This is a genomic window from Ralstonia sp. OTU4908 (genome assembly GCF_038440115.1).
Lineage (GTDB): Bacteria > Pseudomonadota > Gammaproteobacteria > Burkholderiales > Burkholderiaceae > Ralstonia > Ralstonia pickettii.
This window is the reverse complement of record NZ_JASATD010000029.1, coordinates 1-49,884: the sequence shown is the minus strand read 5'-3', so window position 1 is coordinate 49,884 and position 49,884 is coordinate 1. Positions and strand designations below refer to the sequence as shown.

Here is a 49,884-nt window from a genome sequence, read left to right as displayed (position 1 = left end):
AAATTCAAGGAGTCTTTCGCCATCTCGGGCGCGCCTTTCTTTGCTTACTTTCTTTGGCAAGACAAAGAAAGTAAGTCGCCCCCGGCAGGGGGTGAAACAAGGGACGCTACACGAGCATCAAAAAAAGCCCTCAGCCCGACTCTTTAATCCGAAACACCTCCACCCCCACCGACTCACAATCCGGATACACATCCGGCTTCTCCGTCGACACCCGCGCGGCCAGCACATGCGGGTGCTTGAGCATCGCCGTCAGCACGTCATCGCACAGCGTCTCCTGCAGATGGATATGGCCTTGCGCCATGCGCCGCGCCACGGTCTCGCGCATGAAGTCGTAATCCACCACTTCATGCAGCTTGTCTTCCGTGGGCGACGAATGCTCCAGCGGCACGTACAGCTCGATGTTGATCAGGACGCGCTGCTCGCCCTTTTTCTCGAATTCATGCACGCCGATGTTGATCTGCACTTCGTAGTTGCGCAGGAACATGCGGCGGCAGTGCGACAGGCGCGGGTGGGATAGCAGGGAAAGCATGGGAGCGTCCGGGGAAAGATTATTCAGTCAGGAACATCACGTCGCGAGCCAGCGGCATCAGGTGCTGGCCGCCGTCGACGAACAGTGTGGTGCCGGTGACGGCGCGGGCGGTGGCGAGGTAGCACACCGCCTCGGCGATGTCTTCCGGCGTGGACGACTGGCCCAGCGGCGTCATCTGGTGCGCGCGTGCAAACCCGCCTTGCGACTGGTCGCCCGACACCATCGTGATGCCCGGCGCCACGCCCACCACGCGCAGCGCGGGCGCCAGCGCCTGCGCAAGCTGCATCGTGGCGGTCGACAGCGCCGCCTTCGACAACGTGTAAGAGAGGAAATCCGGGTTCAGGTTATCGAGCTTCTGGTCGAGCAGATTGATGACGACGCCGCGGTGCTCGGCGCCATCGGCAGTCAGCGCACGGTGCAGCTCGCGCGACAGCAGCAGCGGCGCCGCCACGTTGGTGCGCATGTGCGTATCGAGCGACGCATAGCTGAAGCTGGTCGCGACGTCGTACTGGAACAGCGACGCGTTGTTGACCAGGCACGTGGGCGTACCCAATGCAGCGCTGCAATCGGCGATCAGGCGGCCGGCGGCGGCTTCGTCCGACAGGTCGGCCTGCAGCACGGCGGCGCGCCGGCCCATGGCGGTGATCTCGGCGGCCACGGCGTCGGCCTCGGTGCGCGAGCGGTGGCAATGCACTGCCACATCCCAGCCGTGACGGGCCAGGGCCAGGGCAATGACGCGCCCCACGCGACGGCCTGCGCCTGTGACGAGAGCGATGCGCCGCTGTGTAGCGGATTCTGCGGTCGATTCCGCAGTGGACTGGTTGGGCGTCTGCGCCATTGTTTACAATTCGCCGATGAGCAAAACCGTGAGTTTACCGCTTCCCAACGAGGCGGCGCAGGCGCAGTCCGCGCACCTGTTCGCCGTGATCGCCGACGCCATTGCGGCCGCCGGCGGCTGGCTTCCGTTCGACCGCTACATGGAACTGGCGCTCTACGCGCCCGGCCTGGGCTATTACAGCGGCGGCGCGGCCAAATTCGGCCGCCGCGTGGAGGACGGCGGCGACTTCATCACCGCGCCCGAACTGACGCCGTTCTTCGGCCGCACCGTGGCGCACCAGCTCGCGCAGGTGCTGCAGGCATTGCCCGAAGGCCAGCGCCACGTGCTGGAATTTGGCGCCGGCACCGGCAAGTTGGCCGCCGACATCCTTATCGAATTGGATGCGCTGAGCGTGCGGCCCGACGGCTACGGCATCGTCGAACTCTCCGGCGAGCTGCGCCAGCGCCAGCAGGAGCGTCTGACTGCGCTCGGCCCCGAACTGGGCGCCCTGGCGCAGTGGCACGACACATTGCCCGCACCGTTCACCGGCGTGATGGTCGGTAATGAAGTGCTGGATGCGATGCCCGTGTCGCTGTGGGCGCGGCGCGGCGGCATGTGGCACCAGCGCGGCGTGATGCTAGATGCGGAGCACGGCCTGCAATGGGAAGACCGGCTTGTTGATCCGTCAGAGGTCCCAGCCAAGCTGGCCGCCCTGCCCGGCACGGATGATTTCGTTACCGAATCGCATGAGGCCGCCGAGGGCTTCATCCGCAGCACCGGCGCAGCGCTAGAACGCGGCCTGCTGCTGCTGATCGACTACGGTTTCCCGGCTGCCGAGTACTACCACGCGCACCGCGCCAACGGCACGCTCATGTGCCACTACCGCCAGCACGCGCACGACGATCCGTTCTGGCTGCCCGGCCTGCAGGACATCACCGCGCACGTCGATTTTTCGGGGATTGCACAGGCGGGCCAGGAAGCCGGGCTGGAACTGCTCGGCTATACGAGCCAGGCGCGCTTTCTGTTGAGCGCCGGTGTGGGCGAATTGCTGATGAGGCTCGACCCGTCCGACCCGATGCAGTTTCTGCCGGCAGCCAATGCCGTGCAGAAGCTGCTCTCCGAAGCCGAAATGGGCGAGCTGTTCAAAGCCATCGCGCTGGGCAAAGGCATCGATGCAGCACTGCCGCTGGCCGGCTTTGCGGACGCCGACCGCTCGAACCGCTTGGGTTAGTCGATCAGGCTGACGCGGCCTTGGCTGTTTTGGCTTCCAAGGCGCGTTCGTTCTGCTCGGCTTCGTAGCGGCCGATCGTGCCGCGCATCCACCAAAGCAGCGCCAGGCCCGGGAAGGCAAACACCACGGTCATCAGATAGAACGCGGGCCAGCCGTAGGCTTCAACGAGGTAGCCCGAGGTGGGCCCGACGTACACGCGGCCGATGGAAGCCAGCGCCGACAGCAACGCATACTGCGTCGCCGAGAACGACCGGTTGCACAGCGCCATCAGCAGCGCCACAAAGGCCGCCGTGCCCATGCCGCCGCAGATATTCTCGATGCCGATGGCCACCGCCATCGTCCACAGGTGCTGCGGCGTCACGGCCAGCACCCAGTAGCCCAGGTTCGACACGGCCTGCAGCACGCCGAAGATCAGCAGCGCGCGCACCAGCCCCAGCCGCACCATCAGCGTGCCGCCATACAGTGCGCCCACGATGGTGGCGGCCAAGCCGAGCGTCTTGTTGACGATGCCGACCTCACCCGCAGAAAAGCCGACGCCGCGGATCAGGAACGTGGTCGACAGGCTGCCCGCAAACGCATCGCCCAGCTTGTAGAGCACGATCAGCGCCAGCAGCGCCCAGGCGCCACGGCGGGAGAAAAAGTCCCGCAGCGGGCCGACCACCGCTTCCTGCAGGCTGCGCGGTGGGCGCGCCGACACCTCCGGCTCGGGCGACCACAGTGTGGTGAAGATACCCAGCGCCATCAGGGCGGCCATCAGCAGATACATGTTGCTCCAGCCCATCACGCGATCGGCGAGATACAGCGCCAGGCCGCCCGATACCAGCATCGCCAGCCGGTAGCCGAGCACCTTCACGGCTGCGCCGACGCCGCGCTCGCTCGTATGCAGCACATCGGTGCTGTAGGCATCGAAGACGATGTCCTGCGACGCCGACAAAAACGCCACCAGCACGGCAAGCCCGGCCAGTGCCCAGAGCGCGGCGTGCGGCGGCGTGAAGGCCATGGCGGCAATCGACACCACCAGCCCGGCCTGCGTCAGCACCAGCCAGCCGCGCCGCCGGCCCATCAGCGGCGGCGTGAAGCGGTCCATCAGCGGCGCCCACAGGAACTTGAAGATGTACGCCTGCCCCACCAGCGAGAACAACCCGATGGTGCGGATATCCAGCCCTTCCACCGTCATCCAGGCCTGCAGCGTGCCCGAGGTGAGCGCCAGCGGCAGGCCGGAGGCAAAGCCCAGCAACAACATGGCGCCGATGCGGCGGTTGCGAAAAATATCGAGGTAATCGTGGAAGGTCATGCGGCGGGCCGGTGGCGAAGGCGAATGCGGGTTGCCACGTAGCGTGGCGCGCGGCGTTGGCCGATATTATGTCGCACGGATCCGTCCCCTCACCCATATGCCCCGCGTCACACGCTCCCTGCTGACCACTTTCGGCCTCGCGCTATCTGCGTGGGCAACCGCCATGGACGGCCCGCTGCCCGTCCCCGCCGACGGCGTGAAGCTGGAAGCGCCCACCACCACATCGCCCAACATCCGGCTCGTCATTCCGGCCGAGGAAATCGATAAGCGCGCGCTGGCCGAATATCAGGGGATCATCGACAACGCGGCCCACGAAGGCGCGCTGGCGTCCGACAACGTGCCGGATCTGATCCGCATCCGCGGCATCGTCAAACGGCTCACACCTCAGGCACCGCGCTGGAACCCCGACGCCACGCACTGGCAGTGGGACGTCAACTTGATCGGCTCGTCGCAGGTGAACGCGTTCTGCATGCCCGGCGGCAAGATCGCCGTGTTCTCGGGCCTGCTCGAACAGTTCAAGCTGACGGACGACGAACTCGCCATGGCGCTCGGCCACGAGATCGCCCACGCGTTGCGCGAACACGCCCGCGCCCGCGCCGGCCAGCGTGAAATCACCAACCTGGGCGCCAACGTCATCTCGCAATTGTTCGGCTTCGGCAACCGGGGCGATACGGACCTCGGCGAAGGCGCCAAGATGCACCTGCTGGCCTTCTCGCGCGCGGAGGAAACCGAGGCCGACCTGGTCGGCATGGACATCGCCTCCCGCGCCGGCTACGACCCGCGCGCCGCGCTCACGCTGTGGCAGAAAATGGGTTCGATCGGCGGGACGGAGCAAAAGCAGTTTCTGTCGACGCACCCGTCGGGACGCACGCGGATGGCGGTGCTGTCGCGTCATTTGCCCGAAACGCTCACGCTGTTTGCCGACGCCCGCCATATGACGATGGCGAAGCTGCCCGAATATCGGTCGAACATGCAATATCTGGGGGCTGCGCCTGTTGATAATGGCGACGAAGCGCCGATGCGGCCGATGGTACGGCGGTAGTGTGCAAATCAATGCGGCTGCAGCTGCTCGCTTGAGCCAGGACGCTGCACTGCGGGCTCTCGCCGTGCCCGCCGCGACAACGCCATCCCCGCCACCGTTGCGCCCAGGATCAGCACCGCTCCGCCCGTCTGCATCGGGCTGAACCACTCGCCCAGGACCAGCGCGCCGAGCACGGTCGCCGTCAGCGGGCTGAGCAACGACAGAAACGTCACGTCTGCGCCGAGCACGCCGATACCGCGCACCCATAGCCAGTAGCCCAACGCCGTGCCGATGACGATAAGGTACGCAAAGCCCACCGCGTTGCGCGCTGTGAGCATGGGCGGCAAGCCTTCCACGAACAACGCCACTGGCAGCAGCACCAGCCCGCCCAGCGCGAGCTGCCAGGCAGCCACCGCCAGCGGCGTGCCGATTCGGCCCCAGCGTTCAATGAGCACGGTGCCGATCGCCATCGAAAACGCAGCGGCCAGGGCTGCCGCCACACCAATCGCATCGAGCCTGGCCGCTGGGCCGAGAATCAGCAGCCCCACCCCCATCGACCCTGCCAGCGCTGCCGCCAGTTGCGCCGGACGCGGCTTGCGCGCCAGCAGGGGCCACGCCAGCAGCGCCACCACCAGCGGTTGCGCCGACATGATCGTCGCTGCCACGCCGCCTGGCAGGCGCTGCGCCGCCAAGAACAAGAGCGCGAAGAACACGCCGATATTCGCCAGCCCGAGAAACAGCAAGGGAAGCAACTTGCTACGCGGCGGCAGGCCCGGGCCGAGAAGCATGAGCAGCACCCCTGCCGGGAGCGCACGCAGCGCGCCGACCAGCAACGGGTGACCAACGGGCAGCGTTTGCGTGAACACCAGATATGTCGTGCCCCACAGAACGGGTGCCGCAGCGGTCGCCAACATGAGCGTCAGGCGGTTGAACTGCATGAGAAATCTCCATGTCACGTTATTTGATATCGAAATAATGAGTCGCTTGGACAGGTTTCATGCGTGTTCCGCTACATAGCACCCGCTCGCGTCGACGCCCTGTGGCTTCAGCGGGAACCATCACGGCTCGCGTTGTCTCGCTCGGCCAAACCCGATACGATTCCTAAAGTCTCGACATCAAGTAATTCGATGTCGAAATACTAGGATGAGGAGTTTTATGGGTCAAGGCGATTCCACATCCCCGCAAGGGGCACCGATGGACAACATCCTCGCGCAATGGCGGCGCGAGCGCCCCGACATCGACCCGAGCCCGATGGCAGTCTGCGGCGATGTCTGGCGCGCCGGCGAGCGGCTGCGCAGCGGCGTGGTCGCCAACGTGGCGGGAGCCGATCTCGACATGGCGGGCTTTGACGTGCTGCTGACGCTGCGTCGCAACGGCCGCGACCAGGCGCTGTCGCCTTCGGCGCTGGCCAAGGACATGATGCTGTCGACCTCCGCCATGACAAACCGGCTCGACCGGCTGGAAAAACGCGGCCTGATCGCCCGCAAGACCGATCCAGACGACCGGCGCGGGCTGCAGATCGTGCTGACCGACGAAGGCTTCGCGTTGGTCGACGGACTGGTCGCCTCGCATGTGCAGACAGAAGAACGGATGCTTGCGGCGCTGAGTCCGGCGGAGCGGGCGATGTTGCGCGAACTGCTGGGTAAGATCGGTGGCGTTGGCGGCTGAACCCCGCAGAAAGGAGAACACCTTCATGCTGAAGCGATTCAAACACCTGTTCAGCCGGCCTGCGTCGACACCGGTATCGGAAGATCCGCTGCGCGACGACGACATCCTGCGGGACGACTTCTCTCCCAGCGCGGAAACGCTCGATGCCCTCGCCGAATTCGTGCGCCTTGTAGGAAGCCCGTGCGGGCAGGCTGAGGCCGATCAGATAGCCGATTCCGTACGAACCGGTGACCTCCCCGGCGACGACATCGCCGGCCTGCTGACATGGTCACTCGCCCGAAACCTGGGAGATGGCGCCCCGTGGACGCTGGCCATCTCGGTCGATTGGAAAGCCTGGGATGAAATCGAATGGCAGGCAGAGAAGCTGCTCGACACGCTCGGCATCGGGGCGCGTTGGGAATGGGCCCGCGCTGAAGCCGAGCGCACCGTTGCCGACGGCCTGCTCGATTTTGGCGCGTGGCTGCGTCCGCATGGCTACGAATTGCTGCACGTCGACACTGGCGGCGACGACTACTTTGCGTTTCCCATCCGGGCGGATTTGCTGCAAGAGGCCCGCCTGTACGCCGAGCGAGCAGGGTTGAAAATCGAACAGGCAGACGACTTCCGCGCGTCGCAAGGGCTGTCGCTCTAGCGTGTTGCAATATCCGCAATCGGCCGCAACAACCCCGTAAGCAAACGGGTCGCGCGCCGGGCCGTTCCTCTTTACGATGGCGGCTCACGTGTGCGCGTGGGGCGCCAACCTGGAGGAGCGTGTGAGCCTGACCATCCTGTGTGTGCTGGTGATCGTGGCAGCGGTGTGTGCAGCGCGCGGCCGACGTCGGGCTGCGCGCGGGCTGGCGGTGTTCTGTGGTGTGCTGGTGATCGCGATCGGCTGCGGGCCGGTGCCGGCCTGGCTGCTCGATTCGCTCGAAAAACCGTTCGAGAACGAGCCGCACATCCAATGGGGCACGCGCAACGCCATCGTGCTGCTGGGCGCGGGCACGTTCCGCGTGGGCGACTCGGTCGAGCCGGGGCTGTTCTCGTATCCGCGGCTGGTGGAAACCACACAGCTGTACCAGGCGTGCCGCAAGTCGGATGGCGATTGCAAGGTCCTCGTCAGCGGCGGCGATGCACGTCACCATGGCTCGCCGGAAGCCACCGTGTATCAGCGCGAGCTTGTCAGGCTGGGCGTCGCCAAGGACGACGTGCTCATCGAGCCCCAGAGCATGAACACGCGGCAGAACGCGCAATTCTCGCGCACGGTGTTGGCGCAATACGCGCCGGACCGCACGGTGCTCGTGTCGTCCGCCATCCACCTGCGGCGCAGCCTGCTGTATTTCACGCACTTCGGCATGGCGCCGATTCCGGTGCGCGCCGACGATCTGCAGGCCGCAGCCTCGCCCTTGCCGATGGCATACAACTTTGCGCTGACCGATTTCGCCCTGCACGAGTGGATCGGCATCGCGCGCTATCACATGTACAACGCGCTGGGCTGGAACCCCGCGCGCATCAACCCCGGTGACGCCTGATTCGGCGGCCCTGCGCAGGGCATTCGAAGTGGTGCTCTAGTGCTTCCGGGGGGGAGCAAAATTCCGGCGCCGACCTATACTTTGTGCATCGCAACATCCGGGCATCGCAATGCGCCATCTCGGCCGTATTGAAGCTCACCGCCTCATCACCATTGGCAAGCTCGCTTGCCAGCACCCGCCCACCGGGCGCGGCCATCCCTGACGGGAATCGCTGACGATTCCTGCGCCAGCAAGTGGGCCGCTGCGTAAGCAGCGCCCACCCCGCCAGCCACACCTCAGAAGCAAACCAACAAGCAAGGGGAACCCTCATGCCTCAAGTCACGGCAAGCAAGCTGCCGGTCAAACTGCTCGCGCTCGTCTTCGGCGCCGTCGCGGCGCTGGTGATCGGGCGGACTTTCCTGCTGAACTGGCAGATCATTCCGCCCGGCTACACGGGCATCAAGATCAACCGGCTCGTCGATCGCGGCATCACGCATGAAAACGTCGTCACCGGGTTCGTGTTCTACAACCCCGTGCAGACGGCGATCATCCAGTACCCGACTTACGTGCAGCGCGTGATCTGGACGCAAGACGTGAACGAAGGCCGCGCCCTCAACGAAGAACTGACGTTCAACACGAAGGACGCCGTGCCCGTCAACGTGGACGTAGCCGTCTCGTACCAGCTCGATCGCGAGAAGGTGCCGGCCTTCTACACCAACTTCCGCGCCGATCGCATCGAGACGTTCACGCACGGCTACCTGCGCGACACCGCGCGCAACGTGATCGTCGCCATGGGCTCGGAATACAACTTTGACGACGTGAACGGCGGCAAGAAGGAAGAGTTTGTCGCGCGGCTGACCAAGGAGCTGGACACGCGGCTCGCACCGCTGGGCGTGTCGATCAAGCAGTTCGGCATCGTCGGCTCGCTGCGCCCGCCGCGTGCGCTGCTCGATGCAGTGAGCGCCAAGACCAAGGCCATCCAAGACGCGATCCGCACTGAAAATGAAGTGCGCTCCGCCCAGGCCGAGGCCAAGAAGAAAGTGGCGATTGCCGAAGGGGAAGCCGCGGCCAACCATGCGCTCGCCTCGTCGCTGGATGACCGGCTGCTCGCCTGGGAACGCCTGAAGCTCGAACGTGCCGCCATCGAGAAATGGAACGGCGTGACGCCGAGCGTGATGGCGGGCGGCAACGGCGGCGGCATGTTGTTCAACATTCCGGCCGGCGCGCAAGCCAAGTAAGCCCCGATCGTAAAAATGGCCAAAGAAAAACGCGCCCGAAGGCGCGTTTTTCGTTTTCGCTCAGGCGGCGATCAGCTTGCGAAGCCCGGCGCTGCTTCGCGCACGGCGTGCTCGGCGCCAGCTGCGGGAATCGGCGCTTCCACATGCAGGCTCGTCGCTTCATCCACGCCCAGGTGCACGTTCATGCATTGCACCGCCGCACCGGCCGCGCCCTTGCCCAGGTTGTCCAGGCGCGCGGTGACGACCATGCGCTCGTCCGAACCGAACACGAACAGGTCGGCTCGGTTGGTGTCGTTGGCGCCCTGCACATCGAAGAAGCCGTTGTCGAGCGTCGCAACGTTGTCAGCCGGCGCCACGCGGATGAACTGCTCGCCCTGGTAGTAATCGGCCAGCACGCGGGCGATGTCCGTCGGGCTCACCTTGCGGGCCAGGTGCTGCGGGTGCAGGCCGATCGTCACGGCCAGGCCCTTGAGGAAATTGCCGACGACCGGCGTGAAGATCGGTGCGAGCGACAGCTTGCTCTGCACGCGCATCTCCGGTAGGTGCTTGTGAGCCAGCGCCAGCGCGTACGGACGCGGGCTGTCGAGCTTCGGATTATTGGCGGCGAGGTAGTCGGCAATCATCGCTTTGCCGCCACCGCTGTAACCGGTGAGCGAGAACGCGGTGACCGGGTAGTCGGCCGGGACGATGCCCGCGTCCACCAGCGGACGCATCAGCAGCACGAACGCACTGGCGTGGCAGCCCGGCACGGCGATGCGCTTGGTGTTACGCAGGCGCTCGCGCTGACCCTGGGCCAGTTCGGGCAGGCCGTAGACCCAGTCGTCCGACGTGCGGAACGCGGTGCTGGCGTCGATGATGCAGGTGTTCGGATTGTTGACCAGCGAGACGGCCTCGCGCGAGGCGACGTCGGGCAGGCACAGGAATGCGACATCGGCGGCATTCAGGAATTTGGCGCGCTCGGCTGAATCCTTGCGCTTGTCTTCGGCGATGCGCAGGAGCTCGATATCGTCGCGCTGCGACAGATAATCGAGCAGGCGTAGGCCGGTGGTGCCTTCCTGACCGTCGACGAAAACCTTGAATGCCATGGTGATCTCGCTAAAAAACTGGGGGCTAAAGACAACGCCGGCAAGCGATGCCGGCGCGTGAGGTTTGCATTGTAGCGGCTGACGAAGACATTTCCGCGGCAGCGCTATGAAGTGTTTTTAGTGCCGCTTACCAGTGCGGCTTCGTGTCGTAATCGATCGTCAGCGGCGCGTGGTCGCTGAACTTGATGTCCTTGAAGATCGACGCGCGGCGTGCCGTGGCGGCAATGCCCGGCGTGGCGATCTGGTAATCGATCCGCCACCCGACGTTCTTCGCGTATGCCTGGCCGCGGTTGCTCCACCACGTGTACTGCTCGGGGCGCTGGTCGAGCGTGCGGAACACGTCCACGTAGCCGACCTCATCGAAGAGCTTGGTCAGCCACGCGCGCTCTTCAGGGAGGCAGCCGGAGTTCTTCTGGTTGCCCTTCCAGTTCTTGATGTCGATTTCCTTGTGCACGATGTTGACGTCGCCGCACAGCACGACCTCGCGGCCCTTTTCGTGGCGCAGGTCCTTGAGGTGCTCCATGAACAGGTCCATGAAGCGGAACTTGGCCTGCTGACGCTCTTCGCCGCTGGAGCCCGACGGCACGTAGACGGAGATGACCGACAGCTTGCCGTAGCGGGCCTCGACGTAGCGGCCTTCGGCATCGAACTCGCCGTTATCGAAGCCGACGATGACTTCGTCCGGCTTGTGGCGCGTGTACAGGCCCGCGCCGCTGTAGCCTTTCTTTACCGCGTGCTGAAACACGCCGTGGTAGCCGTGCGGCGCCAGAAATTCCGGGGTCATGTCGTCTTGCGCGCATTTCAGTTCCTGCACGCAGACGAAGTCGGCGTCCTGCTTGCCCATCCAATCAAAAAAGCCTTTGCTGGCAGCGGAGCGAACGCCGTTGAGGTTGGCGGAAATGATGCGTAACATGGCGGGACTTTTTTGCGGACCAGAGAAAAAAAGATGAGCCAAAACAGCGAGTTGCGCCAATCCTTCATCCGCTTTGCGGTGGAAGCCGGCGTGCTGTCGTTCGGGGAATTCGTGACCAAGGCGGGGCGGACGTCGCCCTATTTCTTCAACGCCGGCAAGTTCGCAGACGGCGCCCTGCTGGGCCAAGTCGCGCAATTCTATGCGAAAACCCTGCTGGACTCGGGTGTCGAGTTCGACATGCTGTTCGGGCCGGCCTACAAGGGCATCACGCTCGCGTCGGCCACCGCCGTGGCGCTCGCAGGCCTGGGCCGCAATGTGGGCTTTGCGTACAACCGCAAGGAAGCCAAGGACCACGGCGAAGGCGGCAGCCTGGTCGGCGCGAAGCTGCAGGGCCGGGTGGTGATCGTCGATGACGTGATCTCTGCCGGCACCTCGGTGCGCGAGTCCGTCGAGCTGATTCGCGCCGCCGGCGCGACCCCGGCTGCTGTGCTGATCCTGATGGATCGGATGGAGCGCAGCGGCAACGCCGTGGATATCGGCGAGCGCTCTGCGGTGCAGGATGTGCAGGCGCAGTACGGCATGCCGGTGGTGTCGATTGCGAATCTGGATGACCTGCTTGGGTATCTGGATAACGCGGGCGACCCTGCGCTGGCTGGGTATCGGGAAAAGGCTGCTGCTTATCGGGATAAGTACGGCGTTAGCGCGATCTGAGTTTTTGCCGCGTTAAAGAACCCCGGTGGATGTTGTTCGCCGGGGTTTTGTTTTTTTGTGGCTCATCCTCCTGTCGCAGCCGATGCGAGGGATGCACCATCAGCGCAAGAGCCGCAAACCACCACCCTATTCGATCTTCAACCCCAAGAACGCCGGATTCCCCATCGGATATTCCGGCTGCAACCGCTCCATCACCTGCAGCAGAATCTCCGCCACCATCAGGCTGCGATGCGACTTGGAGTTCGCCGGAATGATGTGCCACGGCGCGTGCGGGGTGGCTGTGGCATTGATCGCGTCTTCGTAGGCAGCCATGTAGTCTTCCCAGAACTTGCGTTCTTCAATGTCCGCCATCCCAAGCTTCCAGTGCTTCTGCGGATCGTCGATGCGCATCTGCAGCCGATCGCGCTGCTCCTCCTTGGAGATATGCAAAAAGCACTTGACGATGGTGGTACCGGTCTCGGTCAGCATCTGCTCGAAAGCATTGATGTGAGCGTAACGGCGCTTGCACTCGGCGGCGTCGATGTCTCCATGCACGCGGGTAACGAGCACATCTTCGTAGTGGCTGCGATTGAAGATGACGATCTCGCCTGCGGCCGGCACCTCCGCATGGATCCGCCACAGGAAGTCATGCGCCAACTCCAGCGGCGTGGGCACCTTGAAGCCCACCACGCGCAGGCCGAGCGGGTCGAGCGCGCGGAATACGGTGCGTACCGTGCCATCCTTGCCCGCGGTATCCATGCCCTGCAGCACGACCAGCAGCTTGCGGCGGTGCTCGGCATAGAAGATGTCCTGCAGCGCCTCAATGCGCGCAGACAGTTCGGCCAGCCGCGCCAGATCACCGGCCTTGCTGCCCGTGGTGCACGGTTTGGCGGCAGGATCGAACTTGGCAATCTTGAACTTGCTGCTGCCGTCGAAATACCAGTCGTCGATGGGGTTCTTGCCGTTGGATGCCACGGTGTCTCCTTGTTGTTCAGACAGGCGAATGGGCAGTTCCCGCGCGCCTAGTGGGCAACGGTCAGCTTGAGCGCATCCAGATCCAGCGTGCCTTCAAACACGGTTGTGGCGGGGCCCGTCATCATTACGGGCTGGCCGACGCCGGCCCAGGCGATCGTCAGGTCGCCGCCATGCGTGGTTACCTTGACGGGCGAATCGAGCACGCCACGGCGGATGCCGGCCACCACTGCTGCGCAGGCGCCGGTGCCGCAGGCGAGCGTCTCCCCCGCGCCGCGCTCGTACACGCGCAGGCGCACGGAATGGCGATCGACGATCTGCATGAAGCCCGCATTCACGCGACGCGGAAACACGGCATGCGATTCGATCAGCGGGCCGTCTTCCAGCACGGGGAAGGCTTCCGTATCGTCGACGATCTGCACGGCGTGCGGGTTGCCCATCGACACGGTCGACAGCCATTCGGTCCGGCCGTTGATCTGCAGCGCGTGCTGCGTGTCGTCGCCCTCGACGCGGGTGGGCAGGCCTTCGGGCAGGAACGGCAGGCGCGCTGCCTCGAACACCGGTGCGCCCATGTCGACCGTGACCTGGCCGTCGTCCTGCATCGTCAGCGTGGCGATGCCGTTCATGACTTCAACACGCACGGTGCGCTTGTCCGTCAGGCCGCGGTCGGTGACGAACTTGACGAAGCAGCGCGCGCCGTTGCCGCAGTGCTCCACCTCGCCACCGTCGTGGTTGAAGATGCGGTAGCGGAAATCGACGTCGGGCCGCGTTGAACGCTCGACCAGCAGGAGCTGGTCCGCCCCCACGCCGAAATGGCGGTCGGCAATGGCAGCCCATTGCTCGGGCGTGAAGTCGATCGGGGTCTGGATGCCGTCGAGCACGACAAAGTCGTTGCCCGCGCCGTGCATCTTGGTGAAGTGCAGTTTCATGGCTGGCCGCACAGATGCGGCGATGAGCGTTCGGAAAACACCCATTCTAAAGGGAGCCGGCCGGGGTTGCCGCGGGCCGGCTCCCCGCATCAATAAATGCCCGGCATGCCCTCGGGACGGTGCTTGAAGCGCTTGTGCACCCAGTAGTACTCGGTGATGCGCGGGCGTATCGCGTCTTCAAAGAAGGCGTTCATGCGGCGCGTGTCGGCGGTCAGATCGCCGGTGGGGTAGTTCTCCCACGCGGGCAGGATGCGCAGCGCGTAGCCCTCGTAGTTGGGCAGGATCTCGGTGTACATCGGCACGACCTTGGCACCGGTCATCGATGCCATGCGCGGGATGGCGTTGAGCGTGAGCGCCGGCACACCAAAGAACGGCACGAACTCCGAGTCGCGCTCGCCGAAATCCATGTCGGAGATGAGCTGCAGCGCCTCGCCGCGCTTGATGGTGCGCATGATCTGGCGGATGTTTTCGTTGCGCGACACCATGGTCGCGCCAAAGCGGCTGCGCAGCGCCTTGATGGCGTCATCGAGCACCGGGTTGGCCATGCGCGTGTACAGCGAGCAGCCGGCGTTGCCGACGTGCTTGCGCAGGTAGTCGGTCAGCGCCAGCGCGCCGATCTCCACGCCCGACAGATGCAGCGTGACGAGAATGTGCGGCTGGCCGTGCAGCGCTGGCAGATTGGCCTGGTCGTCGATCTTCACCACGCGCATCAGGCGCTTTTCCGACGCGAACCACGCAAACGAGCGCTCGGCAAAGCTGCGGAAGACCTTGCGGAAGACTTCGTGCGCCATGGCTTCGCGCTCGGCTTCGGACTTCTCGGGAAAGCACGCGCGCAAGTTGGCCAGCACCACGCGGCGGCGGCCATTGGGAATGCGGTACAGCAGCCCGCCCAGGCCTTCGCCAAAACGCGCGACAAAGCCGTACGGCAGGAAGGACAGCAGCCACAAGAAGCCGAGTCCGAGTTTGGCAGAGAGACGTTCCATAAAGGCAGCAGTGTCAGGCAGCGGGCGGAGCGTCCGCGCCCTTGGGATGCTTGTAGCGGTTATAGCCCCAGAGATATTGCGTCGGCGCCACGGCAATCAACCGTTCGACGGCGGCATTGATGCGGGTGGCGGCCTGCGTTGCGTCTTCGGGCAGATCGCCGATCTCCTCCAAGTGCAGGCGATAGCCCGCGCCGCGCGGCAACCGCTCGGCAAAAAGTGCCACGACGGGCGCACCTGTGAGCCGATGCAAACGGTGCACCAGCGTCATCGTATAGGCGGGCTTGCCGAAGAACGGCGCCCATACGCCTTCGCCGGCGGTGGGGGTCTGGTCGGGCAGGATGCCGACGGCCTCGCCGCGCTTGAGCGCGCGCACCAGCATGCGCACGCCACGCGGGTCTGCCGGTGCCATCTGCATGTTCGGTCCCGCTCGCATGGTTTCAATCCAGCCGCGCAGGCTTGCCTTGCGCGGCGGCTTGAACAGCGAGGTGACGGGGTGCTCACGCGCGTAGGCCTGCGGCAGCACTTCAAAGCAGCCCAGGTGCGGCGTCAGGAAGATCAGGCCGCGCCCATCTGCAAGCGCGCGCTCGACGATCGACCGGCACACGTCGAACAGGTGAGGGGCGACGTCCGCCCCGTTCTTGCGCACCCAGAAGTAGGGCATCTCGAACACCATGCGGCCGGCAGATCGCCCGGCCTCCTTGAGCATGGCGGGCGTGACGTCGGGATAGGCGTGGCGGAAGTTGGCAATGAGCCGGTCGTGATAGCGGCCGGGCACCTTGGCCGCCAGCGCCCCCAGCCAGCCGCCCAGCGCCTGCAGCGCGGATAGGGGCAAGCGTGAAAACAGCCAGAACAGGAAGGTCATGCGTGCGGTCGCAGCAATGTGTTGGTCGCAGTCGACAGGGAAGCAGGGTCTTGACAGGCCTTGCTGCGGCCCCGAAAAGTGCCGCGTATAATAGCGCGATTCGCCGAGTTAACTGACAACTTGCGGGGCGAATCCTTGCTTGGCCACAAACCTCGGCAAGGTTGCTAAATACCGCTAAAGCGTCGCCGGCCGTGGCTCAACGGATTGGCAACGTGATAGCCAATCTGGAGCTAACAGCCGTGTCAAACGACTTCCTCTTCACCTCGGAGTCGGTCTCCGAGGGCCATCCCGACAAGGTCGCCGACCAGATTTCCGACGCCATCCTGGACGCCATCCTCGCCCAGGACAAATATGCGCGCGTCGCAGCAGAAACGCTGTGCAACACCGGCCTGGTGGTGCTCGCGGGTGAAATCACCACGACGGCCAACGTCGACTACATCCACGTTGCGCGCGAAACCATCAAGCGCATCGGCTACGACAACACCGACTACGGCATCGACTACAAGGGCTGTGCGGTCCTCGTCGCTTACGACAAGCAATCGCCCGACATCGCGCAGGGTGTCGACCGCGCATCGGACGACTACCTGAACCAGGGCGCCGGCGACCAGGGCCTGATGTTCGGCTACGCGTGTGATGAAACGCCCGAGCTGATGCCCTTCCCGATCTACTACGCACACCGCCTGGTCGAGCGCCAGTCGCAACTGCGCCGCGACGGCCGCCTGCCCTGGCTGCGCCCGGATGCCAAGTCGCAGGTGACGGTGCGTTATGTGGATGGCAAGCCGCACAGCGTCGATACCGTGGTGCTGTCCACCCAGCATGCGCCGGAGATGTCGCAAGAGGCCATCCGCGAAGCCGTGATCGAAGAGATCATCAAGCCGGTGCTGCCGTCGCACATGCTGGCCGACACCAAGTACCTGGTGAACCCGACCGGCCGCTTTGTCATCGGCGGCCCGCAAGGCGACTGCGGCCTGACCGGCCGCAAGATCATCGTCGACACGTACGGCGGCGCCGCCCCGCACGGCGGCGGTGCGTTCTCGGGCAAGGACCCGTCCAAGGTCGACCGCTCGGCGGCGTATGCCGCGCGCTACGTGGCCAAGAACGTGGTGGCCGCCGGTCTGGCGCGCCAGTGCCAGGTGCAGGTGAGCTACGCGATTGGCGTCGCACGCCCGATCAACATCACGGTGTACACGGAAGGCACGGGCGTGATCCCGGACGAGCAGATCGCCAAGCTCGTGCAGGAGCACTTCGACCTGCGCCCGAAGGGCATTGTGCAGATGCTGGACCTGCTGCGCCCGGTCTACGAAAAGACCGCCGCGTACGGCCACTTCGGCCGCGAAGAGCCCGAGTTCAGCTGGGAAGCCACCGACAAGGCCCTGCTGCTGCGCGAAGCGGCCGGCCTGGCCGGCGAGCCGGCCAAGGCGTTTGCCTGAGCCTGCGCTGGCGCCAAAGAGAAACCGCCCTTCGGGGCGGTTTTTTGTTGCGTGCTTGGCGATACCGCGCTCACGGCATCTTGCTGAGAATGCCGTTCATCTCATCTGCGGAAAACGCCCTCAGCGTCTGCGAACGGACATTGCCCGCCGCGGCCAGCGCCAGCCCGAAGGCCGTCATGGCGGCATCGTCCGGGCCCTCGCAAATCACGGCGAGGTCGTACTGGCCCAGCGTCCAGTAGATCGCCTTCATGTCGATGCCGGCCGCCTTGGCCAGTTCGCGGGCTGCAGCCGCCCGCTTGGTGGTGTCTTTCACGCTGCGGATGCCCTGGTCGGTAAAGTTCAGCAGGGCCAGAAAGGTTGCCATGGTGCATCTCCTGATCGGCGGGAGTCGGAGGGAAGCCGCATCGCGCGCCGCCGAAACGCGCGGGAGGTGCTTTCGTGCAATGTGCACGCCAGGCAAGCTGGCAGGCCGCATTGCGGCAACATCGCGCCCACACCGGTCCGTTCCAGCCCGTGCAGTGCCCCGGATGGTTTCAGATGCGATACACCGCCGCTGACAAGCGCCCATTGCGCAACTTCGGTCAGGCACGGCGGTATCACGCGCGCTGACGTAGCGCCACCCAGGAGCCCAACCTGACCACCGCCACCGACCGCTACCTCGCCCGCTTCCGCGCCGTGCTCGCACACATCGACGCGCATCTGGAAGACACGCTCGACGTGGACAGGCTGGCCGAAGTGGCAACGTTTTCCAGCTACCACTTCCACCGCCAGTTCTCGTTGCTGTTCGGCATGAACGTCGGGCGCTATGTGCGGTTGCTGCGCCTGAAGCGCGCCACGCATCAACTCGCCTATCGCGACGATTTGCGCATCACCGACATCGCACTGGCGTGCGGGTACGAAGGGCCGGAGGCATTTGCGCGGGCATTCCGCAGGCAGGCGGGCCAATCGCCGTCAGCCTTCCGAGCGGCGCCGCAGTGGGCGTCCTGGGCGACCGATCTACAGGCGCTGCGCGCCCTCAGGAGCCAACACATGCCGGCACAACCGCAAACCCAATCCGTTGAGATCGTCGAGCGCGAGGCCGTCGCGGTCGCCGCCATCGAGCACCGCGGCGATCCCGCGCGCCTGGGCGAGACTCTCCGCACGTTCATCGTCTGGCGCCGTGAGCATCGGCTGCACCCGAGCGTTTCGGCCACGTACAACGTCGTCTACGACAATCCCGACGATGTGCCGCCCGAGGCGTTTCGGATGGACATCTGCGCGGCCACGTTCGCGCCGATCGCCCCCAATGCAGCGGGCGTAGCGGGCAAAACGCTGGCGGGCGGCCGCTACGCCGTGCTGCGCCACACGGGCTCCGACGACACGCTCGCCCAGAGCGTGGCGTACCTGTATGCCGACTGGCTGCCCGCCAGCGGCGAGGAATTGCGCGACGCGCCGCTGCTGTTCCAGCGCGTGCGCTTCTACCCTGACGTGCCCGAGCACGAAGCCGAGACTGACGTGCTCCTGCCGCTCAGGTGAGCGTCCAGACGATCAGGCATCAGGCGTCCAGGTGGATCTGGATGCCGGTGGGCGTGTAGATGGCCGTGGCCTGGAAGCCGTCGACCACCACCGACGTGAACTGCCGGTTGCTGCCGGTGCCATCCACCACGGCGATGGTGTCGCCCACCTTGGGGGTGTAGCCGTTCACGAATTTCACGTGCAGCGTGCCGCCCGCAATGGTGGTAAGGCCGGCCACGCTCAGCTTGCCCTGGCCGTTCGGGCCGATGGCGAGGTCGAGCGTCGTGCCCTGCAGTTGGGTGAACTTGCCCGCAATGGCCACCGCCGCCGGCGCGTTGACCGCCAGCGTGCCGGCTCCCACATACACGTCGCCCGCACCGAATGCATTGGCCGAATCGGCTTCCAGCACGCCGCCTGCGACCTGGGTGCCGCCGGTGTACGTGTTGACGCCGGCCAGGCGCAGCCTGCCGGTGCCTTGCAGCGTGAGCTTGCCAGGGCCCGAGATGGCGTTGCGCCACGAATCGGCCGCATTGAAGCCGCCCTGCGTTGCATCCATCGACACGATCACGTTGCCATTGAACGCGCCGTAACCGTCGGCCGCCGCGAACAGGTTGAGACGGCCCCAGCCTTCGGCGTCGTCGAGCACCGGGTAGCCGGACGCCAGCTCGGTGGTCTTGAGCACCACGCGGCGCTGGTCGGCGCTCAGGTACGGGAAGCGGGTTTCCAGCAGCACCTCGGCGCCCTTGGGTACCACCGGCGCCAGCGTCGTGGCACTGATCTGCGTGAAGCCAAACGTCATGCGGCGCGTGAAGTTGGCCTGGTTGGTGGCGTAGTCGGCAAAGCGGTCGGTGGCCGGCGTGCCCGACTGGGCGAGCGCCGCGAAGGTCGTGGCATCGGTGCCCGTCTGCGCCATCAGGGCGGTGTGCGCCTGGGTGAAGGCGGCAGCCTTGAGCGTGGCGTTGGCCGGGTCAGCCAGGTTGGCCGCCGCGGCGGCAATGCCGATCATGCGGCCGGACATCACATCCAGCGGCGAATGCATGCCGGCAAGGATGCGGTTCTCGCCCAGCTCCATGCCGCGTGCAAGCATCTGCTGGAACCGCTCAGGCACCAGGTATGCCATGGCCACCGCATCGCGCGTTGCTTCCGCCGAGTGGCCGCTGATGAAGCCACCGTCGGTGGTGGGCGTCGGGCTCTCGGCCGGCACCAGCGTCGGCACGACGACCACGCTGCTGCTCCAGCGGTACGGCCGCGCGTATTTGTAGAAGCGCTTGGAAGGCTCGGTGGAGGCGTTGTTGCCCACCGTGTTGATCAGGTCGACCACCTTGCCGAAGGCAGTGTTGCCGGCCGAGGTGCCCACGCCCGTGTTGTTGCCGCTGTCGTTGTAGAGCACGGTGGTGGCATCGGCCGGCACGGTGGTAATCGACGTGGTCTGCTGCGCCAGCGTGCGCCACGCGGTGGTCAGCGGCCCCATGCCGTCGCTCACGCTGTAGCCCTTGCCGCGGCGGTCGTCAAAGTACGCCGCGTCGGCCTGGGCCTGCGTGCGGTTGGTGGTGGCGTTCACCACGTATTGAACGTTTGCGTTCAAGACCGGCAGATTGAGCTGCGTGCCGCCGGCCGTGCCGTCGTTGGGCAGGCCCGTCCACGTGGACGCCACGACCGCCGGGAACGACCCGTTGGCTGGCGCACTCACGCCCGCATCGACGATTTCCGTGAGCGGCTGCCAGAGATCCAGAAAGCGGGTGAACAGGCGCACGCCGGCATTGGTGCCCAGCGTGGCGTAGCGGGCATCGCCGCGCTGGTTGGTAGCGATGTTGTCGACGAAGGCCGGTACGCCGGTGGCCACGGCCGCCGTGTCGACAAAGCCCGGGTCTGCGGGCGGCGCCGGAATGGCCTGCGTGGTGGCAACGGGCGTGCTGCTGGTGGTGTCATCGCCGCCGCACGCGGTGAGCGCGACGGCACCGAACAGCGCAACGAGGCTGGAGCACATACGCGGGCGGGAAAACGCGGGGCGGGCAGTGAAGGACATGGTGCGGCGGGCTCGCAACCCGCAAAGAGCGTTGGAAAGCCCGGGAGTCTCGACACGCGCCATGAAACAACGGTGACGTTTCGTTGACAAATTCGCATGATCTTCGCCCTACATTGGGGCATTCCGCGTCATGACAGCGCTGACAGTGAGTTATGTCACGGCGTGATAGAATCGCCGGCTGCATTCTTTGACATTGGTGAAGCCTGGGCAATCGCCGTCCGTCGACCATGTCCTCTTCATCCCTGCATCCCGCCCTGCGCCGCTGGCTCCACAGCTTCATTCCTGCACCCGTGACGGTGCGCTGGAGCGAGCGCGTCCGTTCCGCAGTCGGCGCCCTCGCCGGCATCCTCTTTACCGGCACGATGATGAAGATGGTGCCGGGCGCTTCCACGCTGATCCCGCTGCTGGTCGCCCCAATGGGCGCCTCTGCCGTGCTGCTGTTTGCGGTGCCCGCCAGTCCGCTCGCGCAGCCGTGGTCGATCATCGGCGGCAACCTGGTGGCGGCTACCGTGGGCGTGACGTTCGCGCTGCTGGTGAATGATCCGGTGATTGCCTCTGCGCTGGCCATCTCGGCGGCCATTGCCGGCATGTTCGCACTGCGCTGCGTGCACCCGCCATCAGGCGCGGTGGCGCTCACCGCCGTGATTGGCGGCCCGGCCGTGCATGCCCTGGGCTATCGCTTCGTGCTGGAGCCGATCCTGATCCAGTCAGCGCTGCTGCTGGTCGGCGCACTGGTGTACCACGCGGCCACGGGCCACCGGTATCCGCACGCGCAACGCCTGCCCGCTGCCGAGCGTCCGCCCACGGCGGCTGGTTTCACCCGCGCCGACATCGTCGCCGCGCTGCGCCGCCAGAGCGAGCTGCTCGACATCGACCCCGAAGACATCGAAGCCGTGCTGCGCGAGATGCAACTGCAGGCCTACACGCGCACGTTCCAGGCGCTCACCTGTGCAGACATCATGACCACGCCGGTGGTCACGGTCTTGGCCGGCACGTCGATCCCCCGTGCACTGGAACTGCTGCGCCAGCATGGTTTCAAGGCATTGCCGGTGGTGGATGAGGGACGGCGCGTGGTGGGCATCGTCACGCGCGTCGACCTGCTAGGCCTGGCGCCGGCGGACATGCGCCAGACGCTGCGCCGCTGGTTCAGCATCGGCGCGCTCACGCCCCCGCGCGTGGCCGATCACATGAAGACACGCGTGCAGACCATCGCCGCCAACGCGCCCATGTCGGATCTGGTGCCGATGTTTGCCAGCGCCGGCCACCACCACATTCCGGTGCTGGATGCCGACGGCCGGCTGGCCGGCATCGTCACGGAATCCGACTTGGTGGGCGGGCTGTACCGTCAGGCCAACATCGAGCCACAGGCGGCCTGAGCGGCCATCAAACCGCGTCCATCGGCAACTCGCGGAACGCGCTCAACTGTTCCGCCGCCACCGAGTACGCCACCAGGCGCGGATAATCCGCCGCCGGCACGCGGTCCGGCACCATCAACTGGATGAAGGCCCAGGCCACGGCCACCGTTACGCCGGCCTGGCTCAGCTCGTTCTGGTCCACCGGCAAGGGCGCGTCCTTCCACTCCGCTTCCAGCGCTTCCACCGCCGCCAGCAACTGGCTGTGCACGCGCTCGACCCACGGCCCGTGCACTTTCTCGCTCGGGCGCAGGTTGTGTTCATAGACGATCTGCACGGCCTTCTCGCACGCGGCGAGCGCCAGGCCGATCACGCGCAGCGCGTGCTGGCGCTCGGCAATGGCGGCGGGCATCAAGCTGCGGCCTGCCAGCGTTTCTGCGTAATCGATGATGAGCGTGGAGTCGATCAGCACGGTGCCGTCGTCGCACACCAGTGTGGGCGCCTTGACCACGGGGTTGATGGCGCTGAACTGATCGAAATGCCGGAAGACCGAGACCGCCGCGTGCTCGAACGGCAGCCCGAGCAGCTTCAGCGAAATGGCCGTGCGGCGCACGTACGGTGAATCAAGCATGCCGATCAACTTCATGAAATCTCCTCGCTGGTGGGGGCGTCGGTGGGTAGAAAACCTTGGTGCGAAGCGCAAGGCTGCGCGGGCACGGATGCACATGATAGACAGCCAGCGCAAAGCGTGCCGGCCGCCTCAGGCACGTTTTCTGCGTGCGCGGCATGGCTTTGAGCCGTCTGTTGCCGACGCCGGCCGGCCTCCCGATTTTCTAGAATGACCACAACTCGGGTGCACTGTGCTGCCCGCCGGACAGGAGACCTTATGCCGTTTCTCGCGCATCACCATGACTGCCTCGGCTGGAACGGTGAGATGGCGCAGCGCGTGCTGGCATTCGATTGGGCCTCCACTGAACTGGGCCCGATCCAGGACTGGTCACCCAGCCTGCGTGCCGCCGTGCAAATGGTGCTGGCGTGTCCGGTGCCGCTGGTCATGCTGTGGGGCCGCCACGGCTACATGGTCTACAACGATGCCTACGCCGTGTTTGCCGGCGGGCGTCATCCGTATCTGCTCGGCTGCCCCGTTGAACTCGGCTGGCCCGAAGTCGCGGATTTCAACCGCCACGTCATGGATGTCTGCCTCGGTGGCGGCACGCTGTCGTACCGCGACAAGGAACTCGTCCTGCTGCGCAACGGCCGCCCCGAAGACGTGTGGATGGATCTTTACTACAGCCCGCTGCCCGATGACACCGGTCGCCCGGCGGGCGTGCTTGCCATCGTGGTGGAAACCACCGAGCGCGTGCAGACCGAGCGCGAGCGGCAGGCCGCCGAGCAGGCCCTGCGCCAGTTGACCGAAACGCTGGAGCAACGCGTGGCCGACGCACTGTCTGCCCGCGCCGAAGTGGAAGCGCAATTGCGCCAAGCCCAGAAGATGGAAGCCATCGGCAACCTGACCGGCGGCGTCGCGCATGATTTCAACAACGTGCTGCAGGTGATTGCCGGCAACCTGCAGATGCTGGCCGTGGAAGCGCCGGGCAACACGCGCGTTCAGCACCGAGTGGCCGCTGCCACGCGCGCCGTGCAGCGCGGCGCCACGCTGGCCGCGCAATTGCTGGCCTTCGCGCGGCGCCAGCCACTCTCGCCTGCGGTGGTGAACCCGACACGGCTGATCCAGGGCATGAGCGAGATGCTGCACCGCGCGCTGGGCGAGGCCATCAAGGTGCAAACGCACCTGGCCGATGATCTGTGGCACGTGCAGGCCGACCGCAACCAGCTCGAGAACGCGCTGCTGAACCTTGCCATCAACGCACGCGATGCCATGCGCGGCGGCGGCGTGCTGACCATCGCCGCCACCAACGTCACGCTCGACAGCACGCAGGCGCAGGGGCGCGGCCAGCTTGCGCCCGGCGACTACCTCGTCTTCTCCGTTACCGACACCGGCGTGGGCATGCCGCCCGAAGTGGTCGAACACGTCTTCGAGCCCTTCTTCACCACCAAGCCCGACGGCCACGGCACAGGCTTGGGGCTCAGCATGGTGTTCGGCTTTGTCACGCAGAGCGGCGGGCATGTCGCCATCGACAGCGCGGTCGGGCGCGGCACCACGGTGCAGCTTTACTTCCCGCGCAGCACGGTGGCCGCCCAGGACGATGCCCTGGACCTGCGCGACACCGTCGTCACGCCCATGGGCGGGCGCGAGACCATCCTCGTGGTGGAGGACGACACCGACGTGCGCCTGACCGCCGTCGACATGCTCACCCAGCTCGGCTACCGCGTGCTGACCGCGGCCAACGGCGAGGCCGCGCTGGAACTCATGAACAGCGGCACGCCCATCGATCTGTTGTTTACCGACGTGATCATGCCGGGCCCCATCAAGGGCGGCGAATTGTCGATCCGGGCGGCGCAACGCGTGCCGCCGCTACCGGTGCTGCTCGTTTCGGGCTACACGCGTGACGAGATACTGCACGACGGCAGGCTGCCGCCTGGCGTGACGCTGCTCGACAAACCTTACCGGCGCGATGACCTGGCGCGCATGGTGCGCAACGTGCTCGACAGCAGCCGCACAGTGCAGGCGCGGTTGCAGCCAACATCAACGACATCGGCAACGACATCGCCAGTGCCGTCCATCGACGTGCCTGCAACTGCAGACACGTCGCGACCGCCTACGGTGCTCCTGGTGGAAGACGACACTGCCTCCCGCGAAGCCATGCAGGAGGTGCTCGCCACCTTTGGCCTGCAATGCCTGGCCGCCGCCACTGCGGAAGACGCCCTCGCCCTGGCCCACACGCGCACGGTTCAAGTGCTGCTGACCGACCTCACCCTGCCGGGCCGATCCGGCGCTGAGCTCGCCCGCACGCTGCGGCCGCTGCACCCACACATGGACGTACTGCTGATGACCGGTTACGGCGCGCACGCCGAGATTGGCGAGCCCATTCCGGGCGCACGCGTGCTCGCCAAGCCCGTCGAACTGACGCTGCTGCATGAAGCGCTGGCGCCATGGCTCGGTACGACCGTAAACGCGGCAACGCGACATGTGACGAACGCCGCATAATCGCTGCGTCCTGTCACAACTGACCGCGCCTGTCCGTCTAGGGAGCATCTTCCCTAGACGACACCTTCGCCATGACGTCACAACCACACCCCGACCGTGCTACCCGCACTGATCGCGAAGACACAGCCTTCAGCGCCGCGCGGCCTCGGCTTTTTGCGATTGCCTACCGCATGCTGGGCAGTCGGGCCGACGCGGAAGACGTTTTGCAGGACGCCTGGATGCGCTGGCACCAGACCGACCGAACCGCGCTGCAATCGGCCGAGGCGTGGCTAGTGACCGTCGTCACGCGCCTGTCGATCGACCGCCTGCGCGCCGCCAAAACCGAGCGCGAAGCCTACGTCGGCTGGTGGCTGCCCGAGCCGCTGGTTGAACCCGAAAGCCACGCCCACACGCCCGAAACCGCCGTGGAACTGGCAGGCGATGTGTCGATGGCCCTGCTGTGGGTGCTCGAGCGCCTGTCGCCCGAAGAGCGCGCGGCGTTTCTGATGCGCCAGGTATTCGAGCAGGATTATTCGGAGATCGCCGCCCTGCTGGGCAAGACCGAAGCTGCGTGCCGGCAGATGGTGCACCGCGCATCAGACCGGGTGCAGCAGGAGCGCCCGCGCTTCGATGTCGCGCCCGATGCGCATCGGGATTTGCTCGAGCGCTTTGCGCAAGCCTCACGCACGGGCCAACGCGATGCCATCCGCGCGCTGCTTGCAGATGACGCGCAACTCGTGGGCGACGGCGGTGGCAAGGTGCCGTCGTTCACGCGCATCATTCAAGACGCCGGTCAGATCACCAAGATCTACTGCGAGCTGGTGCGCGCCATGGGCGACGTCCGCTACGTGCAGGCCCGCGTGAACGGCGAGCCCGGCCTGCTGCGCTACGTGAATGGCACGCTGGAATCGGCCCAGTCGTTCGTCATCGAGAGCGGCCAGATCGTAGCCATCTACGTGGTGCGCAATCCGGACAAGCTGGCGCACATCGGCATCGGCGCATAAAAAACCGAGTTTTCTGGCAGGGCTGTCACAACGCAGCCGCGCCAGGCGTCTTCAGGGTATGGAGCGACGCAAGGCGAGCACCCGCTGCCCGCTGCCTGCCTCGGCTCCTTCATCCATTCAAACCCTCAGGAGCCGCGTATGTCGCAAGCCCCCCGCATTGCCTACTTCCAACTCGCACCGAAGGCGTTCAACAACCTGCTGAACCTGTCCAACGGCCTGCGCCGCGACTTGCTGGGCGCCAGGCTAGTCGACCTCGTACTGCTGCGTGTGTCGCAAATCAACGGGTGCGCCTTCTGCATCGACATGCACTGGAGCGACCTGATGAAGATGGGCGAAGACCCCCGCCACCTGAACGCCGTGGCCGGCTGGCGCGAAGCGCCGTTCTTTACCGAGCGCGAGCGCGCTGCCCTGCGCTGGGCCGAGCTGGTCACCAACACGCCGCACAGCGATGCCAGCGACGAAGAATTCGCCCGCCTGCGCACGCACTTCAGCGATGAAGAGATCGCCGAACTGAGCTTTGTGATCGTCACCATCAACAGCTGGAACCTGCTGAACGTGAGCCTGCGCAACCCGGTGCCGCTGAACGCGCCGTATGCTGCAGCAGCTTGACAAGCACTGCGCCGTCGGTAGGACGATCGCTGTACAGCAGCGCTTGCGCCCACGCGTAGGCGCTGCACCTACAGGCTCAACAAGTTCAGCCGTGCAGGAAGCGCACCATCAGCACTTCGTCTGCATAGCCCGTGGTCGATTTGAGCGCGCGCGGCTCCACGCCGTAGGTCTCAAACCCGCAACGCTCGTACAGTGCCAGCGCTGCATCGTTGCCGCGTACCACCGACAAGGTGAGCTGCTGCACCAGGCCCGTTGCCGCCGCCACGATGCGATCCACCAGCGCCACACCCACGCCGCGCCCGCGCGCGGCCGGCGCCACGTAAAAGCCCCACAGAAAACCCTTGTGCGCGAGCTTCGCTATCGTTTGCTGCTTGAAGCCGATCATGCCGATGATGCGCACGTCGCTGCCCGTTCCGGCATAGGCGCCCAGCACGATGGTGGTCGCCAAGCGTTCGGCAAACGCTTCCGTAGAGAGCCCGGCTTCGGCCTCATAGGTTGATCCGAATGCGTCGGGCGAATCCTTGAGCGCAGCAAGACGAATGGCGCGGTAGTCAGCCACATCGTTTGCATCGGCAGAAGACAACTGACGGATCAAGACTGTGTTGTTCGAATTTGGGTTGGCGTTGGACATGGCTGGCAAGGCGATCGACGTGTAGGCGAAAAGCAAACGTAAGCGGCCAGTATCGCGCCAATCACACCCGCACGACCTACAGTGCCGCCTCCGTCCATGAAGCCGAGGGCTTTGTCCGTCAATTGGCCTATGTCGGCATGTGCCCAGGTACCTATGCTTCGGGAAACGCGAGTCAACAAATCTACAAACCGCGACAACCGGAACGGGGGGGAGCCATGGCCGAGCTTTTAATCGCCAAAGCGCAAGGCAGCAGCGCGCACACACAACCCACACCGGCACCGATTCCGCCCGACGCCCCGCGGCACGCACGCGGCATGCACGGCGCCGCGCTGGTGATGGCCGCCGCGCTGTCGCTGGGGCTGACTGCCTGCGGTGGCGGCGACGATGCCGGCACCACCACCCCGCCGACGAACAACAACACGCCAGCCCCCACCCCGTCACCCGCGCCCGCACCGGCGCCCAAACCGACGCCATCGCCATCCCCTGCGCCCACACCAACGCCGGCGCCCACACCTGCGCCAGCGCCGGCGACCTATTCCGTGGGCGGCACCGTCAGCGGGCTGACCAGCGGCAAGTCCGTCACGCTGCTGGACAACGGCGGCGATGCGGTTGTCGTCAACGCCAACGGCAGCTTCAACTTCCCCACCAAGCTCGCGCAGGGCAAACCCTATGCAGCGACGGTCGGCACACGTCCGGTGGGAGAGACCTGCACCGTCACCAACGGCAGCGGCACCGTGGGCACCAGCAACGTGACCACCATTGCGGTGGCCTGCACGCCCAAGCCCCTGTTCGGCTATGCGGTCAACTCCAATGACGGCACCATCTCCGCCTTCACACTGAATGCGACCACCGGGCTGCCCACGGCCATCGGTACGGCGGTCACGGTGGGCGCGGGCCCGCTGTCGCTGACCATCGACCCTGCGGGCAAGTTCGTCTACGTGGCCAACGCCAACGCCAACACCGTCACCACGCTCTCCATCAATGCCGATACCGGACTGCTCACGGTAGTCGGCTCGGCCACGCCCACGGGCATACAGCCCTACAGCATTGCGCGCACGCCCAACGGCAAGTTCGCATACACGACCAACTATGGAGACAACACGCTGTCGGCGTTCTCCGTCAACGCGGGCACCGGTGCACTGACCGCGCTCGCGCCCATCACCGCCGGGGCCTACCCGTACACAGTCGCCATCAACAGCGCAGGCACCTTCGCCTACGTGGTCAACGCCAACAGCGGCGCCACGCCGGGCACGGCCATGGCGTTTGCCGTCAACAACACAACGGGCGCACTCACGCAGGTGGGCACCACGGTCAACACGGGCAACACGCCGCAGTTCATCGCGGTCAACTCGGCGGGCACCTACGCCTATGTGACCAACGCCGCAGACAACACCATCAGCGTCTACAGCATCAGCAACACCGGGGCGCTCACCGCATCGGGCACACCGGTGGCGGCAGGCACCAACCCGTACTACATCGCCATCGCACCGTCGGGTGGCTTCATGTACGTGACCAACGTGCTGGCCAACACGGTCAGCGTCTTCAGCATCAACCCGTCCAACGGCGCCCTGACAGCGGTCGCCACCACACCCACCGGCAACGCGCCCGTGACCGTGCTCGTCAACCCCGCCGGCACCTTCGCCTATGTGGTCAGCGCCGTGGACAACAGCGTCAGCGCATACAGCATCGACAGCACCACCGGCAAGCTGACCGCCGTGGCAAGCGGGTCGGCCGCCACCGGCAACATCCCGCGCGGGATGGCGATTGTGGCGGTGCCGTGAGGTTGTAGTTGAGCTGAGCTGAATCGGTCTGCAGGAATGCAAAGCCCCTCGCGATGGCGAGGGGCTCTGTTTTATTGCGGGGGTCCCACGCGGCAGCCCCGGCCAGCCTCACACATCAATCGCCGAAGTCGACCTCACCTTGCGGCGCAGCTCGTATTTCTGGATCTTGCCCGTCGACGTCTTGGGCAGCGGCCCGAAGAACACTGCCTTGGGCACCTTGAAGCCGGCCAGCAACGTCTTGCAATGTGCGATCAGGTCTTCTGCGGTGGCGGTGGCGCCGTCCTTGAGTTCAACGAAGGCGCAGGGCGTTTCGCCCCACTTGGCATCCGGCTGGGCAACCACGGCGGCAGCCAGCACGGCCGGGTGCCGATACAGCGCGTCCTCCACTTCCACGCTTGAGATGTTCTCGCCGCCCGAGATGATGATGTCCTTGCTGCGGTCCTTGATCTTGATGTAGCCGTCGGGCATGCAGACGCCCAGGTCGCCGGTGTGGAACCAGCCGCCGGCAAAGGCCTCGCGCGTGGCCTTCTCGTTCTTGAGATAGCCCTTCATGCAGATGTTGCCGCGGAACATGATTTCGCCAATGGTCTCGCCATCGGCCGGCACAGGCTGCATGGTCTCGGGGTTGAGCACCGCCACTTGCGATTGCAGGTGGTACCGCACGCCCTGGCGCGCCTTCATCGTCGCCCGGTCGTGCTCGGGCAGCGTACGCCATTCGTCCTGCTCGGCGCAGACGGCTGCAGGGCCGTACACCTCGGTCAAGCCGTAGACGTGCGTCAGCTCAAAGCCCATGGCTTCCATCTGTGCCAGCACGGCGGCCGGGGGCGGTGCACCCGCCACCATGCCGCGCACCGGCCCGCGCAGGCCCTCGCGCCACGACGGCGGCGCGTTCACCAGCGCGGTATGCACGATGGGCGCGGCGCAGTAGTGCGTCACGCCTTCGTCGCGCATGAGGTCGAACACCAGCTTCGGCTCGAACTTGCGCAGGCAGACATTCACGCCCGCACGCGCCGCGATCGTCCATGGGAAGCACCAGCCGTTGCAGTGGAACATCGGCAGCGTCCAGAGATAGACGGGATGCTTGGGCAGATCCCACTCCAGGATGTTCGACACCGCGTTGATGGCCGCGCCGCGATGGTGATAGACCACGCCCTTCGGGTCGCCCGTGGTGCCCGAGGTGTAGTTCAGCGCAATCGCATCCCACTCATCTGCCGGCATCTGCCAGTCGTAGTGCGGATCGCCCGAGGCCAGGAAGGATTCGTAATCGGTGTCGCCAAACGGCTCGGCCTGCGGGCCCAGGGCATCGTTCACGGCAATCACTTTCAGGCCGGGAATCTCCAGCGCCATCTGGCGGGCCAGCTCGGCAAACTCGGTGTCGGCCAGCAGCAGGCGGGCTTCGCCATGGCGCAGCATGAAGACCAGGTTGGCGGCATCCAGACGGATGTTCAGCGCGTTGAGCACGCCGCCCGCCATCGGCACCCCGAAGTGCGCCTCCACCATGGCAGGCGTGTTCGGCAGGAGCGCCGCCACCGTGTCGCCACGGCCGACGCCCGCCAGCGACAGCGCACTGGCCAGGCGCCGCGCGCGCTCATAGGTGTCGCGCCAGTTCTGGCGCACCGGCCCGTGCACGATGGCCAGGCGGTCGCCATACACATCCGCCGCGCGGGCAAGAAACTCGATGGGCGTGAGCGGGACGAAGTTGGCCGCGTTGCGGGCCAGACCGCTATCAAAATCCGTGGGCATTGCTGTGTCTCCGTGCGTCGGGCGCTGTTGCTTTTTGTTGGGCAACGCTATCATCGGCCGGCTCCCGCACTCTGTCACCTGAGTGACAAACCGCCCGGAAACCCGCGCCACCCAAAGGCTGACGGGTTTCTTACAAAGCGAAGGCAGAGCCCCACGCGCCCCCGCCACCCTTGACCGTGTGCCCACGCCTGCCATGACGACACCCCGTGCTCCGACGCCCGCCACGCAACTGCAAGGCCATGCGTGGTACACCGCGCTGGCGCCTGAACACCAGGCCCTGGCCGCGCGAGAAACCCTGCTGCAGGCCTTCGAGCCCGGCGCCTTCATTGCCCGGCGCGGCGAGCCGTCCCGCTACTGGATCGGTGTGGACACCGGCCTCATCAAGCTGGCCGTGTACACCTCCGACGGGCGCGGCTGCACGTTCTCCGGCGTACCTGCGGGCGGCTGGTGCGGCGAGGGCAGCGTCATCAAGCGCGAAGACCGCCGCTACGACGTGATCGCCATTCGCGCCTCGCACGTGCTGCTGGTGCCCGAACCCGTGTTCAATACGCTGCTCGCGCAGAGCTTGCCGTTTGCCAGCTTTGTGGTGCGCCAGCTCAACGAACGCATGGGTCAGTTCATTGCCACCGTGCAGAACGATCGCCTGCTGAGCGCCGATGCGCGCGTGGCGCAAGCGATTGCGCAGCTGTTCCACCCTGCCCTGTACCCGCGCACGAGCACCGTGCTGGAGCTGTCGCAAGAAGAGATCGGGCTGCTGACGGGGCTGTCGCGCCAGCGCGTGAACCGCGCGCTGCAACGGCTGGCCGAAGGCGGAATGATCGCGCTGTCATACCAGACCATTCGCGTGACCGACCTCGAGCGGCTGCGGCTCTTCGGCCTGTCGGAGCTGTAAGCGCCGCGCCCGACTCTGTCACCCGGGCGACATTGCCCCTGTTGCGCACAGACATAGAATCCTGCAACAGTCGCGCTTCATCCGCCGCCTTATCGGTCAGCCATGCCACTCATCAGCCGCGCCCACGTCCGTCTCTCGCGCCTACGCTTTCCGTTTGCGGTGCGCGTGCAGTCCGAGCAGGGCACCGTATGCCTGCGCGATGCCAACGGCCGGCGCGAAGTGCGCCCGGGCAATCCGTTCGTGGTGCCCGCCTTCGCGCATTTCGGTTGCGAGATTCCGGGCACCCTGTGGCAGCCGTGCGCCATCACGTTCAACGCCGTGCCCGACGCCGGCTGCCCGCGCATGGCCGCCATCCAGCATGACAAGCCCTGGGCGCGCGCATTCGCCACGCTGGTGTTCGAACACCCCGTGCAGGCGTGGAACGCCGCGATGCTGAGCCATTGCTGGCAGGCCTGCCCGCGCCAGGTGCGTGCGCGTCTGTTTGCGGAAGGGGAAGCACTGCATGCGCTGGTGCGCGAGCAACGCGCCGCCTGGGCGCTGTACCGGCTGGCGCACACGTGCGGCAATGACGAGCCCGAAGCCGAAGCGCTGCACGCGCTGGCCCGGCGGGCCGGCCTCCGCAACGCGCGCACGCTGAATGAAACGTGCGCAAGCCTGTTCGGGGTGGAGCTGGCTGCCCTGCTGGCGGGCAGCGCAGATTCGGTCAGCGGTTCGGTGCACGGCAGCACCGCCCCGCTGGAGCGGTGGGCGCAGCCGCTGGCGATGGCCCTTTAAGCGCTGCGCCGCAACCGCGGCATCAATCGAAGATCACCCCACGCCGCACGCCCGCACGCGGCGGCGGGCTCGGCTCGCCAAGGATGTCGAGCACCGCATCTTCAATCGTGTTGGACAGCGCGTTGAGCGCGAGGTCGTTGTCTTCCGTGCCGAACGGGTCTTCGAGCTGCGAGGCGATGGCCTCGTGCGCCATGAAGGTGTACGCCACGAACACCGCAAACACGGGCGTGAAACTACCGATGCTTTCCACCAGCCCAAACGGCAGTGCCGCGCAGAAGAAGTACACCGTGCGGTGGATCATGACCGAGTAAGCAAACGGCAGCGGCGTGCCCGCAATGCGCTCGCACCCGCCGATGCTGTTCGACAACTCGTTGAGGTTGCGGTCGAACGCCAGGGCGGCATACCCATCAACGGTGCCGGCTTGCGCGCGACGCTGCACCCATTCACCCAGCCACTGCACGATGGCGATGGGACGGTAGCGCGCGGCCATCACGCGTTCGAGCAACGCTGCGGGCAGCCGGGCGGCAAGGTCTGCCCGTGCATCGGTGTGGCGCAACTGGTGGCGCAGCGCGTGCGGCAGCGCGCCCAGCACCTGTGCGAACTCGCGGACGTCGGCATCGGCTGCGGGACCGCTGGTGTCATGCAGGCCATCACCGCGCGGCAACGTCAGCGCCTGGCGCGTGAGCGAACGCGCCGTGTTGAGCAACTGGCCCCAGAGCTTGCGGGCTTCCCAGTAGCGGTCGTAGCTGGCGTTGTTGCGAAAGCCCAGGAACACCGCCAGCGCAATGCCGACGAGCGAGAACGGCGTCGTGCTCAGGTTGACGGAGACGGGCAGCAGGTGCTCATGCACCGCGATGGCCACCAACGACACGAAAAAGATCAGGAACAGGCGCGGCAGAAGCTGCGGGAGCACCGATCCGCGCCATGCGAGCAGCATGCGGAACCAGTGCAGATGGGGGCGGGCAACCATGGGAAGACGCGAATGCGTTGCAGGGGAGTGCGCGAATTATGGCAGAGGCGAGGCCGCCCGGATGCCTGCCTATGCCCTGCGCCTCACTGCACCGCGCCAATGAACGCCGCCAGCTCCGCCGTCTTCGGGCTGGCAAACACCTCTTTGGCCGGCCCGCTTTCATGGATCAGCCCCTGGTGCATGAAGACGAGCTGATCGCCCACGTCACGCGCGAAGCGCATCTCGTGCGTGACCATGATCAGCGTCATGCCTTCGGCGGCGAGCCGCTTCACCACGGCCAGCACCTCGTTCACCAGTTCCGGATCGAGCGCGGAGGTGATCTCGTCGCACAGCAGCACCTTCGGCTGCATGGCGAGCGCGCGGGCAATGGCCACGCGCTGCTGCTGGCCGCCGCTGAGCTGATCCGGGTACGCATCGAACTTATCGGCCAGGCCAACCTTGACGAGCATCTGGCGCGCGAGGTCGTTAGCATCGGCCTTCTTCATGCCCTTGACCACCACGGGCGACAGCGCCACGTTCTGGCCGGCTGTAAGGTGCGGAAACAAGTTGAACTGCTGGAACACCATGCCCACGTTCAAACGCAGCGCGCGCAACCGCGCGGGCGTGGCCTGCGAGCCCTGGAGCACCGCGTTGTCCACGACGATCTGGCCGTCGTCAATCGCTTCCAGCCCGTTGATGGACCGCAGCAGCGTGCTCTTGCCCGAGCCGCTGCGCCCAATGATGGCGACCACCTGGCCGGCCTCCACGCGCAGGTCGACGCCCTTGAGAACGTGGTTGTTGCCGTAATGCTTGTGTACGGCGCAAAGATCAACGAGCGGCATGGAGCTTCTTTTCCAGATGAGAGGCGTAAAGAGACAGCGGCCAGCACAGCGCGAAATACCCAATGGCCACCAGCCCGTAGATAAGGAATGGCTGGAAGGTGGCATTGGCCAGCACCGAACCCAGCTTGGACAGATCTTCAAACCCGATGATGGACGCCACCGCCGTGCCCTTGACGATCTGCACGGAGAACCCGACCGTGGGCGCAATCGACAGGCGCACCGCCTGCGGCAGCACCACGTGCCGCATCTGCTGGAAGTAGCCCATCGCCAGGCTGGAAGATGCTTCCCACTGCCCGCGCGGAATCGCCTCGACACAGCCGCGCCACACCTCGGCCAGATAGGCGCTGGTGTACAGCGTCAGGCCGATGGCGGCGGCCGTCCACGGCGACATCTCAAACCCCGCCATGGACGCACCAAAGAACACGATGAACATCTGCATGAGCAGCGGCGTGTTCTGAAAGAGCTGGATGTACGCCTTGCTCACGCGCCGCAGCGTGGCGTTGCGCCCCACGCGGGCAAACAGCACCACCAGGCCGGTCGTGCCGCCCAGCGCAAAGGCCATGAGCGACAGCATGAGCGTGGCAAGCAGCCCCTCCCCCAGCTTGAGGAGAATGGGCAACAGAGGGATGTCGGCAATCATGCGGCGTCTCCAATGGAGGCGGCTGCGTTGGCGGTGGCAGCAAGCGGTGCAGCGGACACCGCAGGCGCGCGGCGCCCCACGACAAAGCGCTGCCCGATCCAGGCGAGCAACTGACGCAGCAACAGCGCCAGCGCAAAGTACAGCGCCGTCACCACCAGGTAGGTTTCAAACGCGCGGAAGTTGCGCGACTGGATGAAGTTGGCGGCAAAGGTCAGATCCTGCGCGGCAATCTGCGAGACGACCGACGTGCCCAGCATCACAATCACGATCTGGCTGCTGAGCGCCGGCCACACTTTCTGCAGCGCGGGCCGCAGCACCACGTGCCGGAAGATGGCCCAGCGGCTCATTGCCAGCGCGTTGGCGGCTTCCAGCTGGCCGCGCGGTGTTTCTTGAATGCCGGCACGCACGATCTCTGTGATGTACGCGCCCAGGTTGACCACCGCCGTGAGCAACGCCGCCTGCCATTCGTTGATCTGCACGCCCAGCGAGGGCAAGCCGAAGAACACGAACATCAACTGCACGAGGAACGGCGTGTTGCGGATGCCCTCCACATACACCTTGAACAACGCATTGAACGGGGCGATGCGCCAGGCGCGGCACACACCCCCGGCAATGCCGATGGCGCCACCGAGCACCGCGCCCGCCGCCGTGAGCGCGAGCGTGAATGCCGCGCCCTGCGCGAGCTGGCCGCTGTAACTGAAGACAGCACCAAAGTCGAATTGATAAGCCATGAAGAGGTCCGGCGGACTTGCGTTGCGAACGTGCGTAGAACCTGTTCACGATCCGTAGCGAGCGGCCCGAGGTTGGCGCGAGAAGCGCAGCCGTACGTGGGTACGGCGAGCATCGCAGTGTCAAGATCGGGTCGCGCAGTAGGATCGTGAGCAGGTTCTTACAGCTTGGCGGGCAGCGGCATCTTGATCCAGCGCTGCGACAGATCGTTCAGGCGGCCATCCGTCTTCAGCTTGGTGATGACGGTGTTCACTTTGTCCAGCAGCGCCGGCTCGCCCTTGGCCACACCCACGTAGCAAGGCGTGTCTTCCACGGGGAACTTCAGGTCGAGCTGGCGCAGCTTCGTGCGCTCGTTCACCGCGTTGGCGACGATGTTGCCCACCGTCACCAACTGCACCTGGCCGATCAGGTAGCTCTGCGCGGTGGCGTTGTTGTCTTCATAGCGCTTGATGGTGGCCGACGCCGGCGCCACGGCCGAGAGCGCCAGATCTTCAGTCGAGCCGCGCGTGACGCCGATCGTCTTGCCGGCCAGATCTGCCGGCGCCTTGATCGACACATCCTTCGGGCCGTACACGCTCTTGGGAAACGGCGCATACGCCTGCGTGAAGTCGATCACCTTGGCGCGCTCGGCGTTCTTACCGAGGCTGGAGATGACGACATCCACCTTGCCCGTGGTCAGGAACGGAATGCGGTTGGTGCTGGTGACGGGCACCAGCTCGGCCTTGACGCCGAGTTCCTTGGCGACGAGGTTGGCCATGTCGATGTCATAGCCCTGCAGCTTGAGGTCTGGCCCCAGCGAGCCGAACGGCGGGAAGTCGTTCGGGATGGCCACGCGGATCACGCCGGCTTTCTGGATGTTGGCCAGCGCATCGGCATGGGCTGGGCGACCAGGCAACAAGGCCGCAACAGCGCTGGCCGCCATGACGGCGTGGAAGAAGAAGCGACGCGATGTATGGCGCGCAGCGTGGCGGGCAGTGATGCGGGTCATTCAAAAACTCCTTCAGGAAATTCAGGATCAGGAAATCGAGGCGAGGCGAAAGGAAGCCGGTTCGTGCTGCATGGGTTCGGGCGTGGCGGGCGGCGCAGTCAAGTCGATGCCGCTGCGGCGCGCGGCCGACAGCAGATGCGCGCGCATGGCCTCCGCGCTGGCGGCGACATCGCCCGCGGCAATGGCCTGCACGATGGCGTTGTGCTCGTGCGCGGGGTGGTCGTCTGCGCCGTTGCGGGCAAAGGGCAGGCGCAGGCTGTGGCCGATGGCGTGTTCCAACTGGCCGGCCATCGCCATCAACCCCGGGTTGCCGGACAACTGCGCGAGCAGCAGGTGAAAATGCAGATCCGCCTCTGCCGCGCTCAGCAAATCATTGCGCTCCAGCGCATGGGCCAACTGCTGCTGCAGCCATTGCAGATGGCGCAGGCCAGCGGCATGCATGCGTGCGGCGGCCAGCGCCGTCCAGCCGGGCTCCAGCACCAGACGCAGCTCAATCAACTGACGTGGCGACAGCGTGCCCAGCGCCGGCGTGGCAAACGGCCGGTGCATGCGCTCGGCGTTCGCCCCTTCTGCGCCAAACTTCTGGCCGCGCACCACCACGCCACGGCTGGGGAGGATGTCCACCAGGCCCAGCGTTTCGAGCACCGTCAGCGCCTCGCGCAACGACGCGCGGCTCACGCCCAGCGTTTCCGCCAGCTCACGCTGCGGCGGCAGGCGGCTGCCACTGAGGTACTCGCCACTCAGGATGCGTTGCTGGAGTGCTTGCGCGACGGAGGATGGAATGCTGTGCATGGGCCGGGATTGAAGAAAGACACGGTCGTGGTCTGACCGGTCGCCCACGGCTTATGCGAGTTTTGTGCCATGCAGCATAGAGCTGCATGTTGCGCGGTATTGCGGGGGGTTGGTTGCCTGGGCTGTGCCCTTGGGTGAGCCGTGGGCTGGGGGTGCGGGGGATTGGGCGCTTGGAGTTGGTGCGGGGTGCACCGGTTTGGGACGTACCGCCCAGCGCGCCAGTGCCCAGGGCGCTGCAGCGCGGCCCAGAGTCCATGGCACCGGCGGCGCCTTGCATGCAGCTCAGGTTTGGTGCGCCCGGCCGGCTTGATCAGGGCGAGAAGCCAGGACGATTTTCGAGAGCTTTCGCCAACACCGCTCTTATCTTGACGCGCACCGAGGCGACAGCGTTCATCGTTTTGCTTTCCACGCAGCACCTCCGGGGCAGCTCGTCGAGAGAAGCCACAAGCCTCCGTCCATCGCGGCATCTTCCTTCGGAAAAGAGCGCCGGAGAAGTGCAACCTGAGATCCCGAATCGCGGGGCAGCGGTGAGCGCGTACGCTGATCGACGAGAACGATCTGCCCTTCGTTCAAGAGCCGCCCAACAACCCAAAGAAACCCCTCTCTTCGGCTCTCGAAAGAGTCCAGTTGGTGCGGCATAAACTTTGAGCCGAACGGCACCGAGAAGTAATCCCAGATGGCGTCAAGCTCCATGCCCTCGCAGCCACCTGCAATGAAGTTGTACTGATCTTCTGTAAGCATGTTTCGCAAACCCATTGCGAGTTGGTATCAATACGCCTCGAGCCTCTACGATCTCGCCCTGCGATATCGCGCTCCAAAACCGATTTCAATTCTTGGCGCGCACCTAAACTACATCCCTCTTTCTCAACCGAGACGGCGTCACCGGCGCCGGAAGATCACTAAATCGTCCAGTGCATCCGATGTAACACCTGCCACGACGGGATCCGATGAAAGAAGTCGCAGAAGATTCTCGACAACGTCTACATCAACCGTTTTATTTTCACGCACGAGGTGTCCCATGCACGTCACCGCGAGCAACCGCAGCGATGACACCTCTCTCGGATTGAAGGCTATTCCACTGAGTCGCTTCAGCACCCATTCCCAGTCATCCTCGAAGAAGACAGTGCTCAAGCACGCACTCGCTACATCCTCTGGGTTTTCAGAGAAGAAAAGCAAATTTGCTTGAGACTTTTCGATTTTCACAGGCTCTTTGTAGTGCATTGCGTTGGACGCCTGCTAGGCTATGGCCAATTGCCTGCCAATCAGCTCGACGAAGCTAGCGTCGGCTCTTCACCAAAAGCTGTCTTTCGGCGAAACCACCTCAGCTGTGTTTGTCGTTCACGAGCCGCCAAGGACGCGAACTCGAGGCATCTTGGTGGACGACGCATCAGCTTCATTAATTTTTTACCGTATCGGACAAATGAGCCCGATCAGCCAAAGTTTTCAGTTTTTCCTCGATAGAGGGTACTGGCGTTGCACGTTGGCCGGACGGAAATAGCATGAATAAGTAGTGGGTACGCTCCATCGCTCGCAGAACCTCGATGAACGTTTCCAGGTTTGCTCGGCCGTGGGCCTCGAACCTCTTATAGGTCCTGAGTGGAATACCAGCCTGCTGTGCAAACTCCGCCTGCGAGATTTTGGCTGCCTGGCGATGCTTACGCACCTTCATCGCAAGATAGTGACAAACCTCCGGGCAAGTCCAGGACTTGAGTTTCTCAAGCTCTTCTTCGGCCGCCATGCCACCCCCTTATAGGCCATTTTTGGCACTATTTTTGTGGATAACTAGATGGTACTCGCGCCAGCGGAAAAAGTATGTCTAGACTAGGGCACTCAAATTCGAAACCCACCCCACTGAACTTGGTCCGTTTGCGGGGTGAAGTGGCTCTTCCTGCCATGAAAGGAGCTGACCCATGACAACATCCCGCCTGCGGGGTGGTTCGCGCGTTTCTGCGCGCGACCAAGCCCCATCCGTTAACCTTGCACGGTTGGCGGAATTGCTCTCCCAATCTATTAATGTAACTAACGTTGCTCCCCCCGGGGACCTACCATTCATATCCACGGAAGATGCCAAGCTACGTTTGAACACTCGAGGCGTGCTCGAACGGCTGCTCCGACACCACGATTTTGAACGGACATTTTCACCAACCGAGGGCAGCGGTTTTCTACGCGACGTCGACATTCCACCATTTGGCACCACCGCCAAAATGGGGGGGCGTATTGTGCACGGCTCTGAGGCCGCAACAGCAAAAGCCATCAATAGCCTGCGCGCTTCTATTGCAGCCGACCTTGATAACGCGCTGACTACCTTTGATCTCGCGAGCCTTAGCGCAAACTCGCTGGATGCCGCATTGAAGGCAATGGCAGCGACGGTTGACGTGACGCTGCAGGAGCCGCCGCTGAAGGCATCCATGGTGCCAGTCCAATTTGCTGACCCAGGACGCTCCACGGCTGAGCGGACTCAAGACATTGGCCGAGTCCTCTCCGCCATCGAGACCATAGATGGTCGTGACTGGCTGGAACTCATTTTGTCAGGCATTGCGCGCAAGTTGCAGCTCGATGACGAAGATCCTGATGACATCGAGGAAATCATCTCGTGCATCCGAACCCAGAACACTCGTGCAGGCAGTCAGGTTCGTCGTTTTCTCGAGTTCCTGGAAGACGAAGCGATGGCGCGCGTGCGGATGCAAGTGTGCATGCGGCTCATGGAAGCCGTCGCGGCGCAAAGTGTGAAGGATGGCTTCAAAAGCTATGTTCGGCGTGTTCGCGAATGCTTCGAAGCCTTTGCCGGCCATGACGGGGAGTCGCTGACTCTCGATGTCGGGGCGGTCTACGGTGTAGCCAACAATACAGAACTTGCCGAACAGTTGCGTAAAGCTCTGTTCTACGGCTGCTTGCCCGTATGGAGTGAAGCGTCAGCTCAACTGTTTGAGCGACGCGTTGACCCAGCCCAGAATCAGCCAATGCTGCGGGAAGTGTCCTATCGCTTTCGGGTGAACGGCGCCACCCCAATGACTGGCAAATCAGCGTTTGCCGCTAGGTTGGACCGCATTTGTGGACGACTACTGGAAACACCAAATGCTGATAGCAACATACGGCGACCACTAGCCGAACTGGTCTTCCTGTCGCTGGTCATTCCCGCATCTATCTCGACTGACTCAGCGGGTAGCGTCTACGAAGAAGCGGTGGCAATTGCCCAAGCCGCAAAAGCGGATCCCGTTGGCACACTGCAACGGCTACATGACACCCTGGCAGCTCGTCAGCACGTCGTAGATGACCTAGCACGCGAGCTTATCCACATTCTGAAGTCCAAGTCCACCTCGCTGGTGACCGCAGCCAAACGGTCAACCGAGAGGCTCATGGTATCTGTTCACAAGGAAGTCGTGGACTGGAACGTGGTCAGAGGGATGGCCTCGTCTAACGAGGATGTTTTCGTCAAACCTGACACAGGCTCCGATGCCATTGCATGGTTTAGCCACATTCGCGTCAGCGACAAGTCCTGGCCTGGCAGTGTTGCCTCCATCTCGGTCGATACGCAACTTCAAGAGCGATCCCTTGCTCTCGCCGGCGAATCGCTCGAGATCGCCATGAGCAAAAACCTCGAGACGCCGGTATTGCCCGTCCGTTTGGTTCCCTACGCATGGCTGAAGTCGGAGTCGTCCTGGCATCCCGTTGCGCCAAAGTCGGATGCATTGGATGCCGGTCGTGGCGTGGAAGTGGAATACGACCTACGGCTTCTCGCCCTTAGACGCGTTAAGGATGATGAGAAGGCGCGGTCGGAGCAGTACCGGACCACCATGGTGACGGCACTCAGCCTCCTCACATACATAACACTGTGGGAACTAGTGCGACGCGTGAAAGCCCTCGCACCAAGGCTCACCATGACTCTAGTGCGTTTGCAGCCAGACGGAAAGCTTACAGATCGAGAGGCTGACGCTCGCGATGGGAACACGGCTATCTACGCCGTAAGTCAGGCCATTGAGAAAGCTCTAACACGTGAGTTGCCCGTTAAACTTCAAGGCCTGACCACTCGCAATGATGTGGGGGATACGCTTCGCTGGAGGAATCGTGGAGCGCTAGCGGCACTCCTGGGTGGGCAGCCGATTCGGTTTCAAAGAGAAGGTAGCTTGTCGAAGGTCGCGGTGCTCACCTACGTCACGCGACCATGCGATATTCATCCTGCCTTTCCGGAGTCAGACGGTTACCTCTTTGTTAGCAGGGCTTATACCGCGGATAGCACGGAGGATGCGACAGAGATTCGTGTCGATCGCATGCTCTCTCGAATAGTAGAGAGTCGTGGAGACTTCCGCGTCCCGCACCTCATTCTTGAGGAAATTGGTCGTCTGCGAGCAGCAGGCTACACGCACATCATGATGCTCTCGCATCATTTTGGTAACCGCCATATCGGCCGAGCTGCAGAGCGCCACGCGCCACATGGAACCCTCCAGTTTCTCGATGACGCGGCAACGCGATTTCCTGATGTGCATCTGTATCCCCTGCGCCGGGATGTCTTTCCGGCTACCCGGCTGCGCAAGCGTCAGTCAGTCGAGAGCGGTTTCGAGGTGCTGCGGTATGACGCCCACCAGCAGATGTATCTCGACGATGCGTTAGACGTCCTACGTAGCCTCGTACCCATCTACACCTTTGCCACACTGCATGCCGTTGGTGACGAAGGGCGTCCGCAATCGGGCTTCTGCACGTACTTCTTTGACGTCGACCATCGAGTCAGCGACTTCAACTTGAGGGAAGCCACTCGAGCCAACATCCTCGGCACGGGGGCAGCAGCGCCAACTCGAGAGTCGCTAGTCAGCGTACTGCGCGCAATCCACTTCATGGAAAGTGAAAAGCCCTCAGATCGAAATCGTCTTCTGCCAGTCCTAGACCCTTTTGACTGGGCAACGCCCACAACGACCGCTGCTGCCGGCGAGATAGAGGTGATCTCGCGCCGGGGCGGCCGTACTGTCCTTCTCTCGATGCCGGCTCTCCTCGCCCATGTAACCAAGGTGCTTCACAAGGAGGCACTGGAGAATGAGTGAATTGCCATTCCAGAAGCAGGCTGAGCTTTGGGGTCAAGCCTATGAGGTGCTTGTCAAACGCGGCGTACTCGCATGCTTGGTCGAGTGGAAACTACTTACCCCCGAGCATCCGACGCTTGCAGAGTGGCGTGACCAGCGCCTCTTGGAGGTGTCCAAGACCCTTAGTCAAAAGCTTGGCATTCTCGATGAAACAGTCCGCGATCAAATCAAGGCCGCAATTGAACACATGGCGCTGACCGCCTTCGGCGTCGGCTATACGGCCACACGAGAGTATCTGCGCGCTATCGGCAAACCACTGAGCGCCGGCAAGCTAAGGCTTCGCGCGTTGTGGTGCCCTCTGATGCTGCCTGGCGAGTCCAAGGAGTTGGATCTACGGCTGGAAAGCGACCGAAATGCGTTCCACAAGGAATTCGGGATGCAAGGCATCGTCGATGTCAGTTTGTCAGCCAAAGGCCAAGCGGCGAATGCGGATTTCATCCTGTGGCTTTCTGGTGATCACAAGGAGGACTACCTCCTAGTACAGGAATACTCATTCGACATGCCGCGAGAAATTGCAGACTATCGCGACCAAGAGGCCCACCTCGATGAGTTGCTGCGTCACCGGCGTCTGATCGACAACCGTAGTGTGTTTGCTCGTATCAACGCAGAAGTCGATCGCGAGGCATTCAACCTTTCCGAAGACATTCGGAACCACCTTGGCGCCCTTACCAGTGGGAACAAACCGTTCTACAAGCTCTGTCAGGCTTGCTCCTATGCAGAGAGTTCCGCCACATGGTTGAGACGAGACGGCGTGATGACGAAACCGTGTAACGTCCGAGCCTTAGCCATCACCCCGAATGGCTTGGAAAGCCTGGCTGCTCGCTTCACTGCCGACACGTTGGAGGATCCGCGTCGACGGTTGATGGAGCAAATGGGAGCCGCCTACCGTGACACGCGCAAGCTCCCCGACGGCGACGAGGAGGGGCTAACTACGCAGATCGAAAGCGTATTCACAAACATCTTGCGTCGCCTTCCTACGGACCTCAAGCGCGGTTTGAAATCACTCCGCAAAATGCCAGCCCCCGGGGAAGACTACAACTTTCACTTTGAAGAGGAGATCCCATCATTCGCAAATCCTGCGGATGAGTTCGATCTTGCGGCGGCGCATGCTATGGTGGACGACACCGATGAACTGACAGGCTACTTTGGCCAACCTGCGTCGGCCGCTATTGGCAAGCTCATCAGCGAGCGCATCACCGCAACAGGAAAGGTCTCTCTGCGCGACATGCATGCAGCAGCAGTTGTTGCCGGAATGCAGTGCTCAGCCCCGGGGAGAGTCAATGTCATTGCGTTAGAAGGAAATCCCGGGATCGGCAAGACCACAGCTGTCCGTCGCTATCTGGAGAAGAAGACGGACGGATATCTCTTCCTGTATGTGAGTCCCCGGGTCATCATCAACCGAGACGTAACCGAAAGTCTGGCCCGCAAAGATGGCGAGCAGACGGGCATCCTGACCGTCACGACAAATGCCCAGCTAATTGCCTCTGCACCGCGATGGCATCTAAGTGAAGTCAAAGCAGGGCGTGCAACGCGACGGCACATCGACGGCGCGGTGGTTGCGGACGGCGTTCCGAACTTGCGTAAGCCAGATGGCTCGGTGTTGGTGATTAGTCCAGAGCAAGAACAAGAAATCGAGGCCGCCCACGCAGGCTCACGGATTGCCAAAACCACGATATCTGAGAACGAAGATATCGTGGAAGAGCGTTCCCTTGTTGGGGTGCTGGCTGGCATGGCCATGACGACACAAGAACTGCTGAACCTGAACCCCGAAGTCAATCGCGTCGTGATGACTGCCGCGCTACAAGGCTTTCGGGAAAAAAGCGGCGGCAAAACGACGATGGACGCGCTGTCCAAACTCTTCAAGAAGTCAGCTGCCGACCCCGCAGGTATTCGGGAGCGCAAGGAGTTTGCTCAGCGGATCTCAAACATTGTTGTGATGGTCGACGAGCTTGCAGGTGACGGCGCCGGAGGGCCATTCGTGCACGCCGTCGCAAACTGGCTCAGCAATGAGTTCGTGACCTGCTTTGAGGATGAGCCCAGCCCATTCACGGTCACGCTGATCGCTTCAGACGCATCGCTGGGCAATCATATTGTGTTGGACCGCTACTTGAACGCGGGCCCACGGACACCGGACAAAGTGCTGGTATCCAAGTCGATCGGAAGGCGCTCATTCGCTGTACATGTGTCGGATATTCGCATTGGCAGTGGCCGAAAGCGCGTGTTCCACGTGATGACGAATAGCTTTCCCGCAAGCAAGCTCAACGTCGAATACAAGATTAACCTGACGCAAATCAGACCGGAACCCAAACCAACTGGGGAACTTGAGACGGCCCGCCAGGCAATTCGACGCGTATCAGGCGACGCTGTGCTGTCAGGGGCGAGAGATGAGGTGCTTACTGCGCTACAAAGTGGCGCAGAGCAGGTTATCTACTTTGCCCAAGACAAGAATTTTCTAGGTGAACTGCGCAACGTACTTGCAACGGAACCCGGTCTCAGCAAGAAATCCGTGCAGGTCCTTGACGCATCTGTGCCCGGTTCGCTGCGTAAGAAACTCATCGAGCCGAAGGTGCGAGACTCCGTGAAAGTCTTTCTGATGACTTCTTCTGGGGCTCGCGGGGTATCGTTCCCGAAAACGGACTGGATCATCGCAGCAGTTCCCCGCTTCAACGTCGAAGCAGCGTTAATGGAGATAGCGCAGCTGATCTATCGAGGGCGCGGCTACTACCAGAACGCTAGCGGTGAGATGGTCTCCGGCGACACGATTGAGCGCCGGCTGGTTATGGTGGTCGATGACTTCCTCCTCTCGGATGAGGAGCGCGATCCCAAGCAGTGGCTGCGGCAGTCAATTGACCTCATGACTCTCTTGATCATGCTCCGCGCGACCGTGCTCACTCGCATTACGGGTGATGCGGGCCTACGCCAGGCGCTGGCCCTTGTTCCGGTAGGCGCCGTTGGTCTTGAGGAGTTGATCAGCCTGATGTCGCAGAACGTGACACAGTTTGTGAGAGAGGCGGAAGTAATTTACCGTCGTCTAGCAGACGAGGAGAGAATTCGGCTGGTCAAAAACGCCCAAGCAAACATCATAGAGTTGTTCTCACATACCAAGCTGCAAGCATCGGCACGCAAGGATAAGGATCAACGCACGATGGTTCGCCATCAAGATGCAAGTGATCTGCATGAGAGTGTGGCATCCGGTATTAGACCTCTGCTTGTGTACGCGCCCGAGGGGCTTACATTGCCGGACCATATCTACGTGTCGGGGCCCGCATTCTTGGAGAGCTGGGGCGATTTCGACAAGCTGGAAGTTTTCAGCTTCGAGGGGCACACCACCGAGGTAACGCAGGTGGCTCGCCGCGTTATTGCACAGCTGATTTCTATCGACGAGGACCGCGAGTTTCCAGCCAACCTCCGGCAACCTGCGGCCAATCTGCTACGCCTATTGCAACGAGAGAAGAAGGATGCAGCCAACGAATTCAATACGCTCAAGCATCTGAAGTCGCCAAATACATGGGTATCGGTCCCGGCGGGCTATGTTCAGTTCATGGCAACCGAACGAGCGCAGGAGGGTCAGCCCTTTGAGGTGCTTGACCCCGATCTCTGGCTTAATGGCTTGGCCCTGGGTCTCACAGCAACCAGCGCCGTAATGCCGCCCATCCCTCGCTACGCTAGCTTTCCTTGGGCAGCATCCGTGGGTAACGTGAACCCCCTGAAGCTTGATACGGTTTTCGACGACCGATACTTCATGGCCTCAAACGAACTGAACCTGCTGAACACGTTGCTGCTCGCCGATTGAACTGCACAGTGCGACATGCAGCCGGTGCGAGGCCTAAAGCGCTCCCATCCGCGAAGGCCCAACCGATTCCCCTCCTCCGACGTAGACTCGGAACACGAGCGCATCGCCAATAGGATCGAGGCTCGCCTAAGCTCCGGGTAGCTCTGGACGAGGTAGGCGACAGCGCCGCACGCGCATTGGATGACGTCACCGCGCCGAAGCTAGGATGCTCGAACAAAGTTGAACTCGAGCATAAGCTTAGTGAAGCATCGGACTTTATTCTGCGCATACCCCCCGTAAATCAGCGCGCTAAGAAGTAAAGACGGTGACAGCAGACTCTCTACCATAAAGCAATCGCAATTCACCGACGGCTGGATGTTGAGCGTGAGCGTAAGCAGCCGGCTGAGGCCGCATTTGTGCCCTGCATTTACAACAGCGCTTACATGGCGAAGCTGCCTAGGCTGTACGGCGCGGTTGGTACTTGTTCGTGGTCGGGTCAATGTCCACTCCAAGCTGGTATCCGATGCCCTTGAGCACGGCATCGAACCCTTCCCCCTCTGTGCCTAGGGCCTCGGCTCTCGCCTTGAAAAGAAACTCTGAATAGGTGACAGCCAGGGCGGCTGCTACCCTAGGGGCGCTCGAACACTCGTCGAGCTTGAGTTCTTTCCACTCCTTCACTAGGCGGGAGCTTTCGAACTCGCGCTCCGGGTCGTAGAACACGGAAACGAGGAGCTTATTCTGGTGCGTGACGGCTATCATGCCGAACGGCATCAGCGTGTCATGCACCTCACCCGAGGAGGTCACCGACCCAAACATGTGCGCCAGCCACCCGCCGGGGACACTAGTTGGCAATACCAGTGTCGATCCATTGCGAGGTACGGGCTGCCTGTTGGAAAATTTCCTAAAGTCGCTGCGGAAATCCTCGAGCGCGAAGACCAGGTGACGCGTATCAAAGTCTCCTGGCGCCAGGGGATGGTGCTTGTTCCGTGCCATGCGCCAGTGGCAGAGCGTCATACCCACGGAGATTTTTTTTTGCCAGAGATGCACGTGATCAAGCGACGTCTCCCCCAGCTTGACGCGATTCTCCAGGTCGCCAAACACGCCGTTAGCAGTGGGATCGGCTCGTGTACGGAACTGCTTGATGTCTGCCAGGCTACCCGGCCATCCCATTTCAATGCGTCGGCAGTTGAGTTCGTAGTCGTCGATCAACCAGCGGGGGATGACGTGCTCTCCTTGCTTAGTCCGCTTGACCGGCGCGCCAGTGAACAGGCACATCTCGTCAAAATCTTCGCGCTCGAACGTTGCTCTGCGCATCACAGGGATTGAGGCCATATTCGCTGATGCTATACACCCAAGAAAATTGCGGAAAAGACGTGTGTCGGTCGGTTAAATCCGCAGAGAGGCGCCGGCGCATCGCGACGTCTGCGTCCGACGCCTCGCCCTAGGTCTGGGATATCGCTGCGGCGTTGAGAACGCCGGCCATCCGCTGCCAAACATATTGCCGGCAGAACGTTCGCGCGGAGCGAGGACCAGCGATAGGCTGAATACCACGTGCCATCAACCGTTGGGTCACCTGCTTTGGGCTCGTTCCTGCCAGGGTTGCTAACTCGGTACCCAGAATATATCGCTCACGGAATTCATGCATCGCGGGAACATCCACCCATTGAGCTACACGCCGACCAGCGCGATCAGTGGTGGCTGGCAAGAGCCCCGCTCGTACGAGTGCGTAGGCGACCTCCGACTTCACCCCCAGCTGCACAGCTACATCGCTGACTGAAAGCCTCGAGGCCCCAACTGTTTCCGCAACTGGTCGCCATTTCGCGAGGTCGTCCTTACTGAGACGCCATTTCCCCATTTCTTGCTTGGAACCTGGCGGCACCCAAACGGACAACTCCCCTGTCTGGATCGCACCAATCAGCGACACGAAGCTCTCAGCACTTGCGATGCTGCATTTCGCAAGCTGCGCCACTGAGACAGAGGTTTTCGGCGCAGTTGCCATTTGCCGTCCAGAATGCGCACATCGGTCCAAGGATATCGGATCAATCCACCATCGTTGCCCCGCCCTGGGAGGGCCGCCGAGCACAGCCAGCAAACCAGCCTCAAGAAGTTGCCGAATGCGCTTGCGACTGATTCCGAGGCATGCCGCAGTTTGCTCGACGGTCATCGCCTGTTGCACTCGACCGACATAGTTGCGCAGCGTCGCAAGATTCACGATTCGAGAACATCTACCGCTTTTGTGCGTTTGCTCACGCATGGGTATTTCTCGCCCCTTTGCCATGCGCCTGAGCAGCGCTGGCGCTACCCCACTTCTCTTGGCCGCTTCGCGAACGGGCGCCCAAGTGTGGTTTCGAACGAGTTGTAGCCCGATATTTCTATTCCGACATGCCAGCGGTGCTTCCCAATGGTCGATGATGTATGACTCGAAAGCCGTCCGTACGAAATCAAAGCGTGGATCCTTGAGATAGTGATAGATGTCCTTGTAGATCGGCCCCATGGCTTCGCGAATCTTCCAGCTGTAACCCTTGCGTCGCTGCTCGCGTATTGCATCGAGCATGCCCTCGAACCCATACGGCCAACTCATCAGCGCCTTGCCGGCACCCTGTGCAATAGGTATTGCAACAGTCAGCGCGCCGGCGTCCTTCAATTTGAGGGGCTTGTTGGTGTTGACAATGGTTCCGCGAACGCCGACTCTCAAAGCGAGTTCGTGGAACTCGGACAACGTCAAGTCACCGGTAATGTGATCGCTACACTCACCTGACCGAGCGACCCGAAGGGCGAGTTGCTGCGCGATCCACAGCGCTTCCCGACTTGCGCCCTGGACGGCTGAGTCAGCGCCCACAACCGATTTACCGCAGACGTCACACCGGAAGCATCGCAGTGCCTCGATGCTAAGCATGGCGCCGCAGCGGCCGCAATGCTCTTGAAGCCATATGCGATGCCGGGGGCAACAGGTCACCAGCGCCAAACACCAACTCGCTCGCCAGAATTCGGCCTCAATCATGCAATGGGGACAAAACTTACGATTGCGGTAGCTCCATGCCCGTGCTGGGCGGGTGCTCGGATGCAGTAGTTCGTCGAATTGGTTGCACCAAATCAATGGATGTCCCGCTTCGCGAACCCAAGAACGCATATCGGTCTGGGAGGCTGATCGGAACGCATTTACAAGCTCCGCCACGGTAAGCGCGTTGGAGCTTGCGCACCTAGCGAGAAAGCCGAGCAAGTCTTCATCTTCAAAAGGTGTTGGAACTACAGCAAGATCCAGCATGCTCAGCCTCGCTTCAAAACGTCTGCTCTCTATGAACGCTGAAGCGTCAGCCACCGATACACCAGCGGAGGTAAATACTGCTCCGCCTTAGCCTGGAACAGCCTGAACTTGTCATCCGATGTAGCCCGTGACGCGTAGACGGCGGCGTTAGCGATACGAAAGGCCGATGCGAAATCACCTCGCCAGTTCGAAAGAACGTACGCCGCATTCTCGAACAGAACAGTAACCACATCCAAGCGATACACTGAATGGCTGAGGCAACGGCTAAGCGCTCCCGGCCCACGCGCGAGAT

At 63.6% G+C, this 49,884-nt stretch carries 45 protein-coding genes and 1 pseudogene; 18 read left to right on the top strand and 28 right to left on the bottom strand.

Annotated elements, in window-relative coordinates; translation table 11 throughout:
* Nucleotides 1-130: 130 nt before the first annotated feature.
* The gene (locus AAHM38_RS19875; protein ID WP_012760881.1) at nt 131-529 is read right to left on the bottom strand and encodes a dihydroneopterin aldolase; all 399 of its coding nucleotides are present in this window, start codon (nt 527-529) and stop codon (nt 131-133) included.
* A gap of 19 nt (nt 530-548) precedes the next feature.
* Nucleotides 549-1,367, bottom strand: a complete 819-nt coding sequence (locus AAHM38_RS19870; protein ID WP_037027964.1) for an SDR family oxidoreductase — start codon at nt 1,365-1,367, stop codon at nt 549-551.
* A gap of 16 nt (nt 1,368-1,383) precedes the next feature.
* Between AAHM38_RS19870 and AAHM38_RS19865 the strand changes: the two genes are divergently transcribed.
* Nucleotides 1,384-2,577 (top strand): class I SAM-dependent methyltransferase, encoded by a 1,194-nt coding sequence (locus AAHM38_RS19865; protein ID WP_116576930.1) that lies wholly within the window; start codon nt 1,384-1,386, stop codon nt 2,575-2,577.
* Between the two features lie 4 nt (nt 2,578-2,581).
* Here AAHM38_RS19865 and AAHM38_RS19860 read toward each other — a convergent pair whose 3' ends face one another.
* Nucleotides 2,582-3,871 (bottom strand): muropeptide transporter, encoded by a 1,290-nt coding sequence (locus tag AAHM38_RS19860; protein ID WP_116576916.1) that lies wholly within the window; start codon nt 3,869-3,871, stop codon nt 2,582-2,584.
* Nucleotides 3,872-3,968: 97 nt separating this feature from the next.
* Between AAHM38_RS19860 and AAHM38_RS19855 the strand changes: the two genes are divergently transcribed.
* The gene (locus tag AAHM38_RS19855) at nt 3,969-4,913 is read left to right on the top strand and encodes a M48 family metallopeptidase (RefSeq protein ID WP_116576915.1); all 945 of its coding nucleotides are present in this window, start codon (nt 3,969-3,971) and stop codon (nt 4,911-4,913) included.
* Between the two features lie 8 nt (nt 4,914-4,921).
* Here AAHM38_RS19855 and AAHM38_RS19850 read toward each other — a convergent pair whose 3' ends face one another.
* Nucleotides 4,922-5,830 carry a DMT family transporter gene (locus AAHM38_RS19850; protein ID WP_116576914.1) on the bottom strand — a complete coding sequence of 303 codons (909 nt, stop codon included), beginning with the start codon at nt 5,828-5,830 and terminating at the stop codon, nt 4,922-4,924.
* A 217-nt stretch (nt 5,831-6,047) separates the two neighbouring features.
* Here AAHM38_RS19850 and AAHM38_RS19845 point away from each other — a divergent pair, with 217 nt between their 5' ends.
* The 4 genes from AAHM38_RS19845 (at nt 6,048) to AAHM38_RS19830 (ending at nt 9,285) form a co-directional block, all read left to right on the top strand.
* Complete coding sequence (locus tag AAHM38_RS19845) at nt 6,048-6,560, top strand: MarR family winged helix-turn-helix transcriptional regulator (RefSeq protein WP_037027957.1); 513 nt, start codon at nt 6,048-6,050, stop codon at nt 6,558-6,560.
* Between the two features lie 25 nt (nt 6,561-6,585).
* A complete protein-coding gene (locus tag AAHM38_RS19840) occupies nt 6,586-7,191 on the top strand; it encodes a DUF6630 family protein (RefSeq protein WP_037027956.1) in 606 nt (201 codons plus the stop codon).
* Nucleotides 7,192-7,312: 121 nt separating this feature from the next.
* Entirely contained in the window at nt 7,313-8,068 is a 756-nt protein-coding gene (locus tag AAHM38_RS19835; protein ID WP_179817634.1) for a YdcF family protein, read from the top strand.
* Between the two features lie 308 nt (nt 8,069-8,376).
* On the top strand, nt 8,377-9,285 hold the full coding sequence (locus AAHM38_RS19830) for a prohibitin family protein (RefSeq protein WP_116576912.1): 909 nt from the start codon (nt 8,377-8,379) through the stop codon (nt 9,283-9,285).
* Between the two features lie 71 nt (nt 9,286-9,356).
* On the opposite strand, the gene argC is transcribed toward AAHM38_RS19830, so the two are convergent.
* Together argC and AAHM38_RS19820 are read right to left on the bottom strand one after the other, a co-directional pair.
* A complete protein-coding gene (gene argC, locus AAHM38_RS19825; protein WP_065860151.1) occupies nt 9,357-10,370 on the bottom strand; it encodes an N-acetyl-gamma-glutamyl-phosphate reductase in 1,014 nt (337 codons plus the stop codon).
* 127 nt (nt 10,371-10,497) lie between these two features.
* A complete protein-coding gene (locus AAHM38_RS19820) occupies nt 10,498-11,283 on the bottom strand; it encodes an exodeoxyribonuclease III (protein WP_009239315.1) in 786 nt (261 codons plus the stop codon).
* A 33-nt stretch (nt 11,284-11,316) separates the two neighbouring features.
* On the opposite strand from AAHM38_RS19820, the gene pyrE reads away from it, so the two are divergent.
* A complete protein-coding gene (gene pyrE / locus AAHM38_RS19815; RefSeq protein ID WP_004635818.1) occupies nt 11,317-11,994 on the top strand; it encodes an orotate phosphoribosyltransferase in 678 nt (225 codons plus the stop codon).
* 126 nt (nt 11,995-12,120) lie between these two features.
* Here pyrE and AAHM38_RS19810 read toward each other — a convergent pair whose 3' ends face one another.
* The 4 genes from AAHM38_RS19810 to AAHM38_RS19795 form a co-directional block, all read right to left on the bottom strand.
* Nucleotides 12,121-12,948 (bottom strand): polyphosphate kinase 2 family protein, encoded by an 828-nt coding sequence (locus tag AAHM38_RS19810; protein WP_116576911.1) that lies wholly within the window; start codon nt 12,946-12,948, stop codon nt 12,121-12,123.
* A 47-nt stretch (nt 12,949-12,995) separates the two neighbouring features.
* The gene (gene dapF, locus AAHM38_RS19805) at nt 12,996-13,874 is read right to left on the bottom strand and encodes a diaminopimelate epimerase (RefSeq protein WP_116576910.1); all 879 of its coding nucleotides are present in this window, start codon (nt 13,872-13,874) and stop codon (nt 12,996-12,998) included.
* A gap of 89 nt (nt 13,875-13,963) precedes the next feature.
* On the bottom strand, nt 13,964-14,857 hold the full coding sequence (locus AAHM38_RS19800) for a lipid A biosynthesis lauroyl acyltransferase (protein WP_009239318.1): 894 nt from the start codon (nt 14,855-14,857) through the stop codon (nt 13,964-13,966).
* Nucleotides 14,858-14,870: 13 nt separating this feature from the next.
* The gene (locus AAHM38_RS19795) at nt 14,871-15,719 is read right to left on the bottom strand and encodes a lysophospholipid acyltransferase family protein (RefSeq protein WP_037027950.1); all 849 of its coding nucleotides are present in this window, start codon (nt 15,717-15,719) and stop codon (nt 14,871-14,873) included.
* Nucleotides 15,720-15,958: 239 nt separating this feature from the next.
* Here AAHM38_RS19795 and metK point away from each other — a divergent pair, with 239 nt between their 5' ends.
* The gene (gene metK, locus AAHM38_RS19790) at nt 15,959-17,149 is read left to right on the top strand and encodes a methionine adenosyltransferase (RefSeq protein ID WP_116576909.1); all 1,191 of its coding nucleotides are present in this window, start codon (nt 15,959-15,961) and stop codon (nt 17,147-17,149) included.
* A 70-nt stretch (nt 17,150-17,219) separates the two neighbouring features.
* On the opposite strand, the gene AAHM38_RS19785 is transcribed toward metK, so the two are convergent.
* Complete coding sequence (locus AAHM38_RS19785; RefSeq protein ID WP_004635830.1) at nt 17,220-17,513, bottom strand: GYD domain-containing protein; 294 nt, start codon at nt 17,511-17,513, stop codon at nt 17,220-17,222.
* Between the two features lie 311 nt (nt 17,514-17,824).
* Between AAHM38_RS19785 and AAHM38_RS19780 the strand changes: the two genes are divergently transcribed.
* Entirely contained in the window at nt 17,825-18,664 is an 840-nt protein-coding gene (locus tag AAHM38_RS19780; RefSeq protein WP_116576908.1) for an AraC family transcriptional regulator, read from the top strand.
* Nucleotides 18,665-18,683: 19 nt separating this feature from the next.
* Here the strand turns inward: AAHM38_RS19780 and AAHM38_RS19775 are convergent, their stop codons facing one another.
* On the bottom strand, nt 18,684-20,669 hold the full coding sequence (locus AAHM38_RS19775) for a phosphatase PAP2 family protein (RefSeq protein ID WP_116576907.1): 1,986 nt from the start codon (nt 20,667-20,669) through the stop codon (nt 18,684-18,686).
* 227 nt (nt 20,670-20,896) lie between these two features.
* Between AAHM38_RS19775 and AAHM38_RS19770 the strand changes: the two genes are divergently transcribed.
* Entirely contained in the window at nt 20,897-22,045 is a 1,149-nt protein-coding gene (locus AAHM38_RS19770) for an HPP family protein (RefSeq protein WP_116576906.1), read from the top strand.
* A 7-nt stretch (nt 22,046-22,052) separates the two neighbouring features.
* On the opposite strand, the gene AAHM38_RS19765 is transcribed toward AAHM38_RS19770, so the two are convergent.
* A complete protein-coding gene (locus AAHM38_RS19765) occupies nt 22,053-22,667 on the bottom strand; it encodes a glutathione S-transferase (RefSeq protein ID WP_116576905.1) in 615 nt (204 codons plus the stop codon).
* A gap of 240 nt (nt 22,668-22,907) precedes the next feature.
* On the opposite strand from AAHM38_RS19765, the gene AAHM38_RS19760 reads away from it, so the two are divergent.
* The 3 genes from AAHM38_RS19760 to AAHM38_RS19750 all read left to right on the top strand — a co-directional run bounded on the left by AAHM38_RS19760 (nt 22,908) and on the right by AAHM38_RS19750 (nt 26,722).
* Complete coding sequence (locus AAHM38_RS19760; protein ID WP_116576904.1) at nt 22,908-25,130, top strand: response regulator; 2,223 nt, start codon at nt 22,908-22,910, stop codon at nt 25,128-25,130.
* A 71-nt stretch (nt 25,131-25,201) separates the two neighbouring features.
* Complete coding sequence (locus tag AAHM38_RS19755; RefSeq protein WP_116576903.1) at nt 25,202-26,113, top strand: RNA polymerase sigma-70 factor; 912 nt, start codon at nt 25,202-25,204, stop codon at nt 26,111-26,113.
* Between the two features lie 138 nt (nt 26,114-26,251).
* Nucleotides 26,252-26,722, top strand: coding sequence for a carboxymuconolactone decarboxylase family protein (locus AAHM38_RS19750; protein WP_012760860.1), 471 nt, complete (start codon nt 26,252-26,254; stop codon nt 26,720-26,722).
* Between the two features lie 85 nt (nt 26,723-26,807).
* Here the strand turns inward: AAHM38_RS19750 and AAHM38_RS19745 are convergent, their stop codons facing one another.
* Nucleotides 26,808-27,353, bottom strand: coding sequence for a GNAT family N-acetyltransferase (locus AAHM38_RS19745; protein WP_116576929.1), 546 nt, complete (start codon nt 27,351-27,353; stop codon nt 26,808-26,810).
* Nucleotides 27,354-27,568: 215 nt separating this feature from the next.
* Between AAHM38_RS19745 and AAHM38_RS19740 the strand changes: the two genes are divergently transcribed.
* A complete protein-coding gene (locus tag AAHM38_RS19740) occupies nt 27,569-29,134 on the top strand; it encodes a lactonase family protein (protein ID WP_116576902.1) in 1,566 nt (521 codons plus the stop codon).
* 108 nt (nt 29,135-29,242) lie between these two features.
* Here AAHM38_RS19740 and AAHM38_RS19735 read toward each other — a convergent pair whose 3' ends face one another.
* Nucleotides 29,243-30,877, bottom strand: a complete 1,635-nt coding sequence (locus AAHM38_RS19735; RefSeq protein ID WP_116576901.1) for an acyl-CoA synthetase — start codon at nt 30,875-30,877, stop codon at nt 29,243-29,245.
* A gap of 193 nt (nt 30,878-31,070) precedes the next feature.
* On the opposite strand from AAHM38_RS19735, the gene AAHM38_RS19730 reads away from it, so the two are divergent.
* Nucleotides 31,071-31,769, top strand: coding sequence for a Crp/Fnr family transcriptional regulator (locus tag AAHM38_RS19730; protein ID WP_116576900.1), 699 nt, complete (start codon nt 31,071-31,073; stop codon nt 31,767-31,769).
* Between the two features lie 102 nt (nt 31,770-31,871).
* Nucleotides 31,872-32,543, top strand: coding sequence for an AraC family transcriptional regulator (locus tag AAHM38_RS19725; protein ID WP_116576899.1), 672 nt, complete (start codon nt 31,872-31,874; stop codon nt 32,541-32,543).
* 22 nt (nt 32,544-32,565) lie between these two features.
* Here AAHM38_RS19725 and AAHM38_RS19720 read toward each other — a convergent pair whose 3' ends face one another.
* The 9 genes from AAHM38_RS19720 to AAHM38_RS19680 all read right to left on the bottom strand — a co-directional run bounded on the left by AAHM38_RS19720 (nt 32,566) and on the right by AAHM38_RS19680 (nt 39,221).
* A complete protein-coding gene (locus tag AAHM38_RS19720) occupies nt 32,566-33,513 on the bottom strand; it encodes a bestrophin family protein (RefSeq protein WP_116576898.1) in 948 nt (315 codons plus the stop codon).
* An 83-nt stretch (nt 33,514-33,596) separates the two neighbouring features.
* A complete protein-coding gene (locus AAHM38_RS19715; RefSeq protein ID WP_116576897.1) occupies nt 33,597-34,334 on the bottom strand; it encodes an amino acid ABC transporter ATP-binding protein in 738 nt (245 codons plus the stop codon).
* A complete protein-coding gene (locus tag AAHM38_RS19710; RefSeq protein ID WP_116576896.1) occupies nt 34,321-34,974 on the bottom strand; it encodes an amino acid ABC transporter permease in 654 nt (217 codons plus the stop codon). The genes AAHM38_RS19715 and AAHM38_RS19710 overlap by 14 nt, the downstream gene beginning before the upstream one ends.
* Nucleotides 34,971-35,705: an amino acid ABC transporter permease gene (locus AAHM38_RS19705; protein WP_116576895.1), complete on the bottom strand. Its 735-nt coding sequence runs from the start codon at nt 35,703-35,705 to the stop codon at nt 34,971-34,973. The genes AAHM38_RS19710 and AAHM38_RS19705 overlap by 4 nt, the downstream gene beginning before the upstream one ends.
* Nucleotides 35,706-35,863: 158 nt before the next feature.
* Nucleotides 35,864-36,691 carry a transporter substrate-binding domain-containing protein gene (locus AAHM38_RS19700; protein ID WP_179817635.1) on the bottom strand — a complete coding sequence of 276 codons (828 nt, stop codon included), beginning with the start codon at nt 36,689-36,691 and terminating at the stop codon, nt 35,864-35,866.
* Between the two features lie 27 nt (nt 36,692-36,718).
* On the bottom strand, nt 36,719-37,483 hold the full coding sequence (locus AAHM38_RS19695) for a FadR/GntR family transcriptional regulator (RefSeq protein WP_116576894.1): 765 nt from the start codon (nt 37,481-37,483) through the stop codon (nt 36,719-36,721).
* Nucleotides 37,484-37,873: 390 nt separating this feature from the next.
* Nucleotides 37,874-38,224: a DUF596 domain-containing protein gene (locus AAHM38_RS19690; protein ID WP_165835809.1), complete on the bottom strand. Its 351-nt coding sequence runs from the start codon at nt 38,222-38,224 to the stop codon at nt 37,874-37,876.
* 138 nt (nt 38,225-38,362) lie between these two features.
* On the bottom strand, nt 38,363-38,704 hold the full coding sequence (locus tag AAHM38_RS19685; protein ID WP_116576892.1) for a hypothetical protein: 342 nt from the start codon (nt 38,702-38,704) through the stop codon (nt 38,363-38,365).
* 175 nt (nt 38,705-38,879) lie between these two features.
* Entirely contained in the window at nt 38,880-39,221 is a 342-nt protein-coding gene (locus AAHM38_RS19680) for a helix-turn-helix domain-containing protein (RefSeq protein ID WP_116576891.1), read from the bottom strand.
* A gap of 172 nt (nt 39,222-39,393) precedes the next feature.
* On the opposite strand from AAHM38_RS19680, the gene AAHM38_RS19675 reads away from it, so the two are divergent.
* Both AAHM38_RS19675 and AAHM38_RS19670 read left to right on the top strand, forming a co-directional pair.
* Nucleotides 39,394-42,516 (top strand): hypothetical protein, encoded by a 3,123-nt coding sequence (locus AAHM38_RS19675; RefSeq protein ID WP_125472882.1) that lies wholly within the window; start codon nt 39,394-39,396, stop codon nt 42,514-42,516.
* On the top strand, nt 42,509-46,348 hold the full coding sequence (locus tag AAHM38_RS19670; protein ID WP_125472880.1) for a helicase: 3,840 nt from the start codon (nt 42,509-42,511) through the stop codon (nt 46,346-46,348). Before AAHM38_RS19675 ends, AAHM38_RS19670 begins: the two co-directional genes overlap by 8 nt.
* 435 nt (nt 46,349-46,783) lie before the next feature.
* On the opposite strand, the gene AAHM38_RS19665 is transcribed toward AAHM38_RS19670, so the two are convergent.
* The 4 genes and pseudogenes from AAHM38_RS19665 to AAHM38_RS19655 form a co-directional block, all read right to left on the bottom strand.
* The gene (locus AAHM38_RS19665; protein ID WP_125472878.1) at nt 46,784-47,659 is read right to left on the bottom strand and encodes a hypothetical protein; all 876 of its coding nucleotides are present in this window, start codon (nt 47,657-47,659) and stop codon (nt 46,784-46,786) included.
* A 109-nt stretch (nt 47,660-47,768) separates the two neighbouring features.
* Nucleotides 47,769-49,046: a helix-turn-helix domain-containing protein gene (locus AAHM38_RS19660; protein WP_257019895.1), complete on the bottom strand. Its 1,278-nt coding sequence runs from the start codon at nt 49,044-49,046 to the stop codon at nt 47,769-47,771.
* A 222-nt stretch (nt 49,047-49,268) separates the two neighbouring features.
* Nucleotides 49,269-49,592 (bottom strand): annotated as a pseudogene (locus AAHM38_RS25720) (hypothetical protein); the annotation flags it as partial.
* A 29-nt stretch (nt 49,593-49,621) separates the two neighbouring features.
* The coding region (locus AAHM38_RS19655; RefSeq protein WP_342234313.1) for a hypothetical protein at nt 49,622-49,884 on the bottom strand (263 nt) is incomplete at its 5' end.

Excerpts from the sequence above, each read along its gene's own strand:
- AAHM38_RS19765 (WP_116576905.1), bottom strand. The coding sequence starts at position 22,667 with ATGAAGTTGATCGGCATGCTTGATTCACCGTACGTGCGCCGCACGGCC.
- AAHM38_RS19720 (WP_116576898.1), bottom strand. The coding sequence starts at position 33,513 with ATGGTTGCCCGCCCCCATCTGCACTGGTTCCGCATGCTGCTCGCATGG.
- AAHM38_RS19715 (WP_116576897.1), bottom strand. The coding sequence starts at position 34,334 with ATGCCGCTCGTTGATCTTTGCGCCGTACACAAGCATTACGGCAACAAC.
- AAHM38_RS19850 (WP_116576914.1), bottom strand. The coding sequence starts at position 5,830 with ATGCAGTTCAACCGCCTGACGCTCATGTTGGCGACCGCTGCGGCACCC.
- AAHM38_RS19675 (WP_125472882.1), top strand. The coding sequence starts at position 39,394 with ATGACAACATCCCGCCTGCGGGGTGGTTCGCGCGTTTCTGCGCGCGAC.
- AAHM38_RS19795 (WP_037027950.1), bottom strand. The coding sequence starts at position 15,719 with ATGACCTTCCTGTTCTGGCTGTTTTCACGCTTGCCCCTATCCGCGCTG.
- AAHM38_RS19865 (WP_116576930.1), top strand. The coding sequence starts at position 1,384 with ATGAGCAAAACCGTGAGTTTACCGCTTCCCAACGAGGCGGCGCAGGCG.
- AAHM38_RS19685 (WP_116576892.1), bottom strand. The coding sequence starts at position 38,704 with ATGCACTACAAAGAGCCTGTGAAAATCGAAAAGTCTCAAGCAAATTTG.
- AAHM38_RS19695 (WP_116576894.1), bottom strand. The coding sequence starts at position 37,483 with ATGCACAGCATTCCATCCTCCGTCGCGCAAGCACTCCAGCAACGCATC.
- AAHM38_RS19785 (WP_004635830.1), bottom strand. The coding sequence starts at position 17,513 with ATGGCAACCTTTCTGGCCCTGCTGAACTTTACCGACCAGGGCATCCGC.
- AAHM38_RS19710 (WP_116576896.1), bottom strand. The coding sequence starts at position 34,974 with ATGATTGCCGACATCCCTCTGTTGCCCATTCTCCTCAAGCTGGGGGAG.
- AAHM38_RS19680 (WP_116576891.1), bottom strand. The coding sequence starts at position 39,221 with ATGGCGGCCGAAGAAGAGCTTGAGAAACTCAAGTCCTGGACTTGCCCG.
- argC (WP_065860151.1), bottom strand. The coding sequence starts at position 10,370 with ATGGCATTCAAGGTTTTCGTCGACGGTCAGGAAGGCACCACCGGCCTA.
- AAHM38_RS19775 (WP_116576907.1), bottom strand. The coding sequence starts at position 20,669 with ATGTCCTTCACTGCCCGCCCCGCGTTTTCCCGCCCGCGTATGTGCTCC.
- AAHM38_RS19870 (WP_037027964.1), bottom strand. The coding sequence starts at position 1,367 with ATGGCGCAGACGCCCAACCAGTCCACTGCGGAATCGACCGCAGAATCC.
- AAHM38_RS19700 (WP_179817635.1), bottom strand. The coding sequence starts at position 36,691 with ATGACCCGCATCACTGCCCGCCACGCTGCGCGCCATACATCGCGTCGC.
- AAHM38_RS19800 (WP_009239318.1), bottom strand. The coding sequence starts at position 14,857 with ATGGAACGTCTCTCTGCCAAACTCGGACTCGGCTTCTTGTGGCTGCTG.
- AAHM38_RS19740 (WP_116576902.1), top strand. The coding sequence starts at position 27,569 with ATGGCCGAGCTTTTAATCGCCAAAGCGCAAGGCAGCAGCGCGCACACA.
- AAHM38_RS19840 (WP_037027956.1), top strand. The coding sequence starts at position 6,586 with ATGCTGAAGCGATTCAAACACCTGTTCAGCCGGCCTGCGTCGACACCG.
- AAHM38_RS19705 (WP_116576895.1), bottom strand. The coding sequence starts at position 35,705 with ATGGCTTATCAATTCGACTTTGGTGCTGTCTTCAGTTACAGCGGCCAG.
- AAHM38_RS19770 (WP_116576906.1), top strand. The coding sequence starts at position 20,897 with ATGTCCTCTTCATCCCTGCATCCCGCCCTGCGCCGCTGGCTCCACAGC.
- AAHM38_RS19760 (WP_116576904.1), top strand. The coding sequence starts at position 22,908 with ATGCCGTTTCTCGCGCATCACCATGACTGCCTCGGCTGGAACGGTGAG.
- AAHM38_RS19820 (WP_009239315.1), bottom strand. The coding sequence starts at position 11,283 with ATGTTACGCATCATTTCCGCCAACCTCAACGGCGTTCGCTCCGCTGCC.
- AAHM38_RS19735 (WP_116576901.1), bottom strand. The coding sequence starts at position 30,877 with ATGCCCACGGATTTTGATAGCGGTCTGGCCCGCAACGCGGCCAACTTC.
- AAHM38_RS19860 (WP_116576916.1), bottom strand. The coding sequence starts at position 3,871 with ATGACCTTCCACGATTACCTCGATATTTTTCGCAACCGCCGCATCGGC.
- dapF (WP_116576910.1), bottom strand. The coding sequence starts at position 13,874 with ATGAAACTGCACTTCACCAAGATGCACGGCGCGGGCAACGACTTTGTC.
- AAHM38_RS19665 (WP_125472878.1), bottom strand. The coding sequence starts at position 47,659 with ATGGCCTCAATCCCTGTGATGCGCAGAGCAACGTTCGAGCGCGAAGAT.
- AAHM38_RS19670 (WP_125472880.1), top strand. The coding sequence starts at position 42,509 with ATGAGTGAATTGCCATTCCAGAAGCAGGCTGAGCTTTGGGGTCAAGCC.
- AAHM38_RS19875 (WP_012760881.1), bottom strand. The coding sequence starts at position 529 with ATGCTTTCCCTGCTATCCCACCCGCGCCTGTCGCACTGCCGCCGCATG.
- AAHM38_RS19730 (WP_116576900.1), top strand. The coding sequence starts at position 31,071 with ATGACGACACCCCGTGCTCCGACGCCCGCCACGCAACTGCAAGGCCAT.
- AAHM38_RS19845 (WP_037027957.1), top strand. The coding sequence starts at position 6,048 with ATGGGTCAAGGCGATTCCACATCCCCGCAAGGGGCACCGATGGACAAC.
- AAHM38_RS19745 (WP_116576929.1), bottom strand. The coding sequence starts at position 27,353 with ATGTCCAACGCCAACCCAAATTCGAACAACACAGTCTTGATCCGTCAG.
- AAHM38_RS19750 (WP_012760860.1), top strand. The coding sequence starts at position 26,252 with ATGTCGCAAGCCCCCCGCATTGCCTACTTCCAACTCGCACCGAAGGCG.
- AAHM38_RS19725 (WP_116576899.1), top strand. The coding sequence starts at position 31,872 with ATGCCACTCATCAGCCGCGCCCACGTCCGTCTCTCGCGCCTACGCTTT.
- pyrE (WP_004635818.1), top strand. The coding sequence starts at position 11,317 with ATGAGCCAAAACAGCGAGTTGCGCCAATCCTTCATCCGCTTTGCGGTG.
- AAHM38_RS19690 (WP_165835809.1), bottom strand. The coding sequence starts at position 38,224 with ATGCTTACAGAAGATCAGTACAACTTCATTGCAGGTGGCTGCGAGGGC.
- AAHM38_RS19855 (WP_116576915.1), top strand. The coding sequence starts at position 3,969 with ATGCCCCGCGTCACACGCTCCCTGCTGACCACTTTCGGCCTCGCGCTA.
- AAHM38_RS19755 (WP_116576903.1), top strand. The coding sequence starts at position 25,202 with ATGACGTCACAACCACACCCCGACCGTGCTACCCGCACTGATCGCGAA.
- AAHM38_RS19830 (WP_116576912.1), top strand. The coding sequence starts at position 8,377 with ATGCCTCAAGTCACGGCAAGCAAGCTGCCGGTCAAACTGCTCGCGCTC.